Source organism: Mesorhizobium muleiense (assembly GCF_900099905.1).
Lineage (GTDB): Bacteria > Pseudomonadota > Alphaproteobacteria > Rhizobiales > Rhizobiaceae > Mesorhizobium > Mesorhizobium muleiense.
The window spans coordinates 166,549-219,850 of the sequence record NZ_FNEE01000005.1; the positions used below are offsets into that span (position 1 = coordinate 166,549).

General features: G+C 62.7%; 64 protein-coding genes (1 of these 64 cut by a window edge). 35 read left to right on the plus strand and 29 right to left on the minus strand.

Translation table 11 applies throughout. The features are described 5' to 3' along the window. The 3 genes from BLT09_RS12115 to BLT09_RS12125 all read left to right on the plus strand — a co-directional run. Nucleotides 1-593: the end of a phosphoglycerate kinase gene (locus BLT09_RS12115; RefSeq protein WP_091593286.1), read on the plus strand. 604 nt of this gene lie to the left of the window's left edge; the window shows 593 of its 1,197 coding nt (coding positions 605-1,197); its start codon lies off the left edge, out of view; the stop codon is at nucleotides 591-593. Nucleotides 594-753: 160 nt separating this feature from the next. Beyond that, the gene (locus BLT09_RS12120; protein ID WP_091593288.1) at nucleotides 754-1,779 is read left to right on the plus strand and encodes a class I fructose-bisphosphate aldolase; all 1,026 of its coding nucleotides are present in this window, start codon (nucleotides 754-756) and stop codon (nucleotides 1,777-1,779) included. Nucleotides 1,780-1,909: 130 nt separating this feature from the next. Further along, nucleotides 1,910-2,641, plus strand: coding sequence for an SGNH/GDSL hydrolase family protein (locus tag BLT09_RS12125; protein WP_091593290.1), 732 nt, complete (start codon nucleotides 1,910-1,912; stop codon nucleotides 2,639-2,641). A 41-nt stretch (nucleotides 2,642-2,682) separates the two neighbouring features. Here the strand turns inward: BLT09_RS12125 and BLT09_RS12130 are convergent, their stop codons facing one another. Next, nucleotides 2,683-2,844 (minus strand): hypothetical protein, encoded by a 162-nt coding sequence (locus tag BLT09_RS12130; protein WP_077380491.1) that lies wholly within the window; start codon nucleotides 2,842-2,844, stop codon nucleotides 2,683-2,685. On the opposite strand from BLT09_RS12130, the gene BLT09_RS33655 reads away from it, so the two are divergent. The 3 genes from BLT09_RS33655 to BLT09_RS12140 all read left to right on the plus strand — a co-directional run bounded on the left by BLT09_RS33655 (nucleotide 2,843) and on the right by BLT09_RS12140 (nucleotide 3,958). Next, nucleotides 2,843-3,070, plus strand: a complete 228-nt coding sequence (locus tag BLT09_RS33655) for a hypothetical protein (RefSeq protein WP_139172589.1) — start codon at nucleotides 2,843-2,845, stop codon at nucleotides 3,068-3,070. The two genes, BLT09_RS12130 and BLT09_RS33655, sit on opposite strands and share 2 nt — an antisense overlap. 154 nt (nucleotides 3,071-3,224) lie before the next feature. Then, nucleotides 3,225-3,623, plus strand: coding sequence for a hypothetical protein (locus BLT09_RS12135; RefSeq protein WP_091593292.1), 399 nt, complete (start codon nucleotides 3,225-3,227; stop codon nucleotides 3,621-3,623). Between the two features lie 44 nt (nucleotides 3,624-3,667). After that, nucleotides 3,668-3,958 (plus strand): hypothetical protein, encoded by a 291-nt coding sequence (locus BLT09_RS12140; RefSeq protein WP_091593294.1) that lies wholly within the window; start codon nucleotides 3,668-3,670, stop codon nucleotides 3,956-3,958. Between the two features lie 236 nt (nucleotides 3,959-4,194). On the opposite strand, the gene BLT09_RS12145 is transcribed toward BLT09_RS12140, so the two are convergent. After that, on the minus strand, nucleotides 4,195-5,166 hold the full coding sequence (locus BLT09_RS12145) for a ring-cleaving dioxygenase (RefSeq protein WP_091593295.1): 972 nt from the start codon (nucleotides 5,164-5,166) through the stop codon (nucleotides 4,195-4,197). Between the two features lie 256 nt (nucleotides 5,167-5,422). Here BLT09_RS12145 and BLT09_RS12150 point away from each other — a divergent pair, with 256 nt between their 5' ends. The 4 genes from BLT09_RS12150 (at nucleotide 5,423) to BLT09_RS12165 (ending at nucleotide 7,578) form a co-directional block, all read left to right on the plus strand. After that, nucleotides 5,423-5,590, plus strand: coding sequence for a hypothetical protein (locus tag BLT09_RS12150; protein WP_082982284.1), 168 nt, complete (start codon nucleotides 5,423-5,425; stop codon nucleotides 5,588-5,590). An 83-nt stretch (nucleotides 5,591-5,673) separates the two neighbouring features. After that, nucleotides 5,674-6,276, plus strand: a complete 603-nt coding sequence (locus BLT09_RS12155; protein WP_091593297.1) for a DJ-1/PfpI family protein — start codon at nucleotides 5,674-5,676, stop codon at nucleotides 6,274-6,276. 101 nt (nucleotides 6,277-6,377) lie between these two features. Continuing rightward, complete coding sequence (locus BLT09_RS12160; RefSeq protein ID WP_091593299.1) at nucleotides 6,378-6,788, plus strand: hypothetical protein; 411 nt, start codon at nucleotides 6,378-6,380, stop codon at nucleotides 6,786-6,788. Between the two features lie 70 nt (nucleotides 6,789-6,858). Next, complete coding sequence (locus tag BLT09_RS12165; protein WP_023797058.1) at nucleotides 6,859-7,578, plus strand: helix-turn-helix transcriptional regulator; 720 nt, start codon at nucleotides 6,859-6,861, stop codon at nucleotides 7,576-7,578. Between the two features lie 204 nt (nucleotides 7,579-7,782). Here BLT09_RS12165 and BLT09_RS12170 read toward each other — a convergent pair whose 3' ends face one another. Continuing rightward, nucleotides 7,783-8,481: a DUF1013 domain-containing protein gene (locus BLT09_RS12170; protein ID WP_023797057.1), complete on the minus strand. Its 699-nt coding sequence runs from the start codon at nucleotides 8,479-8,481 to the stop codon at nucleotides 7,783-7,785. 414 nt (nucleotides 8,482-8,895) lie between these two features. Between BLT09_RS12170 and BLT09_RS12175 the strand changes: the two genes are divergently transcribed. Next, nucleotides 8,896-9,444 carry a LysE family transporter gene (locus BLT09_RS12175; RefSeq protein ID WP_236473500.1) on the plus strand — a complete coding sequence of 183 codons (549 nt, stop codon included), beginning with the start codon at nucleotides 8,896-8,898 and terminating at the stop codon, nucleotides 9,442-9,444. A gap of 145 nt (nucleotides 9,445-9,589) precedes the next feature. On the opposite strand, the gene BLT09_RS12180 is transcribed toward BLT09_RS12175, so the two are convergent. The 3 genes from BLT09_RS12180 to BLT09_RS12190 form a co-directional block, all read right to left on the minus strand. Further along, a complete protein-coding gene (locus BLT09_RS12180; protein ID WP_091593303.1) occupies nucleotides 9,590-10,693 on the minus strand; it encodes a helix-turn-helix transcriptional regulator in 1,104 nt (367 codons plus the stop codon). 268 nt (nucleotides 10,694-10,961) lie between these two features. Beyond that, on the minus strand, nucleotides 10,962-11,102 hold the full coding sequence (locus tag BLT09_RS12185) for a DUF1127 domain-containing protein (RefSeq protein WP_023797054.1): 141 nt from the start codon (nucleotides 11,100-11,102) through the stop codon (nucleotides 10,962-10,964). A 132-nt stretch (nucleotides 11,103-11,234) separates the two neighbouring features. Next, the gene (locus BLT09_RS12190) at nucleotides 11,235-12,248 is read right to left on the minus strand and encodes an NAD(P)H-quinone oxidoreductase (RefSeq protein WP_091593305.1); all 1,014 of its coding nucleotides are present in this window, start codon (nucleotides 12,246-12,248) and stop codon (nucleotides 11,235-11,237) included. A gap of 194 nt (nucleotides 12,249-12,442) precedes the next feature. Between BLT09_RS12190 and BLT09_RS12195 the strand changes: the two genes are divergently transcribed. From BLT09_RS12195 to BLT09_RS12205, 3 genes are all read left to right on the plus strand, one after another. Then, nucleotides 12,443-12,637, plus strand: coding sequence for a DUF1192 domain-containing protein (locus BLT09_RS12195; RefSeq protein ID WP_091593307.1), 195 nt, complete (start codon nucleotides 12,443-12,445; stop codon nucleotides 12,635-12,637). Nucleotides 12,638-12,724: 87 nt separating this feature from the next. Then, the gene (locus BLT09_RS12200) at nucleotides 12,725-13,972 is read left to right on the plus strand and encodes an MFS transporter (RefSeq protein WP_023797051.1); all 1,248 of its coding nucleotides are present in this window, start codon (nucleotides 12,725-12,727) and stop codon (nucleotides 13,970-13,972) included. Between the two features lie 31 nt (nucleotides 13,973-14,003). Then, a complete protein-coding gene (locus BLT09_RS12205) occupies nucleotides 14,004-14,291 on the plus strand; it encodes an ArsR/SmtB family transcription factor (protein ID WP_027152975.1) in 288 nt (95 codons plus the stop codon). 106 nt (nucleotides 14,292-14,397) lie between these two features. Here the strand turns inward: BLT09_RS12205 and BLT09_RS12210 are convergent, their stop codons facing one another. Beyond that, nucleotides 14,398-15,009 (minus strand): glutathione S-transferase family protein, encoded by a 612-nt coding sequence (locus tag BLT09_RS12210; RefSeq protein WP_236473456.1) that lies wholly within the window; start codon nucleotides 15,007-15,009, stop codon nucleotides 14,398-14,400. 94 nt (nucleotides 15,010-15,103) lie between these two features. Next, complete coding sequence (locus BLT09_RS12215) at nucleotides 15,104-15,985, minus strand: alpha/beta fold hydrolase (protein ID WP_091593537.1); 882 nt, start codon at nucleotides 15,983-15,985, stop codon at nucleotides 15,104-15,106. A gap of 99 nt (nucleotides 15,986-16,084) precedes the next feature. Here BLT09_RS12215 and BLT09_RS12220 point away from each other — a divergent pair, with 99 nt between their 5' ends. Together BLT09_RS12220 and BLT09_RS12225 are read left to right on the plus strand one after the other, a co-directional pair. Continuing rightward, nucleotides 16,085-16,612, plus strand: a complete 528-nt coding sequence (locus BLT09_RS12220) for a winged helix-turn-helix transcriptional regulator (protein ID WP_091593309.1) — start codon at nucleotides 16,085-16,087, stop codon at nucleotides 16,610-16,612. 79 nt (nucleotides 16,613-16,691) lie between these two features. Continuing rightward, entirely contained in the window at nucleotides 16,692-16,925 is a 234-nt protein-coding gene (locus tag BLT09_RS12225; RefSeq protein ID WP_023797044.1) for a hypothetical protein, read from the plus strand. Between the two features lie 145 nt (nucleotides 16,926-17,070). Here BLT09_RS12225 and BLT09_RS12230 read toward each other — a convergent pair whose 3' ends face one another. From BLT09_RS12230 to BLT09_RS12240, 3 genes are all read right to left on the minus strand, one after another. Beyond that, the gene (locus BLT09_RS12230) at nucleotides 17,071-17,472 is read right to left on the minus strand and encodes a hypothetical protein (RefSeq protein WP_091593310.1); all 402 of its coding nucleotides are present in this window, start codon (nucleotides 17,470-17,472) and stop codon (nucleotides 17,071-17,073) included. Between the two features lie 243 nt (nucleotides 17,473-17,715). After that, entirely contained in the window at nucleotides 17,716-17,898 is a 183-nt protein-coding gene (gene rpmF / locus BLT09_RS12235) for a 50S ribosomal protein L32 (RefSeq protein ID WP_006203806.1), read from the minus strand. Between the two features lie 137 nt (nucleotides 17,899-18,035). Continuing rightward, entirely contained in the window at nucleotides 18,036-18,806 is a 771-nt protein-coding gene (locus BLT09_RS12240) for a biosynthetic peptidoglycan transglycosylase (RefSeq protein ID WP_091593313.1), read from the minus strand. 79 nt (nucleotides 18,807-18,885) lie between these two features. Here BLT09_RS12240 and BLT09_RS12245 point away from each other — a divergent pair, with 79 nt between their 5' ends. After that, the gene (locus BLT09_RS12245; RefSeq protein WP_091593315.1) at nucleotides 18,886-19,803 is read left to right on the plus strand and encodes a polyprenyl synthetase family protein; all 918 of its coding nucleotides are present in this window, start codon (nucleotides 18,886-18,888) and stop codon (nucleotides 19,801-19,803) included. 26 nt (nucleotides 19,804-19,829) lie between these two features. Here BLT09_RS12245 and BLT09_RS12250 read toward each other — a convergent pair whose 3' ends face one another. From BLT09_RS12250 to BLT09_RS12270, 5 genes are all read right to left on the minus strand, one after another. Further along, a complete protein-coding gene (locus tag BLT09_RS12250; RefSeq protein ID WP_236473458.1) occupies nucleotides 19,830-20,720 on the minus strand; it encodes a LysR family transcriptional regulator in 891 nt (296 codons plus the stop codon). A gap of 252 nt (nucleotides 20,721-20,972) precedes the next feature. After that, complete coding sequence (locus BLT09_RS12255) at nucleotides 20,973-21,752, minus strand: class I SAM-dependent methyltransferase (protein ID WP_329608803.1); 780 nt, start codon at nucleotides 21,750-21,752, stop codon at nucleotides 20,973-20,975. 91 nt (nucleotides 21,753-21,843) lie between these two features. Continuing rightward, nucleotides 21,844-22,716 (minus strand): lytic transglycosylase domain-containing protein, encoded by an 873-nt coding sequence (locus BLT09_RS12260; RefSeq protein WP_091593319.1) that lies wholly within the window; start codon nucleotides 22,714-22,716, stop codon nucleotides 21,844-21,846. A 4-nt stretch (nucleotides 22,717-22,720) separates the two neighbouring features. Beyond that, nucleotides 22,721-23,974, minus strand: a complete 1,254-nt coding sequence (gene ispG, locus BLT09_RS12265; RefSeq protein WP_091593321.1) for a flavodoxin-dependent (E)-4-hydroxy-3-methylbut-2-enyl-diphosphate synthase — start codon at nucleotides 23,972-23,974, stop codon at nucleotides 22,721-22,723. A 376-nt stretch (nucleotides 23,975-24,350) separates the two neighbouring features. Further along, nucleotides 24,351-24,536 carry a YdcH family protein gene (locus BLT09_RS12270; RefSeq protein WP_023797036.1) on the minus strand — a complete coding sequence of 62 codons (186 nt, stop codon included), beginning with the start codon at nucleotides 24,534-24,536 and terminating at the stop codon, nucleotides 24,351-24,353. A gap of 240 nt (nucleotides 24,537-24,776) precedes the next feature. On the opposite strand from BLT09_RS12270, the gene BLT09_RS12275 reads away from it, so the two are divergent. Then, nucleotides 24,777-24,980: a YdcH family protein gene (locus BLT09_RS12275; protein ID WP_023797035.1), complete on the plus strand. Its 204-nt coding sequence runs from the start codon at nucleotides 24,777-24,779 to the stop codon at nucleotides 24,978-24,980. A gap of 32 nt (nucleotides 24,981-25,012) precedes the next feature. Here the strand turns inward: BLT09_RS12275 and BLT09_RS12280 are convergent, their stop codons facing one another. Further along, entirely contained in the window at nucleotides 25,013-25,816 is an 804-nt protein-coding gene (locus BLT09_RS12280; protein WP_091593323.1) for an IclR family transcriptional regulator, read from the minus strand. 123 nt (nucleotides 25,817-25,939) lie between these two features. Here BLT09_RS12280 and BLT09_RS12285 point away from each other — a divergent pair, with 123 nt between their 5' ends. The 11 genes from BLT09_RS12285 (at nucleotide 25,940) to BLT09_RS12335 (ending at nucleotide 34,660) form a co-directional block, all read left to right on the plus strand. Next, complete coding sequence (locus BLT09_RS12285) at nucleotides 25,940-26,815, plus strand: transporter substrate-binding protein (protein ID WP_091593538.1); 876 nt, start codon at nucleotides 25,940-25,942, stop codon at nucleotides 26,813-26,815. A gap of 70 nt (nucleotides 26,816-26,885) precedes the next feature. Continuing rightward, nucleotides 26,886-27,551 (plus strand): amino acid ABC transporter permease, encoded by a 666-nt coding sequence (locus BLT09_RS12290; protein WP_023797032.1) that lies wholly within the window; start codon nucleotides 26,886-26,888, stop codon nucleotides 27,549-27,551. A gap of 1 nt (nucleotide 27,552) precedes the next feature. Next, nucleotides 27,553-28,203: an amino acid ABC transporter permease gene (locus BLT09_RS12295; RefSeq protein WP_077380470.1), complete on the plus strand. Its 651-nt coding sequence runs from the start codon at nucleotides 27,553-27,555 to the stop codon at nucleotides 28,201-28,203. A gap of 4 nt (nucleotides 28,204-28,207) precedes the next feature. Further along, nucleotides 28,208-29,002, plus strand: coding sequence for an amino acid ABC transporter ATP-binding protein (locus BLT09_RS12300; RefSeq protein WP_091593325.1), 795 nt, complete (start codon nucleotides 28,208-28,210; stop codon nucleotides 29,000-29,002). A gap of 34 nt (nucleotides 29,003-29,036) precedes the next feature. Beyond that, nucleotides 29,037-29,498, plus strand: coding sequence for a RidA family protein (locus BLT09_RS12305; protein ID WP_091593540.1), 462 nt, complete (start codon nucleotides 29,037-29,039; stop codon nucleotides 29,496-29,498). 24 nt (nucleotides 29,499-29,522) lie between these two features. Next, complete coding sequence (locus BLT09_RS12310) at nucleotides 29,523-30,728, plus strand: aminotransferase class V-fold PLP-dependent enzyme (protein ID WP_091593327.1); 1,206 nt, start codon at nucleotides 29,523-29,525, stop codon at nucleotides 30,726-30,728. Nucleotides 30,729-30,832: 104 nt separating this feature from the next. After that, the gene (gene purE / locus BLT09_RS12315) at nucleotides 30,833-31,330 is read left to right on the plus strand and encodes a 5-(carboxyamino)imidazole ribonucleotide mutase (RefSeq protein WP_091593328.1); all 498 of its coding nucleotides are present in this window, start codon (nucleotides 30,833-30,835) and stop codon (nucleotides 31,328-31,330) included. After that, nucleotides 31,327-32,403 (plus strand): 5-(carboxyamino)imidazole ribonucleotide synthase, encoded by a 1,077-nt coding sequence (locus BLT09_RS12320; RefSeq protein WP_091593330.1) that lies wholly within the window; start codon nucleotides 31,327-31,329, stop codon nucleotides 32,401-32,403. Before purE ends, BLT09_RS12320 begins: the two co-directional genes overlap by 4 nt. A gap of 178 nt (nucleotides 32,404-32,581) precedes the next feature. Then, complete coding sequence (ykgO, locus tag BLT09_RS12325; RefSeq protein ID WP_006327841.1) at nucleotides 32,582-32,707, plus strand: type B 50S ribosomal protein L36; 126 nt, start codon at nucleotides 32,582-32,584, stop codon at nucleotides 32,705-32,707. Nucleotides 32,708-32,926: 219 nt separating this feature from the next. After that, the gene (locus BLT09_RS12330; protein WP_091593332.1) at nucleotides 32,927-33,511 is read left to right on the plus strand and encodes a tetratricopeptide repeat protein; all 585 of its coding nucleotides are present in this window, start codon (nucleotides 32,927-32,929) and stop codon (nucleotides 33,509-33,511) included. A gap of 81 nt (nucleotides 33,512-33,592) precedes the next feature. After that, nucleotides 33,593-34,660 (plus strand): alpha/beta fold hydrolase, encoded by a 1,068-nt coding sequence (locus BLT09_RS12335; RefSeq protein ID WP_091593334.1) that lies wholly within the window; start codon nucleotides 33,593-33,595, stop codon nucleotides 34,658-34,660. Nucleotides 34,661-34,698: 38 nt separating this feature from the next. Here the strand turns inward: BLT09_RS12335 and pyk are convergent, their stop codons facing one another. Together pyk and BLT09_RS12345 are read right to left on the minus strand one after the other, a co-directional pair. After that, nucleotides 34,699-36,135 carry a pyruvate kinase gene (gene pyk, locus BLT09_RS12340; RefSeq protein WP_023797023.1) on the minus strand — a complete coding sequence of 479 codons (1,437 nt, stop codon included), beginning with the start codon at nucleotides 36,133-36,135 and terminating at the stop codon, nucleotides 34,699-34,701. Then, nucleotides 36,132-36,620 carry a DUF1036 domain-containing protein gene (locus tag BLT09_RS12345; protein ID WP_091593336.1) on the minus strand — a complete coding sequence of 163 codons (489 nt, stop codon included), beginning with the start codon at nucleotides 36,618-36,620 and terminating at the stop codon, nucleotides 36,132-36,134. Before BLT09_RS12345 ends, pyk begins: the two co-directional genes overlap by 4 nt. Nucleotides 36,621-36,865: 245 nt before the next feature. Between BLT09_RS12345 and BLT09_RS12350 the strand changes: the two genes are divergently transcribed. The 3 genes from BLT09_RS12350 to BLT09_RS12360 all read left to right on the plus strand — a co-directional run bounded on the left by BLT09_RS12350 (nucleotide 36,866) and on the right by BLT09_RS12360 (nucleotide 39,386). Further along, complete coding sequence (locus tag BLT09_RS12350; RefSeq protein WP_091593338.1) at nucleotides 36,866-37,663, plus strand: N-formylglutamate amidohydrolase; 798 nt, start codon at nucleotides 36,866-36,868, stop codon at nucleotides 37,661-37,663. Nucleotides 37,664-37,688: 25 nt separating this feature from the next. Next, nucleotides 37,689-37,997, plus strand: coding sequence for a DUF1244 domain-containing protein (locus BLT09_RS12355; RefSeq protein WP_091593340.1), 309 nt, complete (start codon nucleotides 37,689-37,691; stop codon nucleotides 37,995-37,997). Between the two features lie 192 nt (nucleotides 37,998-38,189). Further along, entirely contained in the window at nucleotides 38,190-39,386 is a 1,197-nt protein-coding gene (locus BLT09_RS12360; protein ID WP_091593542.1) for an MFS transporter, read from the plus strand. Here the strand turns inward: BLT09_RS12360 and BLT09_RS12365 are convergent. Beyond that, on the minus strand, nucleotides 39,344-40,255 hold the full coding sequence (locus BLT09_RS12365; protein WP_091593342.1) for a LysR family transcriptional regulator: 912 nt from the start codon (nucleotides 40,253-40,255) through the stop codon (nucleotides 39,344-39,346). The two genes, BLT09_RS12360 and BLT09_RS12365, sit on opposite strands and share 43 nt — an antisense overlap. Before the next feature lie 94 nt (nucleotides 40,256-40,349). Here BLT09_RS12365 and BLT09_RS12370 point away from each other — a divergent pair, with 94 nt between their 5' ends. Next, nucleotides 40,350-41,309, plus strand: a complete 960-nt coding sequence (locus BLT09_RS12370; RefSeq protein ID WP_091593344.1) for an NAD-dependent epimerase/dehydratase family protein — start codon at nucleotides 40,350-40,352, stop codon at nucleotides 41,307-41,309. A 117-nt stretch (nucleotides 41,310-41,426) separates the two neighbouring features. On the opposite strand, the gene BLT09_RS12375 is transcribed toward BLT09_RS12370, so the two are convergent. The 6 genes from BLT09_RS12375 to BLT09_RS12395 form a co-directional block, all read right to left on the minus strand. Then, on the minus strand, nucleotides 41,427-41,585 hold the full coding sequence (locus BLT09_RS12375; protein WP_091593346.1) for a DUF3309 family protein: 159 nt from the start codon (nucleotides 41,583-41,585) through the stop codon (nucleotides 41,427-41,429). A gap of 98 nt (nucleotides 41,586-41,683) precedes the next feature. Then, nucleotides 41,684-44,860, minus strand: a complete 3,177-nt coding sequence (locus BLT09_RS12380) for an efflux RND transporter permease subunit (protein ID WP_091593348.1) — start codon at nucleotides 44,858-44,860, stop codon at nucleotides 41,684-41,686. A gap of 2 nt (nucleotides 44,861-44,862) precedes the next feature. Continuing rightward, a complete protein-coding gene (locus tag BLT09_RS12385) occupies nucleotides 44,863-46,041 on the minus strand; it encodes an efflux RND transporter periplasmic adaptor subunit (RefSeq protein WP_091593544.1) in 1,179 nt (392 codons plus the stop codon). Nucleotides 46,042-46,161: 120 nt separating this feature from the next. Next, nucleotides 46,162-46,350, minus strand: coding sequence for a hypothetical protein (locus BLT09_RS34275; RefSeq protein ID WP_167366412.1), 189 nt, complete (start codon nucleotides 46,348-46,350; stop codon nucleotides 46,162-46,164). A gap of 85 nt (nucleotides 46,351-46,435) precedes the next feature. Further along, a complete protein-coding gene (locus BLT09_RS12390; protein WP_091593350.1) occupies nucleotides 46,436-48,709 on the minus strand; it encodes a xanthine dehydrogenase family protein molybdopterin-binding subunit in 2,274 nt (757 codons plus the stop codon). A gap of 2 nt (nucleotides 48,710-48,711) precedes the next feature. Continuing rightward, nucleotides 48,712-49,173 (minus strand): (2Fe-2S)-binding protein, encoded by a 462-nt coding sequence (locus tag BLT09_RS12395; RefSeq protein WP_091593545.1) that lies wholly within the window; start codon nucleotides 49,171-49,173, stop codon nucleotides 48,712-48,714. 117 nt (nucleotides 49,174-49,290) lie between these two features. Between BLT09_RS12395 and BLT09_RS12400 the strand changes: the two genes are divergently transcribed. After that, nucleotides 49,291-49,887, plus strand: a complete 597-nt coding sequence (locus BLT09_RS12400) for a TetR/AcrR family transcriptional regulator (protein ID WP_091593351.1) — start codon at nucleotides 49,291-49,293, stop codon at nucleotides 49,885-49,887. A gap of 13 nt (nucleotides 49,888-49,900) precedes the next feature. On the opposite strand, the gene BLT09_RS12405 is transcribed toward BLT09_RS12400, so the two are convergent. From BLT09_RS12405 to BLT09_RS12415, 3 genes are all read right to left on the minus strand, one after another. Continuing rightward, a complete protein-coding gene (locus tag BLT09_RS12405; protein WP_027152943.1) occupies nucleotides 49,901-51,031 on the minus strand; it encodes a patatin-like phospholipase family protein in 1,131 nt (376 codons plus the stop codon). A 37-nt stretch (nucleotides 51,032-51,068) separates the two neighbouring features. Then, complete coding sequence (locus BLT09_RS12410) at nucleotides 51,069-51,851, minus strand: 3-hydroxybutyrate dehydrogenase (RefSeq protein WP_091593547.1); 783 nt, start codon at nucleotides 51,849-51,851, stop codon at nucleotides 51,069-51,071. Nucleotides 51,852-52,041: 190 nt separating this feature from the next. After that, nucleotides 52,042-52,731: a TetR/AcrR family transcriptional regulator gene (locus BLT09_RS12415; RefSeq protein WP_091593352.1), complete on the minus strand. Its 690-nt coding sequence runs from the start codon at nucleotides 52,729-52,731 to the stop codon at nucleotides 52,042-52,044. A 100-nt stretch (nucleotides 52,732-52,831) separates the two neighbouring features. On the opposite strand from BLT09_RS12415, the gene BLT09_RS12420 reads away from it, so the two are divergent. Further along, nucleotides 52,832-53,278 carry a hypothetical protein gene (locus BLT09_RS12420; RefSeq protein ID WP_091593549.1) on the plus strand — a complete coding sequence of 149 codons (447 nt, stop codon included), beginning with the start codon at nucleotides 52,832-52,834 and terminating at the stop codon, nucleotides 53,276-53,278. Nucleotides 53,279-53,302 lie beyond the last annotated feature (24 nt).

Consider the following 53,302-nt stretch of genomic DNA (forward strand, 5'->3'; position numbering starts at 1 on the left):
GCAAGATCGACCTCCTGATGAATCTGGTGAAGAAGGTCGACGCGCTGGTCATCGGCGGCGGCATGGCCAACACCTTCCTCGCCGCGCGCGGCACCGCCGTCGGAAAATCGCTGTGCGAGCATGATCTCGCCAACACCGCCAAGCAGATCATGATCGAGGCGGCCGAAGCCGGCTGCGCCGTCATCCTGCCGGTCGACGGTGTCGTCGCCAGGGAATTCAAGGCGGGCGCCGCCAGCGAAACCGTCGCCATATCAGAGGTGCCGGCCGACGCCATGATCCTCGATGTCGGCGAAAAGACCGTGAAGACCGTTGCCGACTGGATCGACCGCGCCGCGACGCTGGTCTGGAACGGCCCGCTCGGCGCCTTCGAGATCGAGCCGTTCGACCGGGCGACGGTGGCGGCGGCCAGGCACGCCGCGGGCCGCACCAAGGCCGGCAAATTGATCTCGGTGGCAGGTGGCGGCGACACGGTGGCCGCCCTCAACCATGCCGGCGTCGCCGACGACTTCACCTATGTCTCGACCGCCGGCGGCGCCTTCCTGGAATGGATGGAGGGCAAGCCGCTGCCCGGTGTCGACGTGCTGAAGCGCTGAGGCCCTGAGGCCTTGGGCAACAGGCGAACGACGGCGTTTGCGCGATTCAATCGATTCGAGCTTTCCGCTTGGAATGGTTCGACTTGAACCTGCTTTGCTCTAGTGGTCTGCTAGCCCGGATTTTCACACTGTTGGGACAACCGGTTCAGGAGGATGCACAATGAGCGAACGTCTCGAGGACATTGCCGCTGCGATGGTGGCCGACGGCAAGGGTCTTTTGGCCGCCGACGAGAGTTCCGGCACCATCAAGAAGCGCTTCGACGTCATCGGCGTCGAATCGACCGCCGACAGCCGCCGCGACTATCGCGAGATGATGTTCCGCGCCAGGGAGGCGATGACCAGATACATCTCCGGCGTCATCCTCTATGACGAGACCATTCGCCAGAAGGCCGCCGATGGCACGCCGCTGGTCGACATCATCAAGGCGACCGGCGCCATTCCAGGCATCAAGGTCGATGCCGGCGCCAAGCCGCTGGCCGGGTACCCCGGCGACACCATCACCGAAGGCCTCGACGGCCTGCGCGAGCGGCTCGCCGACTATTACAAGCTCGGCGCCCGTTTCGCCAAATGGCGTGCGGTGATCGACATCGACGTCGCCAGAGGCGTGCCCTCCGCCACGTCGATCGGCTCGAACGCCCATGCGCTCGCCCGCTATGCGGCGCTCTGTCAGGAGGCCGGCATCGTGCCGATCGTCGAGCCGGAGGTGCTGATGGACGGCGCCCACGACATCGGCACCTGCTACGAGATCAGCAAGGCAACGCTGACGAAACTCTACACCGAGCTCTACGCCGCCCGCGTCGTCCTTGAAGGCACCATTCTGAAGCCGAACATGGTTCTCGCCGGCAAAAAGTCCGGCAACACCAGCAGCCCCGAGGAAGTCGCCGAAAAGACCATAAAACTGTTCCGCGAGACGGTGCCGGCAGCGATTGGCGGCATCGCCTTTCTCTCCGGTGGGCAATCGGATGAGGAGGCGACCGCCAACCTCAACGCCATCAACGCCATCGGCCCGCATCCATGGAAGCTGACCTTCTCCTATGGCCGCGCCTTGCAGGCGGCGCCACAGAAGGCATGGAGCGGCAAGGCGGCCAACGTCGCCGCTGCCCAGGCAGCCTTCGCCCACCGCGCCCACATGAACCACCTGGCAGCGCTTGGCAAATGGCAGCCGGAGCTGGAACAGGCCGCCTGACCGGTTCTTATCTTCGTCCGAACCCGGGCCATGTGCCCGGGTTCCATCTGCTCCAATGCTCCAGAAAAACGACGCCGGTGTCGGCTTGCGTTGAGCCCGAACGTCGCTTGCCCCCATTAACTGGCTTTTGATGCAGCGCTTTCTTGCCCTTCTCACCTGGCTCGCCTTTCCGGTCTATGTCTGGCAGGGGCTCGGCGTGCGCCGTCGCACCAGCCGCATGCTGCCGGCACAAGGTCCGGTCATGCACGAGATTTCGGGCCAGGTGCCGGCGATCTCGCTGCTGATGCTTGGCGATTCTTCCGCCGCCTCGGTCGGCATCGGCAATTCCGAATACGGGCTGGCCGCGCAACTGGCCGAGCTGATCTCGAAACGCACCGGCCGCGCGGTGCGCTGGCGGGCAGCCGGCTTCAACTCGGCGACCTCAGGCCAGATCCGCGATCATGTGCTGCCCAATCTGTCGGCCGATCCGTGGACGCATATCGTGCTCGCCGTCGGCACCAACGACACCAAGAACTTTCACTCGGTGCCACGCTTCAAGCGCGATTTTGGCGGCCTGCTCTACGCGCTGCGCGCCAAATGGCCGGAGGCGCGCGTGGTGTGGTCGCCGGTGCTGGAATTCACCCGCGCACCGGCAATGCCGCCGCTGCTCGGAAAGATCCTGGAAATCCGCGCCGCCGAGATGAATCGGATGGGCGAGCGCCTTTGCCTCGAACGCGGGGCTGTGCCGGCGCCGCGCCTGCCGATCACCAATGCCGAAGCCGGTTTTGCCTCCGACGGATTTCATGCCTCGGAAGCCGGCTACCGGGCCTGGGCGGAACATCTGGTCGATTTGGTGCTGGCCAACGAACCACGCCTCGCATAGCGGCCCGCCAGCGCTATGTCCCCAGCCCTACGTCCCCAGCCCTACGTCCAATGACCCAGCGCCGCTGTTATCGAAATCGCCGCCATCGCCAATACCGCCAGCTTCCAGAAATCGCTGCGCCGCTTCAGCCCCGGCCAGCCGAGCGGCTTGATCAGCTGGATGACCATCATGGCAATGATAACGAGCGCGAGGAGTTTCGACATGCCGCTTTTGACTAGCGCATCGGCCGGCAAATCGAAATCGATTTTCGGAAAGGGCAATGCGTTGCGGTTGAACGCATCCAGCCGGGCAACCCGCAGCAAGCGCGCCAGTCGGGGCCACGGCGGCGATCATCCAAGTAATCTACGCACACACTCTGCCGGGATCGCGATGAAGACCAAGGCGTACGATTGGCTATACGGGAAGGCCGGCTACGCTCTCGCCGCTTGAACGCTCCTTGCCGCCGTAAGCCCTCGCGGTCATGCCCTCGATGGCTTTTCTTTTTGGTGGCCGTGGTCGCATTGATCATGTCGTGACGCCCGGGTCCGACACTCTGGTGAACAAAAGCGCGAGGTGATACGCCTCTCTGTTCGGAGGGATACCGATGATCCTGCTGCGAGTAATTAGAAAACTACGTGATGCTGACCAACCCAAGTCCTATTTCGAAGCCTGGCTAGGAAACGCCAAAGCGGTCCACGAGTTTATCTTCGTCACGATCGAGAGCCTTATCGTGCTGGGAGCATTGCATCTGGCGTGGGAGAAAAGCGGGTCTTTGCTGGTGCTGCTGCTGTATTGTTTGGCATACGTCGGGGCATTTCTGTTTATCGGGACCTATATACGATTTGGGTTCCATGCTGCGGCGGATCGCTTTGACCTTCCGGACCGATATCGTGGGTCGTTCTTGTGGTTTTCAGGTATCGTAAGCTTCGCCGTTTCGATGGCGCTGCCCTATTTTTTCGGGATGGTCGTCAATCAGATCATCGCTAACAGCATCATGATATGATGCCCGTCGCGAGGGATTTTCACTCGCGAGCCTGAGGGGGATTGATGCGAAGATTAGCCGCGATCGTTGCCGGCCTGTTGCTGACTGGGTGCGCGAATTGGGAAGCGCATCAAAGCGCCCAAGAATTGCGCTATCTCGGTCGACCCGTCGACGCGCTTTACGATGAATATGGAGTGCCGGTCGGCATTGCGCCTACAAGCGACGGCGGGCGCTTCCTGGAGTTTCAATCCTTTCGACGTGGTTTCGAATGTACGGCCAAAGTCACCACCGATCGTCGCGGCGTTATCACGAAAATCAAGACAGGCGGTCAAAACGGCTGCGTAACGCCGCTTTAAGCGCAACCGCGCTGCTCTTGCCATGATGCAGCAGCGGTAGTCAGTCCTCGTTCACTATTTCCGCGTGCGTTTATTCGACAGCTATTTGACGTATTCGGACGTGGATATGCTAACTATTTGAAATCAGTTGGTTCCGCTCATGGGCTCGAACCACGATTCACGCCTCCAAAGGGCGCGCGGCGCACCACCATCACGGTCGGCTGTCAAAGTGCTCCCTTCGCTCGCTCACGCGAGCACTATGCCAGCGGCTTGAGACCGGCCTCGATCGCAGCCCGTTTCGGTTCGAGGAACGGTGGCAAGGCTAGCCTTTCGCCCAGCGTTTCCAGCGGCTCGTCGGCCGTAAATCCCGGGCCGTCGGTGGCAATCTCGAATAGTATGCCGTTTGGCTCGCGGAAATAGAGCGAGCGGAAGTAGTATCGCTCGACCTCACCGCTTGACGGAAGGCGGAACTCGGCCAGCCGCGCCGTCCATTGATGCAAAATCTCCTGGTCCGGCGCCCTGAATGCCACGTGGTGGACCGCACCGGCGCCCTGCCGTGCCGGCGCAAGGCCCGGCTGCACGGCGACATGAAGCTCCGCCGCCGGGCCGCCTTCTCCCATCTCGAAGACGTAAACCTGGCCCTGACCATCCGGCGAGGCATAGTCCCGCGCCTTGCGCATGTTCATCACCCTGGTCAGCACGGTTTCAGTGTTGGTGATGTCGGGAACGCTGATGACGATAGGCCCGAGCCCGCGTATCTGGTGCTCGATTGGGACCGGGCTTTGCACCCAGGGGTGACTGTCGCCCTTGCCGCCATCGCTGACGAGACGCAGGCGCTGGCCTTCCGGGTCTTCGAAGTCCAACGACGGGTAGCCGCCGATATCGCCGGTCTCTCCCGTCGCGCCGATCTCTTCCGTCGCGACGGTCTCGCCGGCCAGGTGCTGCTTCCACCAGGCAAGGCTTTCAGGGCTGGCGACCCTCAGGCTGGTCCGCACGATGCTGTTGGTGCCGCGCCGCTCGCGTCCTACCGGCCAATCGAAGAAGGTAAGATCGGTGCCAGGCGTCGCCTCGGCGTCGGCATAGAAAAGGTGATAGGCCGACGTGTCGTCCTGATTGACCGTCTTCTTGACCAGTCGCAGGCCCAGGGTCCTGGTGTAGAAACGAAGGTTTCCGGGTGCATTGGCCGTGATTGCGGTCAGATGGTGATTTCCTGTCAGTTGCAGGCTCATTGTCATCTCCCTGATCTCTGGAAAATTTTTCTCCTTAGATATCAGAACCCCGGCCCTGTCGCTGCTGCGGATTCCGACGGTCCGTCGTTGGCAGATGAAGACTTGATCCCGGCGACGAGAAAGCCTGCTTCACTCGGGCAAACGGATCAGAACCGGCAAAACCTGGCACGCTCACCAAAGACCGCTCAGCCTCCTGACAGACTGCTGTCAGGAGGGGTGTGCGATAGTGTCTCCATCGAAAGAGAGGAGACCAGCCATGAACGGTTTTACCATTCTCCGCAGCGTTCAGCACTATGTCGGCAAGATCCGGACGATGCGCAACGAGATCCGCACCCGGCGTTTCATGAACGGGTTGCCGCAGAGCATCCGCAAGGACATCGGTTGGCCGGATAATTATGAAGGCCGCCACGGCCGGGGCCATTGAGGCGATTTTTTGCGGTAGCGGTTGCATGCCGACGCCACGCGCCCAGATAAACAGGTCTGGCGGACCGAAAGACGGAGCAGCAAATGTCGGAACAGAAAACTATCGGCGTTCTTTTCATCGATCGCTTCGCCGACTGGGAATACGGGCTGCTGGCGGCTTCGGCGGTCGAATGGTTCGGCGCACGCGCGGTTTCGCTGGCGCCGAACGGCAAACCGGTGACTTCGGCCAGCGGATTTATGCTGACGCCCGACCGCTCCACCGCGGTTGATGAAAACACCGATCTTGACGCCGTCGCGGTCATCGGCTCCGACCAGTGGGTCGATGCTCCGCCTGACGTCTCCGCACTGCTGACAGCGGTCGCAGCGCGCGGCGGTGTGGTCGGCGGCATCTGCGCCGGCACGCTGGCACTGGCGCGTGCCGGCCTGTTCGGCAACGCCAAACACACCAGCAATGGTCGTGACTGGATCAACGAAAAGGAACCGGGCTATCCGGGCGCCCAGAACTATCAGGACGTGCCCTATGCCGTCGCCGACGGTCGCATCGTGTCCGCGCCGGGTTCGGCTCCCGGCACCTTCGCTCTTGCCTGTTTGAAGACGCTCTATCCCCAGAGAAGCAGCGATCTCGCTGAGATGCGCACGCTGTTCGCCAAGGAGTATGCAGAAGGGGAATATGCTGAAGCCTCCTGACAGTATGGTGTCAGGAGCGGCGTGCAATAATTCGAAAGTACCAGGAGACAGACATGGCCTTCATCCCTGCAAAAGCTTCGGGCTCTTCGTCTAGGTGACGCATGGTAAAGAGCTGGAACGACAGGCTGAACACGCCGGGCGTCAATGGCATCAAGCCGACGCCGCGCACTGTTGCCGACGTCGTCGAGGGCCAGCCGATGCTGGTGCCGACGGCACGGCAGGTCGATGATTTCATCCGCTCAATTCCAAAGGGCGTGGCCATGGATGTCCGCGCGTTGCGCACCACGCTCGCCATTGAGCACGGCGCCGAAGTGACATGTCCGGTCACCATCGGCTATCATCTGCGCACTGTCGCCGAGGCCGCCAACGAGGATCTGGAACGCGGCATGACGCTGAGCGACATCGCGCCGTTCTGGCGGGTGCTGGATGCAAAGACGCCGACAACAGGGAAGTTGTCCTTCGGCGCGGCATTCGTCGCCGCGCAGCGCAAGCGCGAAGGGCTTGAGCCATAATGCATCGCCCGAAAGTTGGAACCGGTTTGGGGACAACGACAGGCTAAAAACAACATCGAGGGACCGTACGATGCGCCGCGCCGACAGGCTCTTCCAGATCGTGCAGCATCTGCGCGGTGGCCGTCTGGTCACCGCCCAGAAGCTGGGCACGTGGCTCGAGGTTTCCGAGCGAACCATCTACCGCGACATCGCCGACCTGCAGTCGACGGGCGTGCCGATCGACGGCGAGGCCGGCGTCGGCTACATGATGAGGGAGGGTTTCGACCTTCCGCCGCTGATGTTCACGCGTGACGAGATCGTCGCGCTGGTCGCCGGCGCCCGCATGGTGCGAGCATTTGGCGGCGCTGCCATGGCGCGGGCCGCCGACGAGGCGCTGGTCAAGATCGGCGCCGTGCTGCCCGATGCCGAAAAAGACCGCATCGCCCGCACCGAGATCCACACGCCGATGTGGGTGGTGAGCGACGCCGCCCGCGAAGCAATCGACCTGATCGAGCGCGCGGTGGAAAAACGCCAGGTGCTGACCATCGACTACTCCGACGAAGCAGGCCGCAGCACCGTGCGCGACATCAGGCCATTGGGCCTGTGGTTCTGGGGCAAGGTGTGGACGCTGGTCGCCTGGTGCGAGATGCGCGACGACTTTCGCGCTTTCCGCATCGACCGCATTGCTTCAGTGGTCATAGCCGGCCGCGTCTTCAAGCCGGAGCGCGGCAAGCAGCTCGCCGATTTTTACCGTGCGGTGGAGCGCAGCGAGGACTACGGCATGGCGCCGGACCGGGCCGCGCGAACCTAGGCGCGGCGCTTCTTGCCTTCTCCCCTTGTGGGAGAAGGTGGCCGCCCACGGGTCTTGCCTCCGGCAAGCCCGAGGACAGGCTCCGCGGCCGGATGAGGGGTGTTCCAGGGAACGCCGACGCCTCATTTCTTCCAACACCCCTCTTCCGTCTCAGCGCTGCGCGCCGATCCACCTTCTCCCACAAGGGGAGAAGGAAGAGGCGCCTCAGCCCTCCTCGTCGTCCTTGTCCTCGTCCTTCGACTTCAGCGCCGAGAGCTTGGCGAAGACGGCGTTGGCGTCGAGTTCCGCATCCTCGTCCCTTGGCTTCTCCGGCGCCGGCACGAGGCGCTCGGTCAATGCCGCCGGCAGCAGCGTGTCGCCGGCCGGCTGTGCCTGTTCGCGGCCACGCGAGGCGCGGTTGACTTCCATGTCGAGGTCGATCTGCGAGGCGAGCCCCAGCGTCACCGGATCCATCGGCTGCAGGTTGGCTGAGTTCCAGTGCTTTCTGTCGCGGATCTGGTCGATCGTCGACTTGGTGGTGCCGACGAGGCGCGCGATCTGCGCGTCCTTCAACTCGGGATGGTTGCGCACCAGCCAGAGGATGGCGTTGGGCCGGTCCTGGCGCTTCGACAGCGGCGTGTAGCGCGGACCCTTGCGCTTGGATTCCGGCACCCGCACCTTGGGGTCTGACAGCTTCAGCCGATGGTTCGGATCCTTCTCGGCGCGTGCGATCTCGTCGCGGCTCAGCTGGCCGGTCATGATCGGGTCCATGCCCTTGATGCCTTGCGCCGATTCGCCGTCGGCGATCGCCTTGACCTCGAGCGGATGCAGTCCGCAGAACTGCGCGATCTGCTCGAAGGACAGCGCGGTGTTGTCGACCAGCCAGACGGCGGTCGCCTTGGGCATCAGCAGCGTATTGGCCATTGCAAATATCCTTCTCGTTCGCCCGCGTTCCCGCGCGGGCGGTGGTTTTAGAGCCACCAAAATGGGAAAATCGCGGTTTATATAGCCGCTCCGTTGCCGTTCCGCAACGTTTTTGGAAGGTAGTCGCGAGATGGGGGGAGATATCGAACCTGTCAAGGCAGCCTTATCGGCGTCAGCATCGCGCCTTCGGTGAGCCGCTCAGCGGCCGCGGCCGCTAGCCCGGCAACAAAACGTCCTTCTGTCGGCATTTGCCGACTGTTAGTGGGAACATGTTTCATCCACATTTCGCTTCGGTAGCGGCGAGCTGCTTTGGGAGGGCAAGCCGCCGCCGATGTGGGCTAATCGATGTTGGAAACCGGGCACGCTGTCGCGGCGGGGTTGTTTCCGTTCGCCATTTCCTATGCGCTTCTGGCAATGCTGCCGGGCGCCAATTTTGCTGTCGTCGCGCAGGCCGGGCTAACTGCTTCGCGTGCCACAGCACTTTCGGCCGCCGCCGGCATTGCCCTAGGCGCGAGTTCGCTGGCGATGGTCGTCGCGACGGGCGCCGCCGCGCTGCCGCCAGGGGGCATTGCGCACCAGATAGCCGCCAGCCTTTACGGCGCAATGCTGGTCTTCATCGGCTGGAATTCGATGCGGCGGGCGCTGTCGATCACGATCGGCGCCGACGAGCCGAAGCCGCTTCCCATCGTTCGGTACTTCCGGCTGGGGTTTGTCACGGCGGCGGCAAATCCGGCCACCGCATTGTTTTTTGCATCCTCTGCGCTGAGCTTGAATACGCGCGGGCCAATCCAGATATCCGTGGCAGCGCTGGTTTTTGCCATTGCAATCGCCTGGTTTGGCCTTGTCGGTCTGGCTATTTCCCAGCCAGCCATGCGCGAATTCTATAACCGTTTCCGCAAGCACGTGGACATCGTGCTGGGAGGCGCCTTGATAGCGATTGGTTTTGCCGCGCTTAGCCATTGAAGCGACAAATAGACGGCCTTTCCACCGATTTAATGCATGTCGCGCAAAAGTGTGCAGCGGTTTTGCGATAACGACATGCATAAAAACAACAACCTTAAGCGCGTCGCATGAGGCCGGTCGAACGCGACGCGCTTTAGGCCGATCGTCATCTGCGATTGAGCGGTTCTGTGCTCTTGAGCAAGGCGACGAGTTGGCTTTGCTGACTTGTCCCGGTCTTGGCGAAAATCCGTTCGAGATAGGTCCGGCCGGTCTTCACGGTGATCTTCAAGTCGGATGCCGCATCTTTCAAGGGTCGTCCCTGCGAAAGCGCGGCGGCCAGACGAGCCTCGGAGGGCGTCAGGTCGAACAGGCCCGCGAGGAGGGTTGGTGAAGGCACGACGGAACTGGCGCTTACCGCCGTCGCCGCAACCAGGATGTCCGCGCCGGAGAAAATATCATGTGCGGCGCGGCGCAGCGGCAAAAGATGGATGACCAGAGCCGGCCGGCTTTCGTTCGCAGCAACAGGAATGGATCGGATCGCGAAATCGTTGCGGTTCTCGAGAATGGCCCGCTGGAAAAGCGCATTGGCGGAGGCATTGGCGATCGCCATGCCGCCATAGGCGGTTGGCAGAAACATCTCGGTCATTTCTTCCAGCAGGCTGTTGGACGTCAGCACGCGTCCCGATGCAGCCATGACCGCGGCCGGCAGCCCGATGGTCTCGAGTGCCGAGACGGTCGCCCTGGCCTGTTCCAACCCCAATCGCGCCGAGACCATGCCGGCCCGCGCGAAATGCGGGCGAAGCTGGTCCAGCCGATCGACCGACGCCCGATCGTAGGTGCCATCCTTCATCCACCGTTGAAAGACGAAAGTGACGAGCTCGCCACTCGGCATGGCGACTGCCGAACAAACATGTGCGCCGATACCGGCCGCTCTCAGCTGTATCCGTACCGGATCACGTTCGACCTCTTCGGCTGTCAGGAAATCTTCGACCTGAACGAAGCTCGCCGGCTGCATGCTGCACATACGCTGAACGGCGTCAGAGAATTTCCAGCCGTCGCTGGCGACAAATTCATCAAACACGGATCGCAGCGAGTTGCCGTGAACCGGAGAAACGTCACTCAATCTGCCGCGAACCGGAGATTCGGCACTGAACAGGAAGATGGCGCCGGTGGCAGAACCTGAAAGACTGCCGGCAGCTTCGAGAGCATCCCCCCAAAGTTCCGGCACGAAAGCCGCCTCGTAGATCTTGTCCGTCAGATCGTCGAACATGGGCGCAAGCCTGTTTCAGAGTCAGCACGCTACTGGCCCGGATCAGCGCCCGCTGCCGCTGACCTAGTCCCGCGCGATCAAAATGCCAACGCTGAAACCGGAGTCAACCGCAGATTGCGGTCGAGTTGTATTCGGTTCTCGATAGTGGCCATCATAGCAGCCGCCGCTGTAGCCTCGGACTTAAAAACGACAAAACCCGCCAGACTGGGTCCAGCGGGCTCGGAACCGGCGGCGGGAAACCCGCCTGCCTCGGCTCTTGCTTGGCGGATCAAAGCGTCTTGCGGGCGATCCTCTCGATGTCACCACGGTTGATGCCGAGGTCGTTTAGCTCGCGGGCGTTCAGGCGGTTCAGTTCGCGCACGGTTTCATTGTACATGCGCCAGTTACGGAAAGCACGGATCGGGTTCATGGTAGTCCTCCATCGTTTCGATGCCGCTCAAATAGGCACCGTTGATGAAAAATTGAACAGACGCTTTTGCATGGCGGCAATGCGTTTGTTGCATTGCGCAATTAAGGTTTTGTTCAGCTTGCTTGCCGACCGTCAGCCGACATCGAGCACGATCTTGCCGATGTGGTCGCCGTCCTCCATCCGCTCATGCGCCCGCCACGCTTCCCTGAGCGGAAAGATCATGTCCATGACCGGTGCTACCTTGCGGGTGCCGAGCAGCGGCCACACCTGCGCCTCCAGCGCTGCGGCGATCGCCGCCTTGAATTCGACGGTGCGCGGCCGCAGCATCGAGCCGGTGTGGGTGAGCCGCTTGGCCATCATCTTCGAGAAGTCGGTGCTTGCCACCGCCCCGCTCTGCGTGGCGATCTGGACGATGCGGCCTTCCACCGCCGCGGCCTCGTAGTTTCGCACCACATAGTCGCCGCCGACCATGTCGAGGATGACGTTGGCGCCCTTGCCGCCGGTCGCGTCCTTGACCGCCGCGACGAAGTCCTCCTCGCGGTAGTTGATCGCCCGGTCGGCGCCGAGCTTCAGACAGGCGTCACACTTCTCCTGGCTGCCGGCAGTGGTAATGACATGGGCGCCGAAGGCCGAGGCGAGCTGGATCGCCGTGGTGCCGATCCCGGACGAGCCGCCATGCACGAGCAGCGTCTCGCCGCTCTTCAGGGCGCCGCGTTCGAAGACATTATGCCAGACGGTGAAGTAGTTTTCCGGTACCGCCGCCGCTTCGGTGTGGGTAAAGCCGGCGGGCAGCGGCAGCACGCTGCCGGCATGCACCTTGACGTATTCGGCATAGCCGCCGCCGGGCGTCAGCGCGCAGACCCGGTCGCCGACGCGCCAGCGCGATATCTCGTCGCCAAGAGCGGCAACTTCGCCTGACGCTTCGAGGCCCGGCAGGTCCGACGCACCAGGCGGCGGCGGGTAGACGCCCTTGCGTTGCTGCACATCCGGCCGGTTGATACCGGCGGCGCGCACCCGGATCAGTATTTCGCCAGGTCCGGGCACGGGCACGTCGCGCGTTTCCGGTTTCAGAACCCGCGGTCCGCCGGGTTCCGAGATCGCGATGGCCGTCATCTTCGCCGGAATCTTGTCCTGTCCGCTCGCCATGAATTTTTCCCGTCTCGCTTCGCCAGTTTCTTGCCGACTTGCCGGTTTTATTGCCGACTGTTTGCATCCGTGCCCCTGCCCTATGTATGCTCATTGCCAAATCAGGCAAATGGCCACTGCTGCGCCGGGCGTGCGATTGGACGCGCCAAGGACGCTGTAGCCGTTTAATTTTGACGCATGAGCGAGGAGCGACGATGGCGATCTTCGACGACGAACCCAAAAAGAAAGCGCGCCCGCATGAGATCGGGCAGGATCTGTCGCTGCTTTCCGTCGATGAACTGTCCGAGCGGATCGGCATCTTGCGCGACGAGATCGCCCGGCTCGAAGCCGAGCTCAAGACCAAGGGCACCACCAAATCAGCGGCCGAGGCGCTGTTTCGCCGCGAATAGTTTCCAGAGCCGAACCGCCCGCCGCCGAAAAGCTCGAATGCGGCTGTCTTCAGATCCTCCCTAGATTCCAGCCGGATCAGCTAAATGATGTTTGCAAGCTACCGACCGATCCTCTCGCTGCTTCGCGGCACCGCTTTCCTGCTGGCGGCAACCGGACTGCACGGGCTGTTATTGCCGTTGCGCGGCCAGTTGGAGGGTTTCTCGACCGCATCGCTCGGCCTGATGGGCACGGCCTGGGCCGGCGGCTTCGTCACCGGCTGCTTCTTTGCGCCGCGCCTGGTGCGCCGCGCCGGTCACGTACGCGCTTTTGGCGCCTTTGCGGCATCGGGAGCCATCGTCGCACTGCTCACCGGCCTGATCATCGACGAATATATCTGGATCCTGCTGCGCGCCTTCACCGGCTTCACCATGGCCGGCGCCTTCATGATCATCGAAAGCTGGCTCAACGAGAAGTCCACCAACGAGAACCGCGGCGCCGTCTTCGGCCTTTACATGATGGTCACCTATGCCTCGATCATGGGCGGCCAGATGATCGTTGCCGGCGGTGATGTGAAGTCGGCCTCGCTGTTCATGATCACCGGTATCCTGTTCTGCCTGTCGCTCATTCCGACCGCAGTGTCGACGGCTTCGCATCCCAAGCCGCTGCAGGACGTCTCGCTCGACGTCAAGGGGCTCTATGTCAATTCGCCGGTGTCGGCGATCGCCTGCGTTCTGATCGGCGTCGCCAACGGCGCCTGGGGCACGCTTGGCGCCGTCTATGGCGCCCGCATCGGCATTTCCACGGCGGAGATCGCGCTGATGATGAGCCTGGTGGTCGTCGCCGGCGCCGCCATGCAACTTCCGGCCGGGCGTCTCTCCGACAAGACTGACCGCCGCTTTGTGCTGGCGGGCCTGGCATTCGGCGCGGCGCTGTTCGCCATCGCGCTGTTCCTGTTCGAGCCGCGCTCCGGCGTCTTCGTCATCGTCTGCACCGCTGCCTACGGGGCCTTTGCCTACACGCTTTATTCGATCGCCGTGGCCCATGCCAACGACCACGCCCGGGCGGAGGATTTTGTCAAAGTGTCCGGCGGCTTGCTGCTGCTCTATGGTTTCGGCACGATGATCGGGCCGCTGCTGGCCGCCGGCCTGATGGGCTGGATGCGTCCGGAAAGCCTGTTCCTTGCAACGGCACTCGCGCATCTTTGCCTGGCAGGCTATACGCTGCTGCGCATCAGCCGGCGCGCACCGGTGCCAATCGAAGACCGCGACGCCTTCAAGACGCAACCGGCCGAGCGCTCGATCACGCCGGAAGCCTTGCGGCTCGATCCGCGCAGAAAGCCTGAAACCAACGGTTGAGATTTGGAAAACTTTGCCTCACAAATAAGCCATGATGTTTTCCGACGCCTTCATGGCGATTGCCGATCCCAACCGGCGCTATCTCTTGGAAGAGCTTCGGCGCGGCCCGAAGACCGTCAACGAACTGGCCGCCGGGTTGCCGGTCTCGCGCCCGGCGGTTTCGCAGCATCTGAAAGTGCTGCTCGACGCCGGGCTGGTCAACGCCAAGCCGGAAGGGACAAGGCGCGTCTATACGGTCAGCAGTGCCGGCTTCCTGAAGCTCAACATCTGGCTCGACCAGTTCTGGGAAGCCGAGCAGCTTGGCTCGCCCGGAAGCTGAGCTGCGCCGTCGCATCTTTGCCAGTAGACAGGCATGGCGAAGCTCCTCTGGATCCAGGTGCTGGCGCTGAGCCTCACATCTCATTGAAACAATGTCAGACACCGGCCTAAGCGTTCCAGCTTGGACGTTTCTGAACGCGGTCGAGCCAATGATGGACATTGACGAGCGAGTCCGGGATGTCGGCTCCGAAGAAGGCGCCAAGCCACGCTGCGACGCCGGCGGTGATGTCGGCGACGGAGTACTGGTCGCCCGCGATGAACGGGCGGCCATCGGCGATCTCGCGGTCAAGCCACGCCCACTTTGCCGGAACGGCTTCGCGCTGGGTTTCGGCGAAAGCCGGGAACTGCACAAGCCGCTCCGCAAACATGGGATCGGAATGCAGCGCAATGCTGCCGATCGTTCCGAAGATCTCGATCTCGGCGCGGCGGTTCCACATCTCGACCTTGCCTTGGCTGACCGCGTCCGAGCCGAATAGTGCCGGCGTTGGATGAAGCGCCTCCAGATAGCGGCAGATGGCGATGCTTTCGGTGATCACCGTGCCGTCATCGAGCACGAGCACGGGAATCTGGCCGAGTGAGTTGAGCTCAAGGAATTGCGGGGTTTTGTGCTCGCCTTTTGTCAGATCGACATCAACCCGCGGAACGTCGATGCCTTTCTCAGCCATGAAGATACGAACGCGATAAGAATTCGGACCAATGCCGCAGTAGAGTTTCATCATATCCTCCCGATTCTGCTGGTCTTTGGCTCAGGCTGGGGCGCTCGCGCGCATTCCACCCGCAGGTTGTATGGTGTGTCAAGGTTCGACCCGCTGCTTACCTGGCCTGGCTATGGGCGACGATGGCATCAACGATCGCGGCCCAATCGTCGGGATGCAGTTCGTGGCCGCCGCCTTCAATGCGGACCAGCCTCGCGCCGGCAACTGCATCGGCCAGAGCGGCGCCATGCTCGACCGGAAAGATCGGATCATCGGTGCCGTGGATGACGAGGAGCGGAACCTTCAAGTCGTGCAGGCGACCCTTGCAATCCTCGCTGCCCCGATCCTCGCCGCCCCGATCCTCGCCGCCCCGATCTTCACCGCTCTCAAGCATGAAATGATTGGTCGCGCTTAGAAAACCGCCGGATCGGTCGTAGTCCTGTTCGACGAAGGCCCTCGTCCGCTTCCCGTCGAAGGGATGCGCGGTGCCGGCGATCGCATGTGCGTCCTTGACGATGTAGTCGACCACCTGGGCTCGGTCCGACCAGTCGACCTTGGCGCCTTCGGCCGAATGCTTCATATAGGCTTCGCTCGTCCCTGGCAGATGCGACGTGTCGATCCCGATTGGCGAAGTGCTGATCGCCGTTAGCGAGAGGATCCGCGACGGATGTTTCAACGCCACGAGTTGCGCGATCATGCCGCCCATCGACATGCCGACGACATGCGCTTTCGTGATGCCATGATTGTCGAGGACGCGAATGGCGTCGTCCACCATGTCGGCGAAAGTGTAAGGCGGTTCGCCCGGCGCATATTTGGTCGAACGGCCGGTATCGCGATTGTCATAGCGGATCACGAACCGGCCCTTGCCGGCCAGTTTCCGGCAGAACGCCTCAGGCCACCAAAGCATCGAAGCCATCGCGCCCATAATCAGCAGCATCGGCGGATGCGCGGGATCGCCAAACGTCTGCGACACGATTTCGGGTTCCGCTGCCTTGGTCATGGTCGTCGTCTCCTCTCTGCAAACCGATTGCATTTCGCAATCAGTTGCACGATAATAAAACTGATATGATAATGCAACCAGTTTCTGTCGGAGATTCGCATGAGCATCGATCATCGGTCTGGGTGCCCGATCAACCTGTCGCTTGAAGTGTTCGGCGACCGGTGGAGCCTGATCATCCTTCGCGACATGATTTTCGGCGGCAAACGCCACTTTCGCGACCTGCTCAACGGGTCATTGGAACGCATCGCTTCCAACATCCTCGCCGATCGGCTGAAACGGCTGATGGAACTCGGCATGCTGACCAGGGCCGACGATCCCACCCACAAGCAGAAGGCGATCTACAGCCTGACCGAAATGGCGATAACGCTGGTGCCGATCCTGGCGCATCTCGGCGCCTGGGGTCGCGTCTGGCTGCCGGTCAGCGAGGAGCTCTCGATCCGCGCCGAGCTTCTGGAAAAGGGCGGCCCGCCGATGTGGGAAAAGTTCATGGACGAACTGCGCCACGAACATCTGGGCACGCCTTCCGACACGCCGCCGGATGCCACCGTGCGTGCGACGTTGCAGGCCGGATACGAGGCGGTTGTCGCCCGAAAGGCGGCGGGCGCCGGGTGCGATGCCGGCGCCTGACCAACTTATTTCCCCCATCGCAGGGCGGCTCTGCTATTAAAGCCATTGAAAACTATAATTTACGGGATTGGAAAAGCCCTTGGTTGAGAACTCTAAGGATACTGCCCGCGCGCGGGCCGATTTGCGTTTCAAGAAGCAGGAAGAGGCAGCCACGGTTCGTCAGAAGGCGATGGCGGAATATGTCGCTGAGAGCGATGCCCGCCAGATAAAGACCAACAAGCTGAGGGCGCTCCGCCTTGCCAAGGAAGCGGAAGACCTCGCCAATGCGCCGGCTGCTCCGGTGAAGAAGCCGACACGCGCCAAGAAAAAATAGCGGTCCGGCGTGTCGGGCGGGCCTGTCCTGCCGTCGGCAGGTGCTGACAACGAGGCGGCTGCTTCACCGCCTTTTATGCATGTCGTTACAGCAAAACCGCTGCGCACCCTCGTTCAAGCCCGAGGCATGCTTTGCGCGACATGCATTAGCTCATGGTTATGTCGCGGCTGGCTGCTCGCATCGATACTGAGAAGCCGGCCAGGACGTCGACCAGTGCGATGACCATCAAAATGAAGAAAACCGAGTGCGCCGCGCCCTTGACCAGCAGGAACTCGACCAGGAACGCCACGAAGACGAACGTCGACAACAGGTGGTCCATGATCGAGGCGCTGGTCGTGCGCGTCGATTTCAAGATTTCGACGAAGAAGAGAAGCAGCCCGATCAGCACGATCAGATCGCCGAGCGTCATCGAGAACACTCCGCCCGACATCATGCGGATCGAGAACATCTGGATTGCCCAGGGATCGTCGCCGCCGCCGAATATTCCCAGAAGCCCCAGGTTATAGAGGACGAAGGGTACGATCAGCAGCGGGATGGCACCGAACATCAGAAGGCTCCGGTTGGACAGCCTTCTCTAGTATGCGCTCGGCGTTCGCCGTCAAGAATTTTCGCATGCGACCGCGAACACGGACAAAGACCGTGCGAAATAACAGTACCAGCCGGTACGGCTGCATCCGGTACGGCTGCTGGCATACTTGACAACAATTCGAGGGGCGATCATCTGCGCAAAACGCAGAAAGACCGGCGCGATGGCCGGTCCTTCGATAGTCCCAAACCGTCGAAAGCGTTCTCAGCTTTCCTTCGGCTCCAGAACTTGGCGACCGCGATACATGCCGGTCTTCAGGTCGATATGGTGCGGGCGGCGCATCTCGCCGGAATTCTTGTCCTCGACATAGGTCGGGGCCTTCAGCGCATCGGCCGAGCGGCGCATGCCGCGCTTCGACGGGGAGGTTTTTCGTTTCGGTACGGCCATGGATATGCTCCACTACATGGTCAAAATGCCCCGGCTGCCCTCGTGAAAGGGCCGCGTCAGGGCCGGAATCTGAGAAAGTCGGGTGCCTATACACGCCCTGCGCCGTTTTGGCCAGCGCCGTCGCGAATTTTTTTAAGCTATCGCAGACAGCCGACATAGGCGCCGGACCGACCGGCGCGCCGCTCGATCAGCGAGGCCAGCCGTCTCAGCCCCGGCCCGGGCTTCGCCGGGTTGCGGGCGATCGGGTTCGGCAGGGTGACGGCAAGCAGCGCCGCCTGGCGACGCGACAATCGTTTTGCCGAAACCCCGAAATGATGCTGGGCGGCGGCCTCGATGCCATAGATGCCCGGCCCCCATTCGGCGATATTGAGATAGATTTCCATCAAGCGCCGTTTCGACATCACCATGTCGACATAGACAGCCAGCGGCAGCTCGACGACTTTCCGCACCGAGCCCAGCGGCCGCGACCACAGATAGAGGTTCTTGACGCTCTGCATGGTGATGGTCGAGGCGCCGCGCGTCATCTCGCCGGCCAGCGCGTCGTCGACGACGCCCCTCAACTCGCCAAGGTCGATGCCGCGATGGAAACAGAACTGCCCGTCCTCCGACATGATGACCGAATGCGCCAACGCCGGCGCCACATCGTCGATCGAGACCCAGCGCCGGTCATAGCCGGAAAACGTCGCCAGATCCTTCAGCATCAGTGTCGATACCGGATGCACGAACGGCGGCAGGTACAGAAAGGTCAACACCAGCGGCATCAGCGCCAGCACCACGGCGATGGTGATACCGCGCCGGACCCAGTGCCGGGGCCAGCGTTTGAGACCGATGCGATTGCCGCGTTTCGGCCTCACCATGTCCAGCCCTTCGGTTTCGTGATCGACGATCGGTTCCGCCAAGCCGCTCAATCCATGCTGCTCCCTGCCCCCGGCATAATGGCGCTTGGCTTCTTGCGCAACGTCTGAGTGTCGGCTACCCGTCCCCGGCATGGCGAAAGACGATCAAATACCGTTCGAGGCAGCGCTTCTCGCACGCACAGGGCCGATCGAGGCGCTGCTCAGGCGGTTGCTCGACGACCGCCCGCTTTCAGGCGAGATCGCGCGGCCGCAGCGTCTGATGGAGGCGATGCGCCACGGCGTGCTAAATGGCGGCAAGCGCCTGCGCCCTTTCCTGGTCATGGAAAGCGCCGCGCTGTTTTCCGCCGACGGCGAGGCGGCGCTGCGCGTGGCGGCGGCGCTCGAATGCGTGCATTGCTATTCGCTGATCCATGACGATCTGCCGGCCATGGACGACGACGATCTGCGCCGAGGCCAGCCGACCGTTCACAAGGCCTTCGACGAGGCGACCGCCATCCTCGCCGGCGACGCCTTGCTGGCGCTCGCCTTCGACATCATTGCCGACGAAGCGACAATGCTGCCGGCCGAACGGCGGGCGGCGCTGGTGCTGGCGCTGGCCCGCGCCGCCGGAGCCGGCGGCATGGTCGGCGGCCAGATGCTCGATCTCGAAGCCGAGCGTAACCGGCCGGAGGAAGCCGGCATCATCCGGCTTCAGGCGATGAAGACCGGCGCGTTGATCCGCTTCGCCTGCGAGGCGGGCGCAATTGTTGCCGGCGCGCCGGCGGCCGACCGTGAAAGACTGGCGGAATTCGGCTCGGCGATCGGGCTTGCCTTTCAACTTGCCGACGACCTGCTCGATCTGACGGCGGATGCGCGCCAGATGGGCAAGGCGACCGGCAAGGACGCAGCCGCCGGCAAGGCGACGCTGGTGGCGCTGCACGGCGTCAACTGGGCGCGGGACCAGCTTCAAGGCCTCGTCGACCAGGCCCACGCGTTGCTTTGTCCCTATGGCGAAGACGCCGTGCTTCTGAAGCAGGCAGCGGAATTCGTGTCGGCCCGCAACAGCTGACGCTGTTCCAAGCTGTACTCCCCGTCCTATGGTGCGCCATGTAGCCAAGGAGGGTTGGCGAACTGTTCGGCCAGGAAATCCACGAACACGCGCACGCGCGGCGACAGAATTCGGCCAGGCGGATAGACCGCGCAGATTGGCGCTCCGTCAGGATGATTGTATCCGGTGAGCAGCGCGGTCAGTCTGCCTGCCTTGATATCCGGCCCGACCAATATCTCCGACATGCGGATGATGCCTATACCGGCGAGCGCCAGCTGGCGTAGCGCTTCGGTGCTGTTGGCCTCTATCGGGCTGCGGATACGCATGCTTTGCAGACCGTCCGGGCCATCGAACTCCCAGATATTGAGACCGCCGCGTGCTGTGACGCCAAGACAGACATGACCTTGAAGGTCGTCTGGCGTTGTCGGCATGCCATGCCTTTCGAGATATCGAGGTGATGCGCAAATGACACGGCGATTGGGCGCCAGCCGCCGCACCACCAGCCTCGAATCGCTGTGTGCGGCAACGCGCACGGCGACGTCGGTTTCCTCAGCCAACAGGTCGACAATCGCATCTGTGAACATCAGCTCGAGCTCGACGGCCGGGTAGCGTTCGATGAAGGCCGGCAACATCGGCACGATCAAGCGATGGCCGAAGGCGCTCGGAAGACTGACGCGCAGCCGGCCGCGCGGTTCTGCTCCGGGCTGAACCGCGATTTCAGCCTCTTTGATGTCGTTCAGGATGCGGCGAGCGCTTTCGGCATAGGTGCTGCCTTCCGCCGTCAAGCTGATGCGCCGCGTCGAGCGCTGCAGCAAGCGCACGCCAAGGCGGGACTCAAGCCGACCGATGATTTTGCTGACGGCCGAAGGTGTCATCCGCAGCCGGCGTGCCGCTGCCGAGAAGTCGCCCTCCTCGACAACTGCCAGGAACACAGCCATCGTCTCTTGCCGGTCGATGATATCTATTCCAATTCGTCACAGATGAACGGAAACTATCACCGATTATCGGCAGATGCGAACCATAATATGTTTTCCTCTTCAGCATGCGAAATGCTGGAGAGGAGGTGCCATGGGTTCGGAACACGTAAACCTGCGAGATGCTCACGACGTGCATCGGTGGGCACGTCGTCAGCGCAGCGCCGCAATTGGGCGGTGGTGTCTTTGGCTTATCCGTACGCTCAATCGGTCACGTCAAGGAATGGGAAAACGCTCAAGGCGAAGCAACGTCCGGGCTAGCGCAGCCGGCCGATCGGAATGATTTCTGGCGATGTTGGAGCGTATGGCTCGCCACGCCAGTTGCCGAGCCATTCTTCGACGACCAGTCCGGCCCGATCCAGCATCTGCGCAAGGCTTTCCTTTTGTCGGGAAGGCGATTTTCGATTCGGCGCTGAGCACGCGTCCGCTGCCGGGCATTTCGTAATGGGTCGAGTAAGTGACGACACCGGTAGCGGCATCGTGGCGGAAATCGTTCCACGCTCTTACCGTGCCCAATTCGGGATGACTGAGCTCCCGTTGCGACCGTTCCGGCGTCCACTCGAGCCATTCCTGCGCGACTGGATTTCGCGTGTCGAAGATGAAGCGTCCATCGGGCGCCAGATGAGCGGCGATCGTGGCAAGCACCGCCTGTCGATCTTCTGGCGTGAGGAACACCTGGAAGGCGTGCCCGGTCAACAGCACCAGATCGAACCGTCGTCCGAGCCGGACATTGCGCGCATCGGCCTCGACCCAGTCGACCCTCTGCCCGCCGGCTCTGCGGCGCGCGATATCGAGCATCGCCGGCGCTGGATCGACGCCGGTCACGCTGCGCCGATCGGCGAGCGCGGCAGCCAGTTGCCCTGTGCCGCAGCCGAGATCGAGAACCGAGCCGGCATCTTTGGCGAAGCCGACGCAATATTCGAAATCCACGCCGCCTTCGTTCTCGATATCGTAGAACTGGACGAGATCGGGATCGTTGTAGAGACGGTCGGTCATGGTAAGCCTATAGCTGAAGCCGTGGACCAGCAGAATTCGTGGAATAAAAGCGCAGCTTCGATGGTTTGTCGGGAAAATCAGTCGGCACCCATCACCGATTCCGCACCACAATGCATGCACCGCCGACGCTTTGCAGTTTCCGGCAGATGTTGTCGGCCTTGGCTTTGGAGTCGGCGCCGATACGGACAGCATAGATCCCGCGCCTGCCGATCGGCGAGCGCACCCGGCTGACCACCGGATCATGGCCCTTGAGCAAGGCCGGAAACCGGCGCTTCACGCCAGTCCATTGATTGAGCGCCGCGGCGCGGCGGAAATTGCCGGCCACCTGCACGCCCCACGGCTTGATGTTGATCGACGCCATGGCCACGGTTTGGGACTTGATGACCGGCAGTTTTCGGCAGGCGACCGCGAAGCTCGCTTTCTTGTCGAGCGGCTGGATGCTGCCGGCATAGGCGGTGTCGGTGAACCTGTCGGCCGGCTCGCCCATGATGTCCAGAACGTAGTTTTCGGTCTCCATCGGCAGGAAGCCGCCGGAACTCAGCCAGCGCGACACCCGGCTTTCGCCGGCATTGTAGGCGGCGGCGGCCAGGCCCAGATTGCCGAAGCCGGTTTTCATCTCGGCGAGATATTTTGCCGAGGCCGGGATGGCCTGCTCGATATCGAAGGAATTGGCGAGACCGCGTATCTTGGCGGTGCCCGGCATGAACTGGGCTATGCCTTCGGCGCCGACCGGACTGACCGCATTGGGATCGAAGCGGCTTTCCTTCCAGATCAGCCGGGCAAAGAAATCCCTGGGCAGGCCGTTTTGATCGGCATGCGCCTCGATCAGATTGCAAACCCGGTCGAGCAGCCGCTGCTTGGCGGGACGCGGCGGATCGGCTTGGACGGCTGTCGCCCAGCCCAGCCCACCAAGCAAAACCAATCCACCAAGCAAAATCGGCGTCGCCCAGGGGAAGCGCCGCATCGACCTACTCCGCCGCTGCCTTGCCAGGTTGCCCAAACCGCTGCTCGATATAGTCGGCGACCATTTTCTCGAAGTCGGCGGCGATCGAAGGGCCGCGCAGCGTCGCCGCCTTCCTGCCGTCGACGAATACCGGCGCCGTCGGCGTCTCGCCGGTGCCGGGCAGCGAAATGCCGATATCGGCATGCTTGGATTCACCCGGACCGTTGACGATGCAGCCCATCACCGCGACTTTGAGGTTTTCGACGCCGGGGTACTTTTCACGCCACACCGGCATATTCTTGCGCAGATCCGCCTGGATGTCCTGCGCGAGTTCCTGGAACACGGTCGAGGTGGTGCGGCCGCAGCCGGGGCAGGCGGCGACGATCGGTACGAACTGCCGAAACCCCATGGTCTGCAGGAGTTCCTGCGACACTTGCACCTCGCGGGTGCGGTCGCCGTTCGGCTCCGGCGTCAGCGAGATGCGGATCGTGTCGCCGATGCCTTGCTGGAGAAGAATGCCCATCGCCGCGGACGAGGCGACGATGCCTTTCGAACCCATGCCCGCCTCTGTGAGGCCGAGATGCAGCGCGTGGTTGGAGCGGGTGGCAAGCTCGGTGTAGACCGCGATCAGATCCTGCACGCCGCTGACCTTGGCCGACAGGATGATCTTCTCGCGGCCAAGGCCGATCTCCTCGGCCATGTCGGCCGACAGGATCGCCGACTGCACGATCGCCTCGCGCGTTACCTCCTGCGCGGTCAGCGGAAAGCCCTGGCGCTGGTTGTCGTCCATCAGCCTGGTCAAAAGCTCCTGGTCGAGCGACCCCCAATTGACGCCGATGCGCACCGGCTTGTCGTGACGGATCGCCATCTCGACGATGGCTGCGAACTGCCGGTCCTTCTTGTCCTTGAATCCGACATTGCCGGGATTGATGCGGTATTTGGCCAGCGCCTCGGCGCAAGCCGGGTGGTCGGCGAGCAGCTTGTGGCCGATATAGTGGAAATCGCCGACCAGCGGCACATTGATGCCGAGCCGTTCCAGCCGCTCGCGGATGGCGGGCACGGCGGCGGCACTCTCGTCGCGGTCGACGGTGATGCGCACGATTTCGGACCCGGCGCGATGCAGCGCCGCAACTTGAGCGACTGTCTGGTCGACATCGGCGGTGTCGGTGTTGGTCATCGACTGAACGACGACAGGGGCGCCCCCGCCGACCATCACGCCGCCGACGTCGACACCGACAGACGTGCGGCGCGAGAAGGGTGAAGAAAAATATCCGGTCATGGCCGGCTGCCCTTTGTTAGCGCCGAATTCCGGAATCGGTTTCCGGAAACAATCTGCGCAAAAATCAAAATACAGCGTCCATTGCGCGTCCGAAAGGAGGCGCGGCGCTATAGAAGGTCCCGGCATGAGGTGGAGGAGCAAAGATGGCTTGTCAATGGCGACAGGCAGGCAAACCTGTCAAATCGAACCGCCGGACAAACAGAAAAACGCTCCGGCGGCATTGGTTGCCACCGGAGAAGATGGTCGGGCAAAGCGCGCACTGTCCCTGCATGACCCCGAAACCGAAAGGATTTTCGGAAAAGGACCATGCGCCAAAATCAGAAGCACGACAGCGCCCTTTGCGCGTCCAAAGGACGCGCAGCGCCGTAGATGAGCGTCAGTGCGTGGTGGGTTTCGGCTTCGCCTTCAATTTCTCAATCTCGTCCTTGAGCGCCAGCTTGCGCCGCTTGAGATTCACGATTTCGAGGTCGTCGACCGATGGATGGTTCATCGCATCATCGATTTCGCGTTCGATGTCGCCGTGTTTCCGCTGCAGCTCATCAAGATGGGATGCAAGAGACATGATTGGTTCTCCCTTTCATGGTTTCCTCGATTGCAGCCGTCAAGGCGCGTCCCACCGCAATTTCGCTTCTGTGACGGCATAATGACAGTGTGCCACTATCGGGCACCGATGTCGAATGCTGCGTGGTAGCATTCCACGACAATACGAAATGTGGTATTGGCTGCGCGCCGGTGCAAGATACCTCCGGCCTCGCCCAATCAGGCCCATTTTTGGGCGCCGCAGACGTGCAGACGGTAAATAATGTCCGAACAGGAACAGGCCGATATCCGCCTCGAATATTCTCGGCTGAAGCAAGAACACGCCGATTTCGACGCGGCGATCAACGCGATGATCGCCATGGGCTGCGACCCTCTGCAGATCCAGCGCATGAAGAAGAAAAAGCTCTTCCTGAAAGACCGGCTGATGGCGCTGGAAGACCGGATCATCCCCGACATCATCGCGTGAGCGAATCCACTTACGGTCGCGACAAATCCTGCTCATCCCGTGATCGAAAGCCTCGCGGCGCGTTCGCGCAGCAGGGCGATGAGATCGCCGGTCTTTTCCTCGGAAGTGTCGATGGGAACCACCAGGCATATCGTCGCCTCGACCTTGCCGGCAGCTGAAAAGACCGGCGCGGCAAGGCACTTTGTGTAGGCGTCGACAAGACCGGAGGTCACACAGTAGCCGGCAGCCCCGGCCGTAGCGATATCTTCTATGAAGTCGTCCAGCAGCAATCTGCGGCCATCCGGCAGGACGAGATCGTCTTCGGACACCATGTCTTCGATCACCGCCCGTTCGAAACCGGCGAGAAGCAGGCGCCCGGAAGCGGTCCAGGGAAGCGGTATCTGCAGACCCGTGGCCGAACTGATCCGGAACGGCCTGGTGCCCGGGCTTGAATGGACAATCGTGTAGCGGCCGTTTTGCAGCATGCACAATTCGGAGGTCTCGCCTGTCTCGCGCGAAAGATTGTCGACTTCCTGACGCCCTCGCCTGAGCAGGTCGTTGCCGCGCACGTAGTCCATTCCGTAGAGATAAAGCTTCTTCCCGAAATAGACGCGATTGCCGTCGCCGGCCATTTCCAGCAGGCCCGCATCCACGAGCGAGCGCACAAGCGTGTAGATCGTCGAGCGCGGCGCATTCACTCCCTTGGCGAGATCGCCAATCCCGATCGCTCGCTGGTTCGCATGAAGAAACTCCAGGATATGGAGCACGCGGTTGAGACCCTTCTCGCGGGAGCCCGCAATCCTGTCTTCGTCCGGACCAGCGTCCGGCCGAACTGCCAAGCCATTGCCATCTTGCATTGCTGATTCCTGGTGTTAGTATCTGTCTCGTACAGGATACATGTGTCTTTTGTAAGAGACAATCCAGCAGATTACCGATGCATGTATCGGCAAAGGGGAACACAACACGAAAAGGAGGTCGCCGTGAACGACACATCCAAAAGACGTGATTTTCTGAAACTGGCCGGGCTTGCAACGGCCGGAGTGGTGGGCGCAGCGACAACAGTCGATGTTCAGAAGGCGGCGGCGCAGGCGGCGCCGGACAGCCTGCTGCGCACCGTTCTCGATCGCGGCAAGGTGATCGTCGGCACCGGCAGCACCAACGCGCCCTGGCACTTTGAAAACGATGCCGGCGAACTGGTCGGCATGGACATCACCATGGGGCGCATTCTTGCCAAGGGACTTTTCGACGATACGACCAAGGTCGAGTTCGTCATGCAGGATCCGGCCCAGCGCATTCCGAACGTGACCACCAACAAGGTCGACATTTCGATCCAGTTCATGACCATGACCGCCCAGCGCTCGCAGCTGATCCACTTCTCCCGGCCCTATTACGTCGAAGGCATCGCCTTGCTGACCCTTCCGAACGCCGAAAACAAGACCTTCGACAAGCTGCTTGCCGGCGGTTCGGCGACGCGGGTTTCCATCCTGCAGAATGTCGATGCCGAGGCAAATGTGCACATCGTCCTGCCGGAGTCGCAGGTGATGCAGATAGACACGCAGGCCAACGTGCTGCAGGCACTGGAATCGAAACGCGTCGACGCCGCCGCCGTCGATCTGTCGACGGTTCGCTGGCTCGCCTCGCGTAATCCGGACAAATACTTCGATGCCGGCAAGAGCTGGTTCTCGATGCTTTACGGCGCCGCACTTCGGCAAGGCGACCTCGACTGGCTGACCTTCGTCAACACGACCTTCACCACCGCCATGTTCGGCCATGAGACGGCGCTCTACGACGCTGCATTCAAGGACTATTTCGGACAGGAGCCGCCGGCGCGCCATCCCGGCTTCCCGGTCATCTGATGCAAGCAGGCGGAAGGGCTTGCGCCCTTCCGCGGCTTATCGTCGACAGCCCTCGATATGACAGGGACACATGGGCTATACCCTGAACTTCAACCTGATCTGGCGGCATTTCGACAAGCTTTGGGGCGGGCTGCTGCTCAGCCTCGAGCTGGCCGTGATCTCCATCGCGATCGGCATCCTCATCGGACTGCTTCTGGCGGTCTGGTACGTGTCGGCCGGGCGTGCGGTGCGGACCGTCATCGCCGCCTATGTCGAGTTCATCCGCAACGTGCCGCTGATCCTGCTCGTCTATCTCGTCTTCTACGGCCTGCCGACGGTGGTCGACATCGCCTACAGCGCGCAGACCTCGTTCATCGCCACGCTGTCGCTCTATAGCGGCGCTTATCTGGTCGAGGTGTTCCGCTCGGGGCTCGAAGCGGTTCCGCGCGGACAGCTCGACGCCGGCAAGGCGATCGGCCTGACGCCATGGCAAAGGCTGGTCCATGTGCGCCTGCCGACGATGCTGCGCATAACGCTGCCCGCGCTTTCCAACACGTTCCTGTCGCTGTTCAAGGACACGTCCGTTGCGTCGGTCATTTCGGTGCCCGAACTCACCTACGGCGCCCAGTGGATCAACTTCAACACCTTCCGCATCGTCGAGGTCTACCTTGTGGTGACGGCAATGTATCTCTTGACCGGCTACGCGCTTCTTTTTGCACTTCGGCTTGTCGAGCGCCGGTTCAGGGCGGCGCATTAGGATGCTTGGCCAGATCGCCTATGCCTTGCCCTTCCTGGCCCAGGGTTTTGCCGTGACGCTATGGGTGTCGCTGCTGGTGGTGGTGTTGTCGCTCGTCGCCGGCGTGATGATGGGCGTCGGCCTTGTCTATGGCCCGGCTCCGCTGCGCTGGGCGGTGCGCATTTTCAGCGATACCATTCGCGGCATTCCGATCCTGGTGCTCATCTTCTTCGTCTATTACGGCCTGCCTGCCGTCGGCCTCCATCTGGAATCCTTCTGGGCAGCCGTGCTGGCGCTCACCCTGTTCAAGACGGCGCAGGTCATCGAGTATCTGCGCGGTGCGGTCGGTTCCATACCGAAGGGGCAGTCCGAAGCGGCGATGGCGATCGGGCTGACCTTTCGCCAGCGACTGGCCTACGTCATCTTCCCGCAAGCGTTCAGGCGTTTCCTGCCGCCATGGATCAATGGCGTCACCGATGCGGTGAAGGGCAGCGCGCTGGTCTCGCTGCTCGGCATCACCGACCTGATGCACGCCATCAACCAGGTCATCGGCCGCACCTACGAAGCGATGCCGCTCTACATCCTCGGTGCGGTCATCTACTTCGCCGTCAATTACGCGCTCTCCCTGGCCAGCCGACGGTTGGAGCGGCGTTTCTCCTTCATCCGGGAATAGCAAGATGCCCATCGCCACGCCCGCCAATCCGGCGCTACTCGATGTCTCCGAGGTTTCCAAATCCTTCGGATCCGTCGCGGTCCTGCGCTCCGTCAGCCTGCAGGTGACGCGCGGCGAGGTGGTGACTGTCATCGGGCCTTCCGGCAGCGGCAAGACCACGCTGCTGCGCTGCGTCAACTTCCTGGAGAGCTACGACAGCGGCTCCATCCGCATCGACGGCAGGGAGGTCGGCTTCCGCGACACGGGAGCACGCCAGCGCCGCAGCGAGCGCGACCTGGCGAAGATGCGGGCCGAGACCGGAATGGTGTTCCAGAGTTTCAATCTGTTTCCGCATCTGACGGCGGCCGGCAACATCATGCTTGGCCTGCGCAAGGTGCGCGGCAAGAGCAGCACCGAGGCCCGCGCCATTGCCGAGCACTGGCTCGGCCGGGTCGGCCTCGCCCACAAGGCCGACAGCCTGCCGGCCGAGCTTTCCGGCGGCCAGCAGCAGCGCGTCGGCATTGCCCGCGCGGTGGCGATGGAGCCGAAAATCCTGCTTCTTGACGAGATAACCTCCGCGCTCGATCCGGAACTCGTCGGCGAGGTGCTCGAGGTCGTGCGCAGCCTGGCCGAGGACGGCATGACGATGGTGATGGTCACCCACGAGATGGCCTTCGCCCGCGACGCCTCGAGCCGCATCGTCTTCATGGCAGATGGCGGCGTCAGCGCCGCAGGCCCGCCCGCCGAGATTCTGGGCGCGGACATCGACAATGAGCGTCTGCGCAGTTTCCTGGCGCGGTTTCGTGCCTCGCATTTCTGACATGACGGCGAAAGCTGTCGCAAGGAGCCTTTTCATGACGCCTTACATCCGGCTCGCCGAATTGGGCCTGACACTGCCCGAGCCGCCGACGCCGATCGCCAACTTCGTCACGCACGCCGAAAGCGGACGGCTGATCTTCCTCTCCGGCCAAGGCCCGTTGCGCGCCGACGGCACGCTTTGCACCGGCAAGGTCGGCGCGGACGTCACGGTTGAAGAGGCCTATAAGCATGCCCGTCTCACCGGCCTGAACCTGCTCGCCGTCATGCACGCTGCGGCAGGCGACCTCGGCCGTATCGTGCGCGTCGTCAAGCTGCTTGGCTTCGTCAACGCGATCCCGACCTTCAGCGACCATCCGCAGGTGGTGAATGGCTGTTCCGATCTTTTCGCCGCTGTCTTTGATAGTATCGGCGGGCACGCCCGTTCGGCGATCGGTGTCGGCTCCCTGCCGGGCAACATCACCGTGGAAATCGAGGCCGTCGTCGAGATCGCCGCCTGAAATCTACCAATGGGACCTTTAGAGATGAAAACCTATTCCGCGAACGGCTCCAACACGACAATCCGCGAACGGCTCGGCCTTCGCCCGATCATCAATGTCTCCGGCACGATGACGGCACTCGGCGCCTCGATCATCGTCCCGGAAGCGATCGCCGCTATGTCGGAAATCGCCTCGCAATGGGTGGAGATGGACGATCTGCAGCGCGCCGCAAGCACGATCGTCGCACGCCTCACCGGCGGCGAGGCCGGCTTCGTCACGGCGTGCTGCGCCAGCGGCATCACCATGGCCATTGCCGGCACGATGACCGGCACCAACCTTCTGGCGATCGAGCGGCTACCGGACGACACCGAGGGCCTCAAGTCGGAGGTCATCGTCCAACTCGGCCATATCGTCAATTACGGCGCGCCGATCGACCAGTCGATCCGGCTCGCCGGGGCAAGCACCGTACCGGCCGGTACGGTCAGCGTGACGCAGGATTATCATGTGCGCGAGGCGATCCGCGACCACACCGCAGCAGGCCTCTATGTCGTTGCGCATCACACGGTGCAATACGGCATGCTCTCGCTCGAGGAGTTCTGCGAGATCTGCCACGCCAAAGGCGTCCCGGTGATCGTCGACGCCGCCTCCGAATACGATTTGCGCGGCTTTCTCGCGCGCGGCGCCGACATCGTCGTCTATAGCGGACACAAATTCCTCTCGGGACCGACAAGCGGCATCGTCACCGGGCGCAAGGATCTGGTGCGCGCCGCCTATCTGCAGAACCGTGGCGTTGCGCGGGCGATGAAGGTCGGCAAGGAAAGCATCGCCGGCGCCATGGCCGCACTGGAGGCCTGGGAGCGGCGCGATCATGCCGGCATCCGCAAGCGGGAAGAAGCGGCGCTCGATCTGTGGAAGGACGCATTGCTGGGCCTGCCCGGCATCGCCGCGCATGTCATTCCCGATCCGACCGGCAATCCGCTCGACCGCCTGCAGGTGTTTGTTGCGCCCGAAAGCGGATTCACCGCCGCCGGCCTTGCCTCGGCGCTGGCGGCCGTTTCGCCTCCCATTATCGTGCGCAACCACGAGGTCGAGCGCGGTCACTTCTTTCTCGACCCGTGCAATCTCCATCCCGGCGAGGCGGAAATCGTCGCCGAACGCCTGCGGGCCGTGTTGAGCGTGGCCGAGCGTCCGGCGGATGCGATGAAGTCGGCCCGCAAGGATAGCGCCGGCGCCTTGCGCTGGCCGGATTAGGTAATGATGGCGCCTCACGCCAGAACGCTTGCGCAGAGGCAGCACATCCTTGCCGTCGAACCCGAATTCCGCTAAGGCGCGCCTTTGCCGCCGGGAGCAGAAGCTTGGACGATCAACGCGCCGACGTCGCCATCATCATGGGCAGCCAGTCCGACTGGGCGACGATGCGCCACGCCGCCGAAACGCTGGAGGCACTGGGCATCCCGCACAAGCGGCTGATCGTCTCGGCTCATCGCACCCCCGACCGGCTCTATGACTTCGCCAAGGGCGCCAAGGCGGCCGGCTTTCGGGTGATCATCGCCGGCGCCGGCGGTGCGGCACACCTGCCCGGCATGACGGCGGCGATGACGCCGCTTCCGGTTTTTGGCGTGCCGGTGGAATCGAAGGCGCTTTCCGGACAGGACTCGCTGCTCTCCATCGTGCAGATGCCGGCCGGCATTCCGGTCGGCACGCTGGCCATCGGCAAGGCGGGCGCCACCAATGCCGCCCTTCTGGCTGCGGCCGTGCTGGCGCTGACCGACGAAAAGCTCGCCGCCCGGCTCGATGCCTGGCGCGCCGCCCAGACCGCCAAGGTCGCCGCCGAGCCTACGGACACGCCATGAGCCTGGCCGCCGGATCGACCATCGGCATCATCGGCGGCGGCCAGCTCGGCCGCATGCTGGCGATGGCCGCGGCGCGCCTCGGCTACCGCACGGTCGTGCTGGAGCCGCAGCCGGATTGTCCGGCGGCACAGGTCGCCAACCGGCAGATCACTGCCGCTTATGACGACACGGCCGCGCTCGCCGAACTGGCTGCAGTCAGCGCCGTCGTCACCTACGAGTTCGAGAACGTTCCGGTCATGGCCGCCAGCGCGCTTGCCATCACGGTCCCGGTCTACCCGCCGGCGCGCGCGCTGGAAGTAGCGCAGGACCGGGTGGCGGAGAAGAAATTCCTCAACGGCATCGGCATTCCCACCGCGGATTTCTGCCCCGTCGACAATGACGACGAATTGACGGCGGCGCTGAAAAAGTTCAACGGCAGCGGCATATTGAAGACGCGACGCATGGGCTATGACGGCAAGGGCCAGCGCGTCTTCCGCAATATGGAAACGGGGGGCTTTGCCGGCACCTGCGAGGCGATGGGCAACGTGCCGCTGATCCTCGAATCCTTCGTCGCCTTCGAACGCGAGATTTCGGTGATCGCGGCGCGCGGCATGGACGGTTCGCTCGCCGCCTACGATCCGGCAGAAAACGTCCACCGCAGCGGCATCCTGCACAGCTCGACCCTGCCGGCCAGGATAGGGTCCGAAACCGCCGCTGCAGCGCAGGCGGCGGCAGCAGAAATACTTGCCGCGCTCGACTATGTCGGCGTCATCGGCATCGAGTTCTTTGTCCTTGCCGACGGCGCGCTGCTGGCCAATGAGATCGCGCCGCGCGTTCACAATTCCGGCCACTGGACGGAAGCCGCCTGCATCGTCTCGCAGTTTGAGCAGCACATTCGCGCCGTCGCCGGCCTGCCGCTGGGAAATCCCGGCCGCCATTTTGACTGCGTCATGGAAAACCTGGTCGGCGACGATATCCTGCGCATCCCGGCCCTGCTCGCCGAGCCCGATCTGATGCTGCATCTCTATGGCAAGGCCGAGGCACGCCCCGGCCGCAAGATGGGTCATTTTACGCGAATGAGCCGCTACCGTTGAGGCTATAGGACGGCGCCGCTCCAATGCCGTCGATAGGGCAGAAACTCAAACTCCGCCACATGCTTGGTTGACACGGGCAAGGCTCCTCGTTTATGAGCCACGCACAAGTTGAGAGGCGCGCTTTCCGAGCGCGCCTTAATAATTCGGCCCAAGCGGGCCCAGACCGACGGGCAAGACCATGAAGATCAAGAATTCGCTCAAGGCGCTCAAGGCGCGTCACCGCGACAACCAGCTGGTTCGCCGCAAGGGCCGCGTGTACATCATCAACAAGACCGCTCCGCGCTACAAGGCGCGCCAGGGCTGAGCCTTTTCGCGTTGGGGCGGCTTGCCTCAGCGCCTGCATGATGTACCGCATCGACCCAAAAATCGGAATCGATTTTCGGAAAACACGATGCGAGGAGTTCAAAATGCTGGAGCGTCCTTTACGCGTCCAAAAGGACGCGTGGCGCTCTAATACCGGCCTGCCGGCCCTTTCACGCTAAATTCAGTTTGACGATCCGCTGTCCGGGGTTAGATTCCGGTCATGCGGATTCATTTTGCATTCTTCGCGGCGCTTTTTCTTTTCGGTGTCGCCCCGCTTCCGGCTCAGGCGGAAGACCCGGTCACTCCTCCGGTTGCCACGACCAGGGAGGAAAGGCTCAACCAGCTGTTTGTCGACCTGAAGCGCGAGCGCAATGAAAAAGCCGCCGAGCGCATCGCGGCGCGCATCTCGCACGAGTGGTCGCAATCCGGCAGCGCCTCGATCGACCTGATGATGCAATGGTCGCAAAAGGCGGCTGAAGACAAGAAGTTCGACGTGGCGCTCGACTTCCTCGACCAGGTGGTGACGTTGCAACCGGCCTATGCCGAAGGCTGGAACCGGCGCGCCACCGTACATTTCATGATGAATAACTTTGGAAAATCGATGGCGGACATCGACCGCACGCTGCAGCTCGAGCCGCGCCATTTTGGCGCGCTGTCCGGCCTGGCGCAGATCATGGCGGTAACCGGCCACAAGCAGTCGGCGCTGGAAGCCTGGCAGCGCGTGCTCAGCATCTATCCGATGATGCGCAGTGCCCAGGATCAGGTCGGCACGCTTTCCGAAGAACTTGCCGGCGAAGGGATATGAGGTTGGCGGACAAATCCACTTGAGTGAAAGTCTTTTTAGCTAGACTGTGAACTAATTTCGCTCCGGTCCGTACCTCTCTCCATGAACCCGATCTACGCCACGCTCGCCTTCCTCCTGGCGCTTGTGTTCACCCTTGCAGGTGTCACCCGCGCCGGTTCATGGCTGATCGAGCGCCGCAATCCGCCGATCGGCGACTTCGCGGATATAAACGGTGCCCGCATCCACTACGTTCACATTCCGGCCGGGGAAAACGCCGAAATGCCGCCGATCGTCTTTATCCACGGCGCCAGCGCCAATCTCAGGGATCAGATGCTGCCGTTGAGGCCCTTGCTGGAAGGCCGTGCCGAGATGCTGTTCTTCGACCGCCCGGGTGCAGGCTGGTCGGCTCGCGGCCCCGGCAACAACGAAACCCCATCGGCACAGGCCAGCACCATCGCAACGCTGATGGACCATCTCGGCATCAGGAAAGCCATCATCGCCGGCCATTCCTTCGGCGGCTCGGTGACCACCGCCTTCGGCCGCGAGCATCCCGACAAGACGCTCGGCCTGGTGTTCATGGCGCCTGCCACCCATCCCTGGCCGGGCGGCGCGACCGCCTGGTATTACAATTTGACGACCATTCCGATCGTCGGCCGGCTTTTTTCCGAAACGCTGACCTATCCGTCGGGAACGCTGCAGATGAATGCCGCCACTGCCTGCGTCTTTGCCCCCAATAAGGTGCCGGACTTCTATGTCGCCGGGGTCGCGATCCCGCTGGTGCTTCGGCCGAACGCCTTTCGTGCCAACGCCACCGATGTCGCCGGGCTTTATCGCTACACGCTCGATGCCGCACCGCACTACCGCGATATCAAGGCGCCGACTGTGGTCATCTCGGGCGACCGCGACAAGGTGGTTTATGCAACGATCCATTCGGTCGGCCTCGTCCGCGATATCGCCGGGGCCGAACTGGTCTGGGTCCGCAATCTCGGCCACAAGCCAGACTGGATAGCACCCGATCTCGTTGTCGGCGCGATCGAAAAGGTCGCCGGCAGGGACGTGGACCTTCAGGCAATGGCGAAGGCCGTGGAAATCAGGATTGCCGGCGACACCTACGGTGCCGGCAAATGCGCCGACATCAAAGCCCCGGAAGCCGAACTCGCGCCAATTTAATTTAGAGCAACCGAAATCATTCGAAGCGACGGCCAAGCCTAGCGGCGGGCCTGCACGTCCGATCCGACATAGGCGATGCGCAACATGTTGGTGGAGCCGGGCGTCCTCAACGGCACGCCGGCGGTGATGATGACCCGGTCGCCGGGTTTGCCGAACCCTTCATCCAAAGCGATGCGGCAGGCGCGGTCGACCATGTCATCGAGGTCGATGGCGTCGGGTGAGACGACGCAATGCGTGCCCCACAAAAGCGATAGCCGCCGCGCCGTGTTGACGATCGGCGATAGGGCGACGATCGGCACCTGCGGCCGCTCGCGCGCGGCGCGCAGGCCGGTCGTGCCGGACGCCGTATAGCTGATGATCGCCGACAGTTTCAGCGTCTCGGCGATTTCGCGGGCGGCAAGCGAAATGGCGTCGGCGCCGGTCGCTTCCGGCTCCGAGCGCTGCGCATTGATGATGCCGGCATAGGTCGGGTCGGTTTCGACCTTGCTGGCGATGCGGTTCATCATCGCCACCGCCTCGACCGGGTAGGCGCCGGCCGCGGATTCGGCCGAGAGCATGATGGCGTCGGCGCCTTCGAACACGGCGATCGAGACGTCCGACACCTCGGCGCGGGTCGGCACCGGCGCGGTGATCATCGATTCCAGCATCTGCGTGGCGATCACCACCGGCTTGCCGGCGCGGCGCGCGGCGCGGGTGATCTGCTTCTGGATGCCGGGCACGGCTTCGAGCGGCATTTCGACGCCGAGATCGCCGCGGGCAACCATCAGTGCGTCCGAAAGTTCGATGATCTCGGCCAGCCTGGCGACGGCTTGCGGCTTTTCGATCTTGGCCATGATCAGCGCCCGGCCGCGCGCGATCTTGCGCGCTTCCGCCAGATCCTCCGGCCGCTGCACGAACGACAGCGCCACCCAGTCGACGCCGGTGGCCAGCACAGCATCCAGATCGCTGCGGTCCTTTTCGGTCAGCGCGCCGACCGGCAGGTCGGTGTCGGGCAGGCTGACGCCCTTCTTGTCAGAGATGCTGGTGCCGGCGACGACGGTGCAGACGATCGCCTGTCCGTCGCTCTCCACCGCCTTCAGCTCGAGCTTGCCGTCGTCGATCAAAAGACGGTGACCGGCCTCGACCGATCTCAGGATTTCCGGATGGGGCAGATAAACCCTGGTCGAGTTGCCGGGCTCGGGATTGTCGTCGAGCGTGAAGGTCTGGCCGAGTGTCAGCGTCTCCTTGCCGTTGGCAAACTTGCCTACCCGAAGCTTGGGTCCCTGCAGGTCGGCGAGAATGCCGATCGGCCGGCCGACCGCTTTCTCGACGGTGCGAATGCGACCGACAAGTGTGCGCATCAATTCATGATCGGTGTGACTCATATTAATGCGAAACACGTCGGCGCCGGCTTCGAAAAGCTTCTTCAGCATGTCCTCGGAGGAGGAGGCCGGACCGATGGTGGCGAGTATCTTGACCTTGCGGCTGCGTCTCATTGACTGTTTGTTCCCGGAGCGGCTGGAACGCCCCCCGTTGCGGGGTCATCGGTCAGCTGGACCATCCAGCTTGCCTGCTCGCCCGTGTCATATTCCTGGAATCCGGCGCGCTGGAAGCCCCGGGCGACGCAATCGCTAACGCCGGCGATCTTGAACTCTTTTTCGGCCACGCACATGTTGATCGGACCATCCCAGCGCCCGCCGCGCTCGGCGTCTTCTGCATAAAGATAGTAAAATCTTGATGACAGCGGGCCCTCGATCAGCGTCTTGCAGCTCGAACCCTCGATGTGCCACCAGCCTTCGGTGATCCAGCCGGCCTTGGCGCGATAGCCGATGCCGACGCCGACCAGGTTCTGCGTGGCGTTGCAGACACGGAAATCGGCGCGCGCCGGCGAGGCAGCAACCATCGCGGCGAGGCCAACGGCAAAGGTCAGGAGCGGCATGGCGAAGGCATAACGTACACGCGGCCTGCCGGCGGAACCCATCCTGAAACCTCTCAAGAACCACATTTGCATCTCTCAACGCCCCTTTTCGGAAAAGTCCGGGCGCATGTCAACGCGCCCTTCCGCTCAATTCCAATCGATTTAGAAAGGCTCCGGCGCACGGTCTGTCGCCTTCTGCCAGATTTCCGCAGAAACCGTGGCCAAACGACGGCATTGCGTAATCGTCCCCTTCGTGGAATGACGATACCATCCTCCCTGGAAGCCAGCGAACAGACCATTTCCCGCCGATGACCCGATCCACAGTTTTCGCGCCTTTCGACATCGTCGAAGGCGACCGCAAGCGAGGCATCGTGCTCCTGGCCGATCACGCCCGTCGCGACCTGCCGGAAGAGTATGGCAGCCTTGGCCTGCCGGCGGCGGAATTCGACCGCCATATCGCCTACGACATCGGTGTCGAAACGGTGACGCGCGAACTGGCCGCTTTGCTCGGCGTGCCGGCGGTACTCGCCAATTTTTCGCGGCTTCTGATCGATCCCAATCGCGGCGAAGACGATCCGACACTGATCCGCCAACTCTATGACGGCACCGTCATTTCGGGGAATTATCCACTTACCTTGAAAGAACGTGAAAGGCGGCTCGACCGCTTCTATCGACCCTATCACGATGCGGTCGGCGCCATGATCGCCTCGGTGGCGCAGGCTTGCGCAAACGCCCCCTTTATCCTTTCGGTGCATTCCTTCACCCCGTTCATGCAGGGGTTCGTGCGCCCTTGGCATGTTGGCATCTTGTGGGATCGCGACGACCGGGTGGCGCGACCGCTGATCGACATGCTTGCGAAGGACAAAAGCCATATCGTCGGCGACAATGAGCCCTATGACGGCGCGCTGCGCGGCGACACCATGTTCAGGCATGCCATCATCAACGGCTTCGCCCATGCGCTAATCGAAATCCGTCAGGACCTGATCGCCAATCGGCAGGATGCGGTCGCGTGGGCCGAACGGCTGGCGCCGATCGTTGACGCGATCAACCGCCGTCCCGATATACATCGGGTCAGACGATTCGGCTCGCGCACCGGGCCGCTCTAAGGAAGCCCAAGGAGGCCAAGAACACATGACCGAACTCAGCGACGAGCAGAAACGCGATTTCGAAGCCGCCGCCTTCCGCCGGCTGGTCGCGCATCTGCGTGAACGCACGGACGTGCAGAACATCGACCTGATGAACCTCGCCGGCTTCTGCCGCAATTGCCTCTCCAACTGGTATCGCGACGCCGCTGAGGCCGAGGGTGTCGATCTCAGCAAGGACCAGTCGCGCGAGATCATCTACGGCATGCCCTATGCCGAATGGCAGGCGCTCAACCAGCTTGACGCCTCCGACGCCAAGAAGGCGGAATTCGAGGCAAGACGCCCCAGGGATCACTAAGGCCACGATCCCGAAAAGTGGAAACCGGTTTTCGGATAAGATCGTGGTCGAACAAAGCCCGACCAGATCGGCTTCATCACCTGGGTTCAAGCGAGCCGTTTGGCCCAAGCACTTTCAAGAACGAGCACTTGACTGCAAATTGAATCGATCTAATTTGCCACGCGAAGCCATTTTCGGACCGGATTCTACATGATGGACACGCTAAACCGCATGCAGGCCGCCATTCGTGGACGATGGGCCGTGGCGGCCATCTTCCTGGCCAATGGCTTTCTGACCGGCGCATGGGCGCCGCAGATCCCTGTGGTGCTGACCCGGCTGGATATCAGCAAGTTCACGCTTGGCCTGCTGATCCTGCTGTTCGGCGCCGGCGCGGTCACAGCGATGACCTGGTGCGGCCACCTGATCTCCAGGCATGGGTCGCGCACCGTGCTGCGCTGGTTCGGTCTCATCGGCAGCTTCGGCCTGCTGGTTGTGGCGCTGGCTCCCAACGTGCCGCTGGCGGCCATCGCCATGTTCATCTTTGGCGGTTCGATCGGCGGCATGGATGTCGCCATGAACGCCAATGCGGTCACGGTGGAACGGCGCTTGTCCCGGGCCATCATGTCGTCCTCGCACGGCTTCTGGAGTCTTGGCGGTTTCGCCGGCGGCGCTCTCGGTGGCCTCGCCATCCAGAATTACGGGCATCTCGCCCATGCGACGGTGGTGACGGCTCTCGCTTTCGCTGTGATTGCAGTGGCAGTCCGCTACCTGATCGCCGAGGACAAGCCAGTCCAAGCATCCTCGGGGGTAATCGGGCATCGCAAGTTCGCGCTGCCTGGAAATCCGCTGGTCTATCTGGTCGGGCTGATGGCGCTGATGACGATGATCTCCGAGGGTGCGGTGCTCGACTGGGCAGCGCTTTACCTGCAACAGGAACTCGGCACCGACCTCGCCGTAGCTGGTTTGGCCTACGCCGCTTTTTCCGGCGTCATGGCCGTCATGCGCTTCGTTGGCGACGGGGTCCGCAACCGTTTCGGCGCCGTGACGACACTGCGCGTTTCGGCGCTTGTCGCCGCTGCCGGCATGCTGGTGGCGGGTATGGCGCCCTCGCCCTGGCTCGCCATCTCAGCTTTTGCCTTTTGCGGCTTCGGCATCGCCAATATGGTGCCGATCCTGTTTTCGGCCGGCGGCAACCAGGAAGGCATGTCGCCCGGCACCGGCATGAGCGTCGTCACCACAATGGGCTATTCCGGCATTCTGGTGGCGCCGTCGGCAATCGGCTTCATCGCCGAGCATTCAAGCTTCGGTCCGATCTTCATCGCTTTGTCGGGACTGCTGGTCGTCGTATTCTTGATGGCCGGGCTCGCTCACCGCGCCGAATTCGCGCCTGACGCGGCCCCGGCCGAATAGCGCTTCAACTCCTCGTAGAGGAAATCCGCGACACGGCGGATGCGCACGCTGGTGCGCACGTCGCGGTGCATGGCCAGCCATACCGGAAGCGTCGGCAGCCCGAGGCCCGGCAGCACTGTCTCCACCAGCGGATCGCGGTCGGCCAGCGGCTCCTGGCCAAAGCCGATGCCGTTTCCCGACCGCACCGCCTCCCACAGCACAATTTGGTTGTCGGTCCTGAAGCGGAAGGCATTGCGGGTGAGCGGGACACCGAATTGGGCAAAGCCGCGAATGATCTCATCGCTGCGGTCGAAGCCGATCAGGTCGTGGCCGGCAAGATCGCCGGGTTCGCGCGGACGGCCACGCCGGTCGAGATAGGATTTTGCCGCGCAGGCGCGGAGCGGAATGTCTGCCACCTTGCGCGCCACCAGCTCGTTCTGGGCCGGCTTGACCATGCGGATAGCGATGTCGGCATCGCGGCGCAAAAGATTCTCGACCTGGTTCGACGCGACGATCTCGACCTCGATGCCGGGCTCCTCGGCGCCCAGCCGCGCCGTCATCTCTGGCAGGACATAGGCCGCCACCACCTCGCTGGCGGCAATGCGCACTGTGCCCTCGATCGCCTCGACCGATCCCAGCGCCAACAGCGAAAAGGCGCTCGCCTGCTCGCTCACCGCCCGGCCGCGTTCATAGAGCGTACTGCCGGCTTCTGTCAGGGCGTAGCCGCGCCGCCCGCGCCGGAACAGGGTGACGCCGAGCGCCTGCTCCAGCTCGGCGATATGGCGGCCGAGCGTCGGCTGGCTTGCAGCCAGCTTGCGCGCGGCAGCGGACAGGCTGCCGGTTTCCGCCACGGTGACGAAACTCTTGATCAGATTCCAGTCGATTTCCATTCAAAACTGAATATCATGTCGCCAGATTCAGTCAATTTCCATTCGTTTGCGGGCGGATCATATTGTGACCGTAACGCAAACACGGAAACGAAACATGACCAAGGTCGCAATTCTGGGGGCCAATGGCCGGCTCGGCCGCGTGGTTGCCAAGGCCTTCATCGACGCCGGCTATGATGTCCGCGCCATCACCCGCAGCGGCAAGATAACGGCAGAACTCATCGGCTCGGCGACCGTCGCCGGCGACGGGCTCGATCGCGAAGCGCTTATCCGCGCCACCGAAGGCGTCGACATCATCTTCAACGGCCTCAACCCGATCTACACCGACTGGGGCAAGTGCCTGCCGATGGCCGAGAACGTCATGGCCGCGTGCCGGGCGAACCACGCATTGCACCTCGCTCCCGGCAGCGTTTACAATTACGGCTCGCCGATGCCGGCGGTCATCACCGAAGACACGCCATTCCACCCGACGACGGAAAAGGGCCGCATCCGCGTCGCCATGGAAGACCTCTTTCGCCGCGAGGCCGAAGCCGGCCGAGTTCGCACCATTCTGCTGCGAGCCGGCGATTTCTTCGGCGGCACCGGCACCGGATCGTGGTTCGATCTGATGGTGGCCGCCAAGATGGACAAGGGCGTCTATACCGCCCCCGGGCCGGCCGATCTCCTGCATGGATGGGCCTATCTGCCTGATATGGCCAAGGCTTTCGTCGGACTGACTGAGAATCTCGACAAGCTCGGCGCCTACGAGGCGCTGAACTTTCCCGGCCACGCCGTTACTGATCTGGAGATCAAGGCCGCCGCGGAGCAGGCGCTCGGGCGCACGTTGAAACTGACGTCGATGCCGTGGTGGATGTTGCGCGCCGGCAGTCCGTTCGTGGCGATGTGGCGTGAGCTCGTCTCGATGTCCTATCTCCGCTTCGAGCCACACCAGTTGGTCTCGGCAAGACTGGAAGGCATCCTCGGCACGATCCCGCATACGCCGCTGGATAGGGCGGTGGCAGAAGCCCTCGATGATATCGGTGTGGCCACGATTGATGGCGTTTCGAAAGCTGCCTGAAAACGTGCGTTTCGAACCGAAGGCTCGGAAAGGACCATGCGCAAAATCAAATGCTACAGCGCTGTGAGTCCAAAAGGACGCGCAGCGCTGTAGCATTCGTGCACACCAAACTCCGGGTCAAATCCTGCCCATCAGCAGCAACACCAGCAGCACGATCAGGATGACGCCGACGATGCCGGAGGGACCATAACCCCAGGAACGCGAATGAGGCCATGCCGGCACCGCGCCGATCAGAATAAGGATCAGAATGATGATGAGAATGGTGCTGAGCGTCATGAGAAACTCCCCGCGTTGAGGCATTGCATGACAGGACAATGCAAAAGGCCGCTGGGTTGTTCCCGGCGGCCTTTTCTACCTGGGCTGAAGGGAGCGACCTATTCGGCGGCCTTCGGGAAGTCGATCGCCGGCTCGTCGAGCAAGCCCGGCCCTGCGGAGGTCTCCATAGTCGCATCGGCTGGCGTTCCGCGCCGGAACACCCGACGGAAGAATGCATAGAAGCGGCTGTTCTTGCTGCGCGTGAACACCATCAGCATCGACGGTGTCACCACCAGAGTCAGCAAGGTGGCGAAGGACAGGCCGAAGACGATCGCCGACGACAGTGAAATCCACCATTGCGTCGACGGCGCGTTGATCGTCGTCTCGTGATGGAAGATTTCGAGACCGAGGCCGAAAGCGATCGGCAGCACGCCGAGGATCGCCGACACCGCCGTCAGCACCACCGGTCGGGCACGTTCGCGGCAGGTCTGCAGCACCGCGTCCATCTTGTCCCAGCCCTCTTCGCGCAGCCGGTCGTAGGTGTCGATCAGCACGATGTTGTTGTTCACCACCACGCCGGCCAGCGCGATGACGCCGATGCCCGACATGACGATGCCGAACGCCTCTCCAGTCAACAGCAATCCCAGGAACACGCCGACGGTCGCCATGACCACGCAGGACAGCACCAGCCAGACGCTGGTGAACTTGTTGAACTGCATCAGCAGCACCAGGAAGATCAGGAAGATCGCCGCGCCAAAGGCCTTGCTGAGGAAAGCGCTGGCCTCGGCGCTGTCCTCGTTCGAGCCGGCAAGCTTCCAGCGTATGCCGCTGCCGAGATCCACTTCGGCGACAGCCTGGCTGACCTGCTGCTGGACAGAAGCGACCTGCTCGCCGGCGGCGACATTGGCCTGGACGACCACGGTGCGCGCGCCGTCGATGCGGTTGAGGATGCCGACGGTCGGCTCGGGCTTGCGCACGACGAAATTCGAGATCGGCACCGACCCTTGCGACGTCTGCACCCTGAGGTCGTCGAGGGTCGACAGCGTGCGCCGGTCCTCGGGCAGACGCAGCCTGATGTCGACGGCGTCGTCCGCACCGGCCGGCCGGTATTCGCTGAGCTTCAGCCCGTTCGTCACCAGTTGCACCACCGTGCCGACCGAAGTCGGGCTGATGCCGTATTGCGCCGCCTTGGCGCGATCGACGTCGAGCGCCCAGTCGACGCCGGGTGGCGGCAGGCCGTCGGAAATATCGATGACACCGGGCACCTTGGCAATGCGCGCGGCGACGGCGCGCGCCTTGTCGTCGAGGCCTTTCGGGTCGACGGCTGACAGCCTGATCTGGATCGGCTTGCCGGTGGGCGGGCCGGCCTCGGGCACGCGAACCTCGACGTCGACGCCGGGAATGCCGGCCATGACGCCGCGCAGCTCGTCCAGGATGGCGTTCGCCGATTTGCGCTCGCGCCAGTCGACGAACTCGTACTGGATCACGCCGACCACGTCTTCAGGAATGTCTTGGCCGCCGCCTTGCGTCTTGCCGACACGGGTATAGACGGATTTCACGCCCGGCCAGCCGAGAAGCCGGTTTTCCGCGGTCGTTGTAGCGGCATCCATTTCGGCGAGCGAAAGGTTGCCGCGGGCGTGCACATAGAGCAGGCCGTAGTCAGGCTCGACATTCGGGAAGAACTCGACGCCGGCGCCGTATTTCGAATATGCAAAGCCGACACCGAACAAAAGGCCGACGGTGAGCAGAAGCACGGTGATGGGAAAGCGAACCGCCTGCTTGACCACCGCCATGTACCAGCCGTCGCGGTTGTCATTCTCGTGATGCAGCGGCGCCTTGGCGAACAAGGCGCCCAGCGCCGGTGCAAAAACCAGTGCATAGAGCATCGAGGCCGAGAGCGTGACGATCAGCGTGATCGGCATGTATTTCATAAAGTCGCCGATGATGCCTGGCCAGAACAGCAGCGGCGAAAAGGCGGCGATGCGCGTCATCGTCGCGGCGATGACCGGACCGGCCATGCGCCTGGCGGCAAGCGCGAACGCCTCGGCCTTAGGCATGCCTTCGCTCATCCGCCGCTCGGCGAATTCGGTGACGATGATGGCGTCGTCGACCAGCATGCCGACCGCCAGGATGAGGCTGAACAGGACGATCATGTTGATCGTGTAGCCCATCATGGCCAACAGCAGGATGCCGATCAGGAAGGACGATGGAATGGCCAGGCCGATCAGCAGCGAGGCACGGCCCGACAGCGCGTAGAGAATGACGATGAACACCAGGATCACGGCGATCATGACGTGGTTCTGCAGATCGCCGAGCAACTGGTTGACGAAGACCGATTTGTCTTGCGTGTAGGTGACGTGCATGCCTTCCGGCATGGTCTTTATGAAGGCATCGGACACGGCCCTCACCTGGGCGATCGTGTCGATCAGGTTGGAGCCGATGCGCTTCTTCACCTCGATGGCGATCGCCGGCTTGCCGTCGAGACGGGTCACCGTCTCGGCGTCCTTGAAGGTGGAGCGGACGGTGGCGATATCCTGGGCCTGCACCACGGCATTGGGGCCGGCGACGATCGGAAGCGCCGCCACGTCCTGTGGCGTTTCGATCAGCGACGGCACCTTGACGGCGTATTTGCCCTCGGACCCTTCGATGTTGCCGGCGGCGACAAGACTGTTGGAATCGCCGACCGCACCGATCAGCTGCTCGAGCTGCAGCCCGTATGACGACAGTTTCATCGGATCGATGACGACTTCGACGAGATCGTCGCGGGCGCCCTGCAGCGAGCCTTCCAGCACGCCAGGCACTTCCTCGATGCGGTCGCGCAACTCGCGCGCCGCCGTCGTCAGAACGCGCTCGGGCACTTCGCCCGACAGCGTCACGACAAGGACGGGGAATTCGGAGACGTTGACTTCGGAGACCACAGGCTCCTCGGCTGCCTGCGGCAGGTCGGCCTTGCCGTCCTGGACCTTGCTGCGCGTGTCCTGCAGCGCCGTCGCCAGATCCGTCTGCGGGTGGAATTCGACCAGCACATAACCGCCGCCCTGGAAGGCGGCCGAACGCATCTCCTTGAGCCCCTTGAGGCTCTTCAGCTTGGCTTCCATCGGCCGCAGCAGAAGGCGTTCCGAATCCTCGGGCGAGATGCCCTGATAGATCAGGCTGACATACATCATCGGAATCGGAACGTCGGGTTCCGCTTCCTTCGGTGTCGACTGATAGGCGACCGCACCGGCAAGGATGAGGAACACCAGCACCGAAATGGTCAGCCTGGCATTGCTGATTGCGAGTTTGACTATATCCATGATTACTGCGTCCCGGCCGTCGCTTCGCCCAGCAGCTTCTGGATGGTCGCCTGGTCGGCCTCGACCGGCTTGACCACTTCGCCTTCCTTCACCAGTTCCTGGCCGGCGACGATGATGCGCGCATCGGCAGGGATGCCGCCGAGCACCAGGCCGGTTGGCGTATCGTCGACCAGATCGATCGGGAAGAACACGACCTTGTTATCCTTGTCGACGGCGCGGATGCCGAGATCGCCCTTGTCGCCGAGCGTCACCACGGAGCGCGGCAGCATGACTGCGTCGGTCGGCTGCGCGCTCAGCGCGATCTCGGCGGTCATCCCGGCCGGAATGGTGCCCTTGGGGTTGGGGATTGCGATCTCGACGCGGAAGGTGCGGGTGGCGGACGAGGCGTCGCGGCTGATATAGCGCACGGTGCCCTCGACATTCTGGCCGCTGACCAACCGTACCTTCGCCTTGTCGCCGATCTTCAGATAGCCGAGATCACGTTCGCTGACCTCGCCGCGGGCGATCACCGGATCGAGGCTCAGGATGGTCGCCACTTCGCCGCCCTGCATCACGGAACTGCCAAGCTCCACCGGTACCCGGTCGATGACGCCGTCGAACGGCGCCTTCACCTCGTTGCGGTCGAGTTCGGCCTGCGCGGCTTCCAGGTGCGACTGGGCTAGCGTCAGGTTGGAGCGCGCGGTATCGAGCTGCAGCTTGGGCAGATTGCCGGTTTTCATCAGCCGCAATGCTGCATCGAGTTCGGCCCGACGCTGGACCAGAAGCTGCTTGGCGTTGCTGACCGCCGAAAGCTTTTCCTCGGCTGCCAGCATCAGCACGAGGTCGCCGGTCTTGACGCGCTGTCCCTGCTTGACCGGCAGCTTGTCGATGACGCCGGCGACGCGCGTCGCCAGGACCGCGCGCTTGTCGGCTTCGGTCAGTCCGGAAATCCGGATGGCGCGCGCATAGGTACGCCTGGGCGGGGTTATGGTCGCGACGGTGCGCAAGGTCGCCTTGGGCTGTTCTGCCTCAGCGGGCTTGGCGTTGCCGGCGTCAGCCGTCTTTGGCTGCTCGACCTCCCCCGCTTTGGATTTGTCGGCGGCCGCGCTGCCGACGGACGAGAACTCGCCCGTCGCCATCCACGCAGCGAAACCGACAAGCACAACAATGGCTGCAAGCTTGTGAAACCTGTACTTCGGCATCGTCATTTTTCCAGTGCGCGGGATTCGGCCAGGCCGCGTCTTCTAACTCGGGCGCGTCGCCGATATGGGTGCGCGCAAGGCCGTGTTCAACTTGCCGTGATCGGCGAACGAGCTTCTACATCAAAGTTGCACCGCAATATAGTCAGAAATGTTGATGGGTAATACTTCGCTGGGCAGGGTGCGGCCGCCGTGAAGCGCGCCGGACCAGCGCGGCCTTTTATCTGCGACATAACACTCGGCGCAGCGCGGATGCGAAAGCAACCGCCAGACCGCGTCCCTCGGGCAAGTCTTGGCTGCATCGACCATCATCGGTGCCGTGCCCGGCTTGCCAGTGCCCTTGGTAAAGGCGCCAGCAAAACAGCATGGCAGCAGCTGTCAGCATGATGGGAATATTTCATGCAAAGGTCACCTCCTTCGACAAGGGCAGTGTCCGGATGCGCTTGCCTGTCAGTGCGAAGATGGCGTTGGCGAGTGCCGGTGCCGCCGGCGGCGTGCCGACTTCGCCAACGCCGCCCATCTTGTGAAAATTCTCCAGGATGGCGACTTCGAACGCCGGACACTGGGAGATGCGCATGGCGTCGTAGTCATGAAAATTCGACTGCTCGACCATGCCGTCGGCGAAAGTAATCTCCTGACCCATCGCTGCCGACAGGCCGTAGATGGCGGCGGAGATGAGTTGCGCCTCGATGATACCAGGATCGAGCGCGGTGCCGACATCGGCGGCGATCCACATTTTCTCGATGCGGATCCCGGACGGCGTGTCGGCGACCTGGACGATCTCGCCGACCCAACTGCCGAAGGACAGGGTGAACGCCATGCCCTTGGCCTCGCCGGCGGGCAGCGCCTCGCCCCACTTCGCCATTTCGGCAACCTTCTCGACCACCTTCACCGCTGCCGGATAGGCAGCCATCAGCATCTTGCGCAGTTCGACCGGATCCGTTTTCCCGGCGACGGCGATCTCGTCCATAAAACCCTCATGAAAGAAGCCGTTGATCGAGCAGCCGACCGATCGCCAGAAGCCGACCGGGATGGAGGCGGGCGCAGCAATGCCGCTGACCCGGTAATTCGGGATGGTGTAGGGCTGGTCGTAGGCTCCATCGACAATGGACTTGTCGGGGCCAAGCGGCGATATCGAGGGAAACAGCCGGCGCAAGGTGCTGGCTATCGGCGATGGCGAGGCGATTGCCATGCCGATGGCGACCGGCATGCCGTCGTCGCCAAGCCGCGCCTGGAATTTGCCGACCGAAGCCGGCCGGTAAGCGTCGTGGCGCATGTCCTCCTCGCGCGTCCAGATCACCTTGATCGGCCGGCCTGCGGTTTCCTTCGCCATCAACGCGGCACAGAGCGCAAAGTCCACCTCGATACGTCGGCCGAAGCCGCCGCCCATGAAGGTGGTGTGGACGCTGACCTTGTCCTGTTCGATGCCGACAGCATTGGCGCAAAGCTGCCGCACCAAAGTCGGCGCCTGGTTGCCGCACCAGATGTCGAGAGCGCCGTCCTTCAGCCGCGCCGTCGCGTTCATCGGCTCCATCGTCGCATGTGCCAGATAAGGCACCTCATAGTCGGCCTCGACGATCCTTTCGCGGGGCGCGTCCGCGAAGGCGGTATCGACATCGCCATCGTCGCGCATCACCGATCCTTTTGTGCCGAGCGCCTGCTTCAGCACCTCGGAAATGCCGGCGCTGTCCGGCGGATATTCCGGATCGGCCCATTCGGCGTCGATCGCCTCCGCCGCCTTGAACGCCGCCCAGGTGTTTTCGGCGATGATGCCGAAGCCGTGGCCGTAATTCGTGTCGATCGGCACGATCTTGATCACGCCAGGCATTTTCTCGGCGTTGGAGACATCCGCCTTGACCGGTTTGGCCCAGAAGCGCGGGCTCATCTTGACCGTGCCGTACAGCATCTGCGGCAGCGTCACGTCGATGCCGAAGATCGGTGCCCCGGTGACCTTGGCCAGCATGTCGATGCGTTTTTGCGGTTTGCCGAGCAGTTTCCAGTCGGCTTTGTCCTTGAGCCTGATTTCCGCGGGCGGCGCCATCGTCGCAGCGGTCGCGGCGACCGCGCCATAGGTCAGCGACTTGCCCGACGCCTTGTGCAGGACCCTGCCATTGGCGGTTTCCAGCTCGGCGGCAGCTATGCCGAGCTTTTGCGCGGCCGCCGCAATCAGCATCTGCCGCGCGACGGCCCCTGCCTGCCGCATCTTGCCGAAACCGTCGACCGTCGATGTCGAACCGCCGGTGCCTTGCAGGGCGAGGAATTTTCCGACCACGCCCATGCCGGCGCGCACTATTTCAGCGGTCATGCTTTCATCGAAGAAGGCGAACGGCCCGCCCTCTTCCAGCATCGCCGCATTGAAATAGGCGTAGGAGGCCGGGCCGTGCTCGACCTTGATCTGGTCGAGCCCGACATCGAGCTCTTCGGCAACCATGGCAGCAAGCGTCGTCGAGATGCCTTGGCCCATCTCGGCGCGCGGCGCGACGATGGTGATGGTGTTGTCGGCGCCGATTTTCACATAGGGGTTGAAGGTCGCTTCATCGGCCGCGAGGTCGCCTTCCAGCGGATTCGGAAAAGGCTTGCGATAATAGTAATAGCCGACGGCGACGCCGCCCGCGATGGCAGCGGTGCCGATGAGAAACGTGCGGCGGGCGATCTTTCCGACACTGGCCATGGTCAGATTCCCGCCGTCTTGAGGACGACCGCTCGTCTGATCGCCGCACGGATCTTCGGGTAGGTGCCGCAGCGGCAGAGATTGCCGCCCATGGCATCGTCGATGTCGGCATCGGTCGGGTCGGCAACCTGGTCGAGCAGCGCCACCGCGCTCATGATCTGGCCGGCTTGGCAGTAGCCGCACTGGGCGACCTGCTCTTCCAGCCATGCCTGCTGTACCGGATGCAATCTGCCTTCGGTGCCGATGCCTTCGATCGTGGTGACCGCGCCGGTGACCTCACCGACCTGCAATGAACAGGAGCGCACCGGCTGGCCGTCGACATGCACCGTGCAGGCGCCGCAGGCGGCGATGCCGCAGCCGAACTTCGGCCCGGTTTTGCCCATGAGATCGCGCAGCGCCCACAGCAGCGGCATTTCGGGATCGGCATTGACGTCGAATGCCCGCCCGTCGACGGTGAGGTGCATGGGGATACCCTTTGTTGTCGTCCACAGCCTGGGCAGGCCGGTCGGCCATTCGCCCTTATACATCTTGACAAATTACGTCATTTTGTCAATAGAGCTTTTGCAGGATAAAGTCGCGCCATGATCGAGATCGAGGACATCGCCACCGACCCCAAGCGCGCCCGCATTCTGGACAGCGCGATGAAGGTGTTTCTGGCCTATGGTTTCGCCCGCACAACCATGGATGACATTGCGCGTGCCGCCGACATGTCGCGGCCGGCGCTTTATCTCCAGTTCAAGAACAAGACCGATATTTATCGCGCCATTGCGTTGATGCTGCTCTCCCGCTCGCTCGAGCAGGCGAAAACGGCACTCGCCGGCGAAGAATCATTTGCCGAGCGCACGATGCGGGCCATCGACGAAGCGCTGATCTCGATGACGCGCACCGTCCACGCCTCGCCGCATGGCGCGGAACTGCTTGACATGAAATCGAGTCTGGCCGACCTGATCGGCTGCTGGCGCAGCCGGTTTGCCGAGCATATTGCCGCAGCGATCCAGAGCGAAGCCGGACGCAATGGCGTCGATCTCACCGCCAAGGGCTTGTCGGCAAAATTGCTGGCCGACATGCTGCTCGACGGGCTGGAAGGCATGAAGATGCGCATCAGCGATCCGGACGAGCAGCGGCGGGCTGCGGCCGCGCTGATCAAGGTGATCGATCTAGCCTTGCAAAAAAACTGACAAACAAAACGCCTCAGGCTCGGCGACGCGCTGCCTCAGGCTTCTTGCGTGCTGCAAGGAACTCCTTGACCCGCCGGCCCGGTGCCGGACCACGCATCGGCTTGAAGCCGTCGTCGAGCTCGCCTGAGAGGTCAAGCGTCGGCCGCTTGCCGACGGCGTCGTAATTCTCCTCCAGCCAGTCGCTGGCGGCGGTGCGGCCAAGGTCGCGCAGATAGGTCAGAAACGCCCATTCGGCATTGACCTTGGACGATGCCGACAGGTCCTTGAATGCCTCGTCGGCATCGATGCGGTGCATGCGGATGTCGCGGTATTCGCCATGCGGCAGCCGGCCGGCGGCAATCAGCTCCTTGATGAAGGCGATCGAGCGGAATTCGCGCAAGAGTCCGGCGTTGAAGGTGATCTCGTCGATGCGATTCTGGATTTCGTTGGCGCTCTTCGGCGTCCCCTCGCGGACCACCGGATTGATCTGCACCAAAAGCACGTCCTCGGTGGCAGTCGTCTTGAAGAACGGGAACAGCGCCGGATTGCCGCCATAGCCGCCATCCCAGTAGGGCACGCCCTTGATCTCGACGGCGCGGAACAGCTGCGGCAGGCAAGCCGACGCCATCACCGTGTCGAGATCGATCTCGCCATCGGAAAAGACGCGTAACTGCCCGGTCTCGACATTGGTCGCGGAGATGAACAACTCCATCGATTTGCAGGCGCGCACATTGCCGAAATCGATCTCCTGTTCGATCACGTCGCGCAGCGGGTTGAGGCCGAGCGGGTTGGCGACATAGGGCGAAAACACCCGCGACATCGTGTCGAAAAACAGATAGCCCGGCGTGTTCTCGATCGACCAGTTGCCCCAGGCGACGTCCCACGGCATGCGCTGCACCGGGCTGAACCGGCCCTTCCGCGCCACCGCGCGCCAGAAATCGTCGAGCTTCTGCCGCGCGCCCTCGACGCCGCCGCGGACGAAGCCGTCGGCCAGCGCCACCGCGTTCATGGCGCCGGCGCTGGTGCCCGAAACCGCCGCGATGTCGAGTCGTCCGTCCTCCAGCAGCTGGTCGAGCACGCCCCAGGAAAAGGCGCCGTGCGAGCCGCCGCCCTGCAGCGCGACGTTGATCTTCTTGGGCTCCTCCGCCTTGCCGTTTGTCGTCATGGCGTTGTCCTTGATCTGTAGAGAGCCATTGGATGGATCACTGCGCGGTCCAGCCGCCGTCGACCGAGATTTGCGTGCCGTTGATCTGCGCTGCCGCATCCGAGCACAGGAACACCGCGGCAGCGGCAACTTGCTCGACCGTGACGAATTCCTTGGTCGGCTGCCTGTCGAGCATGACCTCGCGGACCACCGTGTCGCGGTCCATCTTGTTCGCCTTCATCTGGTCGGGGATCTGCGCCTCGACCAGCGGCGTCAGCACATAGCCGGGACAGATGGCGTTGCAGGTGATCTTGTCGCGCGCCAGTTCCAAAGCGACCGTCTTGGTCAGCCCCATGATGCCGTGCTTGGCCGCGACATAGGCCGATTTGAACGGCGAGGCGACCAGCCCATGGGCCGAGGCGATGTTGACGATCCTGCCGCCGCCGGCTTCTCTCATCAGCGGGATGGCGGCGGCGATGGTGTGAAAGGCCGACGACAAATTGATGGCGATGATGGCGTCCCACTTCTCGACGGGAAATTCTTCCACCGGCGCGACATGCTGGATGCCGGCATTGTTGACCAGGATGTCGACCGAGCCGAAGCTCTCGGCTGCTTTTGCGACCAGCGCCCGGCATTCGGCCGGCTTCGACATATCTGCCTTGATGTAGACAGTCTTCACGCCGTGATGCCTGGCGATCGCATCGGTGACGGCCTGGTCGTCGGCCGTGTCTGAAAAGGAATTGACGACGATGTTGCAGCCATCGGCCGCGAGGGCATGGGCGATTGCCAGGCCGATGCCCGAGGTGGAACCGGTGACGATGGCGGTTTTTCTGCTGGGCAAGGCGAAATCCTTCATTACGGCGCTAACGGACCATATTGCAGCGCAGCATATATGTCTCGTGTGGCGCAAAAACAGCGGCACTCAGTGGCGATGACATGAAATTTTTGTCATGAAAGAGGACACCCTTCACTCGAAGCTGTGCGCCTGACACCAGTGCGAAGACAGGTTTTGCAGTGCGAAGACAGTTTTGTCAGCGATCCCCGGAAGCCACTTCAGGGCGCTCGTGAGATTGCGTTTCGGGATTCGTCATCTGGCTGATGAAAAGACGCAGAGCTTTCCGTACGGCGAGCGATGGCGGCTCGGACGGATGCCACTCCGGGAAATGACCATCGATCGCCATGCGTGCCAGGCCGTAGACAAATGCGCGGGCGGCAAGCACCAGATGATCGAAGTCGGTGTCCGGGGCCAGCCGACCTTGTTGTTGCGCTTGGGTCAGCAGGGCGATCATTTTCCGGCGAACGGCTTCATTCTGATCACGAAGACTGTCCGACGCGTCGAAATCGATCAGCGTTCGAGAACTGATGATCTGGAAATGCGTGGGATTGCTGATCGCCCACTCCAGATAGCCTTGCCCGATCGCTTCGAAGGCCACAATGGGATCTGCGCTGCCGACTTTGGACTGCGCATCGGCAACGGCCTCGGTAAGCCGGTTCATCGCCTGTTCGGCGACGGCGGTCAGCAGTGCTGATTTCGACCGAAAATGCCGGAATGGCGCGCCGGGCGAAACGCCGGCACGTTTTGCCGCCTCGCGCACCGAGACATGCTCTGCTCCGCGCTCTTCGATGATCTCTACGGTAGCAGCGATCAAGGCCTCGACCAGATTGCCGTGATGATAGCGCTTGGGGTTGGCGGCTTCGCCGGAATCCGGGGGGCTGGTCATGCCTGCCAATAGCACGACGCCGACATGTAATCACTGATTATTTTCTTGCGTCCATGCGTTTCATATGTAATCAGTGATTACAACATCAATGGAGGTTATCATGCTTCGCATCATCGCAACGACTGCCCTTGCTTTCTCTTTACTGTCGCTCGGGTCTGCCCAGGCCGAAGATCGGCCAACCCTGCAAATCGTCTGGCCGGCGGCCGGTTCGGTCATCGAACTCGGCAATGACCCAGAGAAGGCGATAGGCGTCGTCGTCAGCAGCAACTTCACGCTTCTGCCAGCGGGTGAATGCGACGGCGTTAGCCAATGCGGCCATTTGCATATGAAGATCGATCCCGCCGGAGATACCTGCAACATCCCCGGCAAGCCGTACAACAGCATGAACAGCGACTTTGGCGGCGATCTTGTCAAGGCTCGTTTCGGCCATTGCCCGGATGCCGCCGGCAAGCATGTGATCGGCGTCCTGCTTGCCGATGATCATCACAAGCCCATTCTCGTCGACGGCAAACCCGTTACGGCTCTGGTGACGGTGACGACGAAATAGCGCGGGTCGGGGGACTCAGCCTCA

Coding starts and splice junctions, on each gene's coding strand:
- BLT09_RS12380 (WP_091593348.1), bottom strand. CDS start 44,860: ATGGATATAGTCAAACTCGCAATCAGCAATGCCAGGCTGACCATTTCG.
- BLT09_RS12375 (WP_091593346.1), bottom strand. CDS start 41,585: ATGACGCTCAGCACCATTCTCATCATCATTCTGATCCTTATTCTGATC.
- BLT09_RS12255 (WP_329608803.1), bottom strand. CDS start 21,752: ATGACCGACCGTCTCTACAACGATCCCGATCTCGTCCAGTTCTACGAT.
- BLT09_RS12195 (WP_091593307.1), top strand. CDS start 12,443: ATGGCGATCTTCGACGACGAACCCAAAAAGAAAGCGCGCCCGCATGAG.
- BLT09_RS12200 (WP_023797051.1), top strand. CDS start 12,725: ATGTTTGCAAGCTACCGACCGATCCTCTCGCTGCTTCGCGGCACCGCT.
- BLT09_RS12160 (WP_091593299.1), top strand. CDS start 6,378: ATGGTAAAGAGCTGGAACGACAGGCTGAACACGCCGGGCGTCAATGGC.
- ykgO (WP_006327841.1), top strand. CDS start 32,582: ATGAAGATCAAGAATTCGCTCAAGGCGCTCAAGGCGCGTCACCGCGAC.
- pyk (WP_023797023.1), bottom strand. CDS start 36,135: ATGAGACGCAGCCGCAAGGTCAAGATACTCGCCACCATCGGTCCGGCC.
- BLT09_RS12140 (WP_091593294.1), top strand. CDS start 3,668: ATGCGAAGATTAGCCGCGATCGTTGCCGGCCTGTTGCTGACTGGGTGC.
- BLT09_RS12145 (WP_091593295.1), bottom strand. CDS start 5,166: ATGAGCCTGCAACTGACAGGAAATCACCATCTGACCGCAATCACGGCC.
- BLT09_RS12300 (WP_091593325.1), top strand. CDS start 28,208: ATGCCCATCGCCACGCCCGCCAATCCGGCGCTACTCGATGTCTCCGAG.
- BLT09_RS12220 (WP_091593309.1), top strand. CDS start 16,085: ATGAGCATCGATCATCGGTCTGGGTGCCCGATCAACCTGTCGCTTGAA.
- BLT09_RS12320 (WP_091593330.1), top strand. CDS start 31,327: ATGAGCCTGGCCGCCGGATCGACCATCGGCATCATCGGCGGCGGCCAG.
- ispG (WP_091593321.1), bottom strand. CDS start 23,974: ATGACCGGATATTTTTCTTCACCCTTCTCGCGCCGCACGTCTGTCGGT.
- BLT09_RS34275 (WP_167366412.1), bottom strand. CDS start 46,350: ATGATGGTCGATGCAGCCAAGACTTGCCCGAGGGACGCGGTCTGGCGG.
- BLT09_RS12390 (WP_091593350.1), bottom strand. CDS start 48,709: ATGGCCAGTGTCGGAAAGATCGCCCGCCGCACGTTTCTCATCGGCACC.
- BLT09_RS12310 (WP_091593327.1), top strand. CDS start 29,523: ATGAAAACCTATTCCGCGAACGGCTCCAACACGACAATCCGCGAACGG.
- BLT09_RS12205 (WP_027152975.1), top strand. CDS start 14,004: ATGATGTTTTCCGACGCCTTCATGGCGATTGCCGATCCCAACCGGCGC.
- BLT09_RS12335 (WP_091593334.1), top strand. CDS start 33,593: ATGAACCCGATCTACGCCACGCTCGCCTTCCTCCTGGCGCTTGTGTTC.
- BLT09_RS12420 (WP_091593549.1), top strand. CDS start 52,832: ATGCTTCGCATCATCGCAACGACTGCCCTTGCTTTCTCTTTACTGTCG.
- BLT09_RS12155 (WP_091593297.1), top strand. CDS start 5,674: ATGTCGGAACAGAAAACTATCGGCGTTCTTTTCATCGATCGCTTCGCC.
- BLT09_RS12135 (WP_091593292.1), top strand. CDS start 3,225: ATGATCCTGCTGCGAGTAATTAGAAAACTACGTGATGCTGACCAACCC.
- BLT09_RS12290 (WP_023797032.1), top strand. CDS start 26,886: ATGGGCTATACCCTGAACTTCAACCTGATCTGGCGGCATTTCGACAAG.
- BLT09_RS12215 (WP_091593537.1), bottom strand. CDS start 15,985: ATGACCAAGGCAGCGGAACCCGAAATCGTGTCGCAGACGTTTGGCGAT.
- BLT09_RS12400 (WP_091593351.1), top strand. CDS start 49,291: ATGATCGAGATCGAGGACATCGCCACCGACCCCAAGCGCGCCCGCATT.
- BLT09_RS12185 (WP_023797054.1), bottom strand. CDS start 11,102: ATGAACCCGATCCGTGCTTTCCGTAACTGGCGCATGTACAATGAAACC.
- BLT09_RS12175 (WP_236473500.1), top strand. CDS start 8,896: ATGCTGCCGGGCGCCAATTTTGCTGTCGTCGCGCAGGCCGGGCTAACT.
- BLT09_RS12275 (WP_023797035.1), top strand. CDS start 24,777: ATGTCCGAACAGGAACAGGCCGATATCCGCCTCGAATATTCTCGGCTG.
- rpmF (WP_006203806.1), bottom strand. CDS start 17,898: ATGGCCGTACCGAAACGAAAAACCTCCCCGTCGAAGCGCGGCATGCGC.
- BLT09_RS12250 (WP_236473458.1), bottom strand. CDS start 20,720: ATGGCTGTGTTCCTGGCAGTTGTCGAGGAGGGCGACTTCTCGGCAGCG.
- BLT09_RS12360 (WP_091593542.1), top strand. CDS start 38,190: ATGGACACGCTAAACCGCATGCAGGCCGCCATTCGTGGACGATGGGCC.
- BLT09_RS12125 (WP_091593290.1), top strand. CDS start 1,910: ATGCAGCGCTTTCTTGCCCTTCTCACCTGGCTCGCCTTTCCGGTCTAT.
- BLT09_RS12210 (WP_236473456.1), bottom strand. CDS start 15,009: ATGATGAAACTCTACTGCGGCATTGGTCCGAATTCTTATCGCGTTCGT.
- BLT09_RS33655 (WP_139172589.1), top strand. CDS start 2,843: ATGCCGCTTTTGACTAGCGCATCGGCCGGCAAATCGAAATCGATTTTC.
- BLT09_RS12150 (WP_082982284.1), top strand. CDS start 5,423: ATGAACGGTTTTACCATTCTCCGCAGCGTTCAGCACTATGTCGGCAAG.
- BLT09_RS12395 (WP_091593545.1), bottom strand. CDS start 49,173: ATGCACCTCACCGTCGACGGGCGGGCATTCGACGTCAATGCCGATCCC.
- BLT09_RS12180 (WP_091593303.1), bottom strand. CDS start 10,693: ATGTTCGACGATCTGACGGACAAGATCTACGAGGCGGCTTTCGTGCCG.
- BLT09_RS12330 (WP_091593332.1), top strand. CDS start 32,927: ATGCGGATTCATTTTGCATTCTTCGCGGCGCTTTTTCTTTTCGGTGTC.
- BLT09_RS12295 (WP_077380470.1), top strand. CDS start 27,553: ATGCTTGGCCAGATCGCCTATGCCTTGCCCTTCCTGGCCCAGGGTTTT.
- BLT09_RS12365 (WP_091593342.1), bottom strand. CDS start 40,255: ATGGAAATCGACTGGAATCTGATCAAGAGTTTCGTCACCGTGGCGGAA.
- BLT09_RS12120 (WP_091593288.1), top strand. CDS start 754: ATGAGCGAACGTCTCGAGGACATTGCCGCTGCGATGGTGGCCGACGGC.
- BLT09_RS12165 (WP_023797058.1), top strand. CDS start 6,859: ATGCGCCGCGCCGACAGGCTCTTCCAGATCGTGCAGCATCTGCGCGGT.
- BLT09_RS12245 (WP_091593315.1), top strand. CDS start 18,886: ATGGCGAAAGACGATCAAATACCGTTCGAGGCAGCGCTTCTCGCACGC.
- BLT09_RS12260 (WP_091593319.1), bottom strand. CDS start 22,716: ATGCGGCGCTTCCCCTGGGCGACGCCGATTTTGCTTGGTGGATTGGTT.
- BLT09_RS12345 (WP_091593336.1), bottom strand. CDS start 36,620: ATGGGTTCCGCCGGCAGGCCGCGTGTACGTTATGCCTTCGCCATGCCG.
- BLT09_RS12385 (WP_091593544.1), bottom strand. CDS start 46,041: ATGCCGAAGTACAGGTTTCACAAGCTTGCAGCCATTGTTGTGCTTGTC.
- BLT09_RS12280 (WP_091593323.1), bottom strand. CDS start 25,816: ATGCAAGATGGCAATGGCTTGGCAGTTCGGCCGGACGCTGGTCCGGAC.
- BLT09_RS12190 (WP_091593305.1), bottom strand. CDS start 12,248: ATGGCGAGCGGACAGGACAAGATTCCGGCGAAGATGACGGCCATCGCG.
- BLT09_RS12370 (WP_091593344.1), top strand. CDS start 40,350: ATGACCAAGGTCGCAATTCTGGGGGCCAATGGCCGGCTCGGCCGCGTG.
- BLT09_RS12415 (WP_091593352.1), bottom strand. CDS start 52,731: ATGACCAGCCCCCCGGATTCCGGCGAAGCCGCCAACCCCAAGCGCTAT.
- BLT09_RS12230 (WP_091593310.1), bottom strand. CDS start 17,472: ATGTTCGGTGCCATCCCGCTGCTGATCGTACCCTTCGTCCTCTATAAC.
- BLT09_RS12405 (WP_027152943.1), bottom strand. CDS start 51,031: ATGACGACAAACGGCAAGGCGGAGGAGCCCAAGAAGATCAACGTCGCG.
- BLT09_RS12170 (WP_023797057.1), bottom strand. CDS start 8,481: ATGGCCAATACGCTGCTGATGCCCAAGGCGACCGCCGTCTGGCTGGTC.
- BLT09_RS12130 (WP_077380491.1), bottom strand. CDS start 2,844: ATGTCGAAACTCCTCGCGCTCGTTATCATTGCCATGATGGTCATCCAG.
- BLT09_RS12350 (WP_091593338.1), top strand. CDS start 36,866: ATGACCCGATCCACAGTTTTCGCGCCTTTCGACATCGTCGAAGGCGAC.
- BLT09_RS12270 (WP_023797036.1), bottom strand. CDS start 24,536: ATGTCTCTTGCATCCCATCTTGATGAGCTGCAGCGGAAACACGGCGAC.
- BLT09_RS12355 (WP_091593340.1), top strand. CDS start 37,689: ATGACCGAACTCAGCGACGAGCAGAAACGCGATTTCGAAGCCGCCGCC.
- BLT09_RS12305 (WP_091593540.1), top strand. CDS start 29,037: ATGACGCCTTACATCCGGCTCGCCGAATTGGGCCTGACACTGCCCGAG.